Source organism: Thermobifida halotolerans (assembly GCF_003574835.2).
In the GTDB taxonomy this organism is placed as follows: Bacteria; Actinomycetota; Actinomycetes; order Streptosporangiales; family Streptosporangiaceae; genus Thermobifida; species Thermobifida halotolerans.
On sequence record NZ_CP063196.1, the window covers coordinates 2,233,468 to 2,291,138 of the forward strand.

Below are 57,671 nucleotides of genomic sequence, written 5' to 3' on the forward strand. Positions count from 1 at the left end.
CCTCGTCATGAGCGGCCTCGGCCCTGTCCAGCGCCTCGTCGGCGCAGAGACCGGGGTTGTCCAGGCCGGCCTGGACCGCTGCGGCCAGCAGGTGCGGCTGTTTACGGGCTTTGACCGCGGCCCAGATCTGCTCGGCCGCCTCCGCTCGCCCCGCCAAAAGCCGGGCGAAACGGATGCGGGTGTGCAGGCGGATCTTCGCCTCGTCCATCTCCTCGCAGATGTGCCGGGGCAGTGCGCGGAACGCGGCGACGAGTTCGCGGGCCTTGCGCGGCGACAGTTGCAGCCCGAGCCGGTGCAGGACTTCCGACCACGGGGCCGCGCAGTCCACGTCCTGGCCCCGGATCCGCTCCAGGGCCTCCCACCGTGCGACCGGGTCCTCGATCGCGTCGGTCTCGGCGGGGATCGGTCTGCCCGCGCGCAGCAGTTTGCCGGTCAGCACCGCGCAGCGGTGCAGCAGCAGTGCCGCGGCCTGCTCGCCGGGCTGCAGGGGTTCGCGGGCGAGGTTCTCCACGATCTGCCAGACGCGCCGCTCCTCCGGGCTCAAAGGCCCCGGGCAGATGATCGCGGGCAGGGACGCGAAGTGCGGGTTGTCGGGCAGGTTGACCGCGCCCCACCGGCACGCCCGCAGGCGCCGCTCCCCCGCCACCAGATGCAGCGCGGGCGGACCGTGTGGGGACGTGATCTCCTCGGCCAGGACCGGTTGGAGCACTCCCACCGTGGCGATCGAGCTGATCAGGTCCGCCAGTTCGGCCGGGGCTGTCGCCTCCCCGGGCTCGCGTCCCTGAAGCCCGGTGGCCGCGCTCCCCGGTCCCCGCAGTGGGATGGCGTCGTAGCGGCGCCGCCGCAGCCGGGAAGACCTCGGCAGCGCGGCGACTCCGATGGGCGGGAACGCACCGTACTCTTCGGGTTCGTCTAGCACGACCAGAACAAGAGCCGGTCCCTGGTGAAACGTGACACCGGGGCGGGAGCCGGTGTCTTGTTCCGCTCCTGGGCGGCTCCGTGTCCGTGGATGCCCGGCGCGTTGAGCGGGGACTGGAACTGACGGTTCTCCGCTGGTCTCTTCTCATCGAGGTTTGATGGTCGGATTCTGCGGTGGAGACGGTTCCGCCGCCACTCCCGGTGAGGTCGAGGCATTCCACCGAACGCTCCAGAAGCGGGACACCACCGGCTGCCGATGTCCGGACTCGGTGCCCCGGGGCGCCTTGACCAGGCGCTGCCAACCCGTGGGGGCCGCCCTGGGCGGTTGGGGTGGAATGTCCCGCCTTTCTCCGGGTTCTCCGCGAAGAACCCCTCGCCCACCGCAGAATCCAACACTCGCACCCCAGTCAGACGGGTTCTCCACCACGAGGGGTCCCGGTCCGAAACAGCGCTTGAGGTTTTGTCCGGGCTCTCGGGAAGTGGGTGAGACCAGTCTCTGTGTCTTGACGGAACCGCAGGCCGTTCGTGCTTCCTGCGTGTGCGGGAACAACCCCCGGCGGGTTTACATCGTAGATTTCTTCTGTGTGTGGTCCCCTCGCGTGCGGGGACGTCCCACTCCGCACACGACAGCGCCCCCGAAGGCAAGGAGCTGCGGGGCGTAGAACAGCGAACAACCTGCTACAGGCGCCCTGCCTTGATCTCCGCCAGGAACTCAGACCACGCCGACGCCGTGAAGTCCAGGGGTCCCGACTCCCGGTGCCGGGTGCCACGCACCAGCACGCCAGCGCTCCCCCGCTCAGCAAACTCAACACGGTTTCCTGAACCGCTACTGAAGCTGGACTTGCGCCAGAGCAGCTTTCCAGACATTCAGTTCTCTCCCACTACCGCACGGATCACGTCGGCTGAAGCGGCGGTGGACAGCGCTTCGCCCTGCAGAGCACCAAAGATGGTGTCGCACCGCGATACACCGCCCGACCGGTCAGCCATCTCCCTCCCAGCATGCGGTCGATACAGGCGACCGGCGGGCGGTCCCGGAAGCTCATGCCCCCTGGGAGACACAACTCCGAACGCAGCGCTGACGGCTCGCCAAGAGAGTTGCTTCCGGTACCGCCATGCCCGCCGCCACTGGCCCACCGCGTCCCTGAGCGTGGCCGCCAGACCCGGTGGGCGGGGCGGCGCCGTGGCGGCGAAGGCCGCGTCGACCTCGACGGTGAAGAAGTCCTCGGCCCGTCGCCGCCGGTCACCGCGATCCGGGCCTGCCGTGCCCCGGCCCAGAAGGCGTACATGTGCGGGCTGGTCATGAGGTGGCGGAGCGCGCCGCGCAGTTCGTCCAGTTCGATGGTCCTGGTCCCGTAGGCGACCTTCTGGAGGTTGAGGACGAGATTGCAGTAGTGGTCCCTGCGGGTCTCCCCCACCCCCGGGTACAGCTCGGGCCAGGCCTGGAGCAGCTCCTCGTCGTCGATCGCCATCTTGACGAGGTCGGTGTGGACCTGGCGCAGCGCCACCTCGCTGCTGCGCCGCTGGTCCTCCAGGGCGACGCTCAACTGCGACTGCTGGTTGCGCAACTCCTGCTGCTGGAGGAACAGGGTCGACGCGATTCCGATGAACGCGATGCCGGAGAAGAAGACACCCACCGGGGACACGGCCTGCCCGATCTGGGACCAGCGGTTCAGCGTCTCGTCGTCGACCCGGAGCAGCAGGAGGACCGGAACCACCAGGCCGGCCGCCACCGTCACGGCACCGAGGACGACGGCGACACCGATCGCGACGGACCGCACTCGCTTCCGGCTCACCCGCGCACCCCACCGTTCACTCCCCGCAGTGGCCAGACCGCGCCTCAAAGCCCCGCTTCCGCGAGGAAACGGTGCAGCGGCACCGCTTCGGCCCGCAGTTCCAGCGCTGTGGCCTCCAGTTCGCGCACCACTTCGGCGTCGCGGACCAGCCAGCCGCCCGTCTGCTCGCCGACCGGTCCCGGCCCGTAGTCGTGGACCAGGGCGGTGTCCCGGTCGAACAGCAGGAAGTCGAAGCAGTCGTCGCCCGGCAGCGGCGTGCCCGGTTCGGCCCGCACCACCTCGATGGTCTCGCCCATGCGAGCGCGGATCCGGTAGGCCAGCAGCTCGTAGCGCAGATAGTCGGTCAGCGGTTGGCGCAGCACCCGGATGCGCGCGAACTCGATGCCCCGCGACCGCACGTCCGCATACAGCGGCCGGTCGGCCTCGGCCTCCTCGCGCAGCAGCTCCACGGCCAGGTCATGCTCGCCTTGTTCGTAGGCGTGCTGGGAGGCGCTGTTGACGTTCTCCCGGTAGGACTGCCAGCACTCGACCTTGAGGAACCGCTTCCCCAGCCGCGCCCAGGCTCGGGAGAACGCCGAGGCGAAAGCGTCGAGGTCGAGCCGTTCCCCACGATCCACCGCCCAACCGGGTGGTCGCACCTATTCCTCCGGAATGTCTTTCCTGGCCGCCACCAGGGTGCTACGCGGAATGCGGACGATCCGCTCGTTCGGCGCACACCTGGCGTCGGACAGCGGTGTCTCACCGAGTTCCGCGGTCACGTCCACACCGATGACCGCGCGACTGCTTCCTCAGGGGCAGGGGACCCGGTGGTCAGGGGCATGCCCCTGATGCTCGCGCGGCCAAGCCCCTCACCCGCGCGGAACCAACAAAAACTCCGTAGGCCGCTTCCGCGGGGCCGGGGCGGCGGTGGTGTCAGACGAGTTCGAGGCCGCCGTCGACAGTGAGGACCTGGCCGGTCAGCCAGGTGGACGCGGGGTCGGCCAGACGCAGGATCCAGACGGCGATCTCGTGGGGCTGGCCCCGGCGGCCCAGCGGGACGCGCGCGGCCTCCTCCCGCCTGATCCGTTCGATCTCGGAGTCGGACAGGCCGGCGGCCGCCAGCGCCTCGCTCTCGGTGGGGCCGGGGGCCAGCGCGTTGACCCGGACACCGTCGCCGGCGAGCTCGACCGCCCAGGTGCGGGTGAGTGACTCCAGCGCGGCCTTGGACGCGGCGTAGTGGGCGGCGCCGGGCAGGGGACGGTGGCCGTAGGTGCTGGAGACGTTGACGATGGAGCCACCACTGGAGCGCAGGTGGGGCAGGGCCGCGGCGGCCAGCAGGCTGGGCGCGGTGACGTTGAGGGAGAACAGGGCCTCCACTCGGGCCGCGTCGGTGTCCTCCAGCGGCATCACCGCGGTGACCCCGGCGTTGTTGACGAGTGTGTCGACGCGCCCCCAGCGGCGGACCGCGGCGTCGACGACTCCTGCGGCGGCGCCGGGGTCGCGCAGGTCGGCGGTGTGGACGGTGATGCGGGGGTGCAGGTCGGCGGTGGCGGCCAGGGCTTCGGGGCGGCGTCCGACGCCCAGGACGTGGGCTCCGGCGTCGGCGAGGGCGACGGCCGTGGCGCGGCCGATCCCGGATCCGGCTCCGGTGACGACGGCCACCCGGCCGGTGAGGTGGTCCTGGTGTACTCCGGTCATCACAACCCCCTTGTTCGATGTTCGTAGAACATCGAACAAACTAGCATGGGTGCATGAGGAAGGCACACCACCCCGCGACCGAGGAACTGTCGCTGACCACGGTGATGGCAGCGCTCAGCGACCCGCTCCGCGTCGGGGTGCTGCGTGTCCTGGCCGACGGCCGCGAACGCGGCTGGGGCGAACTCCGGGCACCGGTCGCCAAGTCCACGCTCAGCCACCACCTGCGGGTCCTGCGCGACGCCGGCATCACCCGCACCCGCCAGGAGGGCACCCGCTGCTTCGTCACCCTGCGCCGCGCCGACCTGGAGCAGCGCTTCCCGGGCCTGCTGGAGGCGGTGCTGGCGGCCGCCGCCACCGACTCGGTGGGCGACCAGGTCACCGCGGCTGCAACCGGCCACGACTAGACCTGCGCACACGAAGGCCCCCGCGAACTCCACGGGGGCGTCCACGCGGCGCACGGCCTCGACCGCGCGGCCGCCCCACCCCGCCAACCGCCGACGGTCCCCGCCTCCCTCCGAGAACCGGGCACGGCACGGACGGCATGCGGACAGCGCCATCAGCAGCACACCGCCGACGAGCACCACCATGGTCACCACGCCCACCCCTGCCCGGCGACGCCGTAGCCGGCCCGCACGGACGCGCCGATCCCCCACGTGCAGCAGCGCCCACAGCATGCTTCCCAGCATCGCCCCAGGGCAGGAGACGCCGGTAGGGGTAGCCCACCGTGCCCGCCAGGACCGGAACGGTCGCGTGCACCACCGCCACGAACCTCGACCCCACGATCGCCGTCCCGCCGCGCGGCCGGGCGAGGACCTCCTCGGCGTGCAGCCACCGCTCCTCCCCGATCCAGCGGCCCACCCTGCTGCGGCGAAACCGCGCCCCCGCGTACCGGCCGATCAGATACCCGACCGTCTCCCGACGACCGCCCCCACCCGGGTCACCGCGGCGACCAGGACGAACCCCCGCAGGTCGATGACGCTCGCCCCGGCCGCCAGAACGACCGGGTCCGCGGGATCGAGGCCGCCCTCACCGCCCGCGAACTCAACCCCGCCCCCCGTCCTCCCCACCGAGTTCTGGACCCACCCGGCCACGTCCCAGGCGGTGACCCGCCTCGACCTGACCCCCATCACCCAGGAACAACTCGCCCGCCTCACCGGAACGACCCAGGCCACCACCTCGCGCATCGAACACGGCCACACCCGACTCCGCGACCTCGACCGGATCCGCGCCTTCCTCACCGGCCTCGGCGCCCCCATCCCCCAAGGACACCGACCCGCTGGACGGCTACCACCATGATCCTGCACGTGCCCGCCCCGGCTGGCCTCCACCCCGATAACCCCCGGACGCGCCAGTCCCCGCACGGGAAACCGCCGGGTGCGTCCCGTCTCCGCTCATTCCCCACCGGCGGCACCAGGGGTCGCCGCGCCGGAGACGGTGCCCCCTCCCCCGCCCGGGAGTGGTGCGAGGAGGAAGTCGGTCAAGGCGGCGGTGGGATGGAGCAGCGGACACCAGATGGGACGGACCGGCCCGTGCGCGCGGAGCCGGTCCAAAGTGGTGGCGCCGATGGCGAACCCTTCCCGCGCACGGTGCAGGTAGGGCAGTCCCCGGACGTAGAAGGCGAGGTCGTCGAGGCGCTGCGCGAGCCGCTCAGGCACATCACCGGTGAGGACCAGCAGGACGCGGGGGAAGCGGGGATAGATCTGCCGCCAGCCCGGAGTCAGGGAGCGGGCCGCCGAGGTCCGGTGGGCGGGCGCGGCCGAACCGGGCACGTAGTCGTGGTAGCGGGCGTAGGCGGCCAGTTTGGCGGCCAGCCTGGGGATCGGCATGGTAGCCCGGTCGACCTCGATGAAGAACTGGACGTGGGAACGCCGTCCACTCCGAGAATCGATGGAGATGTAGTGCAGCAGTGCGTCGGCGACGAGGCGTTCACCCACGTCGCGGAGGGGGTGGGAGACCTCCGGTAGCCAGTCGAACGGGCCGCATCGGTCACCTCGGGCGCGGGCGGCCTCCACGAACGCCAGGCCGGTCTCCACCACGGCCTCGGTGTGGCGCTGCAGCGGGCCTGAGGCTTTGAACGCGGTCATCCGGTAGGGCCGGTCGATGACGTCCTTGGTGCCTTCCACGGCCCGGGCCCCGGTTTCGGTGAGGAACCAGAAGTTGGGCTTTCCCCAGCCAGCGCGGACCCGGTCGGCCAGGCCGAGGCGGTGCAGCCGCAGCAGGTTGCGGTTCAGGTACTGGGGTGGGCTGTCAGGGCGCAGCATGCGCAGCAGTTGCGGGCCCGAGACCAGGCGGTGCTGGTAGAGCAGGCTCATCGCCTCGTGGGCGATGCGCGGCAGGACCGGCATCCGCCTGTTCTGCGCGGCGTCCGGTGGCGAGGGCGGCGGTTCGGTCATCACAGCCACTTCGTCTCGGGCTCGTCCGGTGTCTCAGCAAAGGCGCGGTCCTCGACCGGCGCGGACAGTGGCGTGCCGCTGTTGTCGGCACGCGCCCCCATCCGCGCGGCACCGGCGCTGTCGTTGCGCGGCGGTGCGGGGGGCGGGGCACCGAGCGCGTCAAGGATGCGCTCGTCCAGGGTCTCCAGGTCAGCCAGGACGTCAGCCACGCGGCGGCGGCACAGGTTGGCGTCGATCGCCTCGCGCTGCACGTCGAGGCGGTCGTGCTGCAGGTGGTCGACGAACAGCCGGGTGAGGACCGGGCCGCGGACCTTGAACGGCGGAGTGACCTGCCCGTTGATGGTGGTGGAGACGATGTGGTGGTACCTGGGCAGATCCACCAGCGTGTCCGCGACGACGTGGCGCTGCCACTGCTTGGTGACCACCCGCACCGCATCAATCTCCCCGGCGGTGCTGGCCAGCAGGGACTGGTTCTGCAGCAGCGCGTCCCGGGTGGGTGCGGTCAGGCGCTGGGCCATCTGCGTCATGGCGTGCAACCGCACCCCGTACTTGGCCAACTGCTCCAGGATCGCGGCCAGGTGCCCCTTGCTGGCCCCGTCAATCGCGGTCAACTCATCAACGAAGGTGTCGAATCGGCGCCGCGACTCGGGGGGCACGTCCACCCTTGAGCGTCCAGCGCGAAACAGGTCGAAGATCAGAAAACACGACACGAGGCGGCCGATGTCGCCGGGCGGGGTGCACACGAACACGACGTTGCCCCGGTCCATCGCGGCGCGCACGTCGTAGGTGCTGGTCGAGGAGCCGAAGAACGCGCTCAGCGTCCGGGAGGCGCGCAGCCGTTCGATGACGTTGGTGATGGTGGGCACCGCATCGGCCGGATACCGGGGGAAGGTGTGCTGCCAGTAGCGGCGCAGGGAAGAGGGCAGCAGGCCCGCGACGGCTTCGCGCCACTCGGTGTCGGTGAGCAGCGTCGGGATCTGAAACAGCGTGGGCGCGGCATCGGCGGGCAGGCGCAGCGCCAGGTGGCACAGGGTCTCGCACGCCTTGGTGAGGATGGTGCGCGCCCTGGAGGCCTGGTCGGTCCACGACAGCGCCGAGGCAATGGCGGTGACCACGGCGTCCACCCGGTCCTCGATGTGCTCACGCCCCAGTCCGGCCATGGACAGCGGGTTGTAGCCGGCGATGCGGGCCTCGTTTCCGCGCACCGTCAAATCCACCTCCCACAACCGCTCCAGCACATCAGGGCGGGTGAGCAGCGGGGCGGCGCGCCGCCAGCCGTCGGCGTGCGGGTCCAAAAACCACACGCCGTGCCCGGCCAGGGCGAGCGCGACGGCCTGGGTGAGGGCCATCTCGGTCTTGCCGAACCGGGACCGGCCGATGCGGAAGCTGAAGAACAGGTCGTCCAGCGGGGTGCCCACGAGCCGGTCGGTGCCGTCGGGGCCGGTGACGTAGCCGAGCGGCATGAGGTCGCGCTGCCCGGTGTAGGTGGGCAGCTCCCGGGGCGGGGGCGGGACGACGCCGCCGGAGCGCACCACGTTGGTGTGGTGGCAGTGCCTGGTGGGGGGTTTGAGGAGCCCGGCGATCTCCCGCCCGGTCACCAGGGAGCGTTGGCGGGGCTTGAACGCGCCAGTGCGCATCCGGTGGTCGAAACCGCGCCGCCACGGCCACCAGTCCGCGCCGATGTGGACGAATCCGAGGTTCCAGCCCGCGCTCTTCCAGTAGTTGTCGCCGCGGAACATGTCGAAGGCCGCCAGCACCTGGTGCAGGTGGGCCTGGGCGCGACCGGGGATCTGCGACTCGGCTCGGAGGAGGACCTGGGCGGCGAAGACCGGCTCGCGCGGATCGGTGAACTTCACCTCCTCCCCCCTGCGAAGGGACATTCCACGATGGTGGCCGGCCTGCCTGCTCACGGGGGCGGAGCGCGGGCTGGTGCCGGGCACGACCTCGTCGACCAACTCCAGGAGCAGACCGCCGACCTCCCGGACCAGCTCGGACAGCAGGCCACCGCCCGCACGAGCGTGGGTGTCGAGTGCCCGGCGGCGCAGACGCGCCACCTTCGCCGGGGTCAGGGGAAGCAGGTCCACACACACCTCGACGTTCTCCCCCAGTTCGGGACGCACGTCGGCGATCGCCGCGGCGAAGTTCTGCAGCGGGTCGGGTCTCAGCGGGACCGCGCGCAACCCGTGGATGCTGTCGCGCGCCAGCACCAGTTCGGCGCGGGCCACATGGCGCCGCTTCATCACGCCCCCTACTCTCCGGACCGGACAACACCGGAAAGAAGGGCACCAGGAGCGGAGACTGTGACGGACCGTTCGCCGCGATGGCGGACGGATCAGCGCAGGGCCCGGCTGCCGCGGGCGCGCTGCGCCTCCCAGGCCAGGATGGCGCTGCGGCGCCACATCTTGGGCACGTGCCGCGCCCCGGCGACAACCTGGAAGAGTCGGCGGACGTTGGCGGCCTCGGTGGGGTCGCTGACGACCAGTCCGAGCGGGTCCTCCTCCGGCTGGGGCAGCGGGTTGAGGTACTGGGCCCGGCGCGCCTCGTAGCTTTGGAAGGTGCTCACCTTGATGCCGAGCAGTTCGCAGATGGCGGCCGTGTTCAGCAGTTGGTCCCCGTCGGCCAGGTCGACGACGACCGGCCGGGCTGGACTGGCCCCCATGGTGCCTCTCCCTGATCGCCGAACCCTCTGCGGCTCACTCTAACGACGCGGGGCGCCTGATCCAGGAGCCGCGCACGTCGCCTTCCCGGGAGGTCCTGGAAAAGCATCCGCCCCTGGTTGCGGGTTGTGGCCTGCAACCAGGGGCGGTGGGCTATGCGGCCAGCACGTCGACGGGGTAGGTCTTGCGGCTGGTGAGCTGCAACTGGATGCCCGACCAGTTCTCGGGCACACCCTGCGGGTTGACCTCCAGTTCCAGCATGAGCCCCTCCACCAGTTTCGCGGCGGCCTCGTGCACGGTCTTCCCGGACTGCCCGTGACCGGCCAGAACGCCCGCCTCCTCCTCGGTGGCCACCCACCAGGTCTGGGAGCGGTCGGCGAGTGCTGGAACCTGGATGACGGGGCCGCTCATGTCCCCGGTCCGGGGGTGGTCGGTGACCACCGTGGAGAAGAGGCGCACCGCCGCCACCTGGTCGGCGGGCACCGGCAGCGCCCCCTTCTGGATCGTGCTCCACGCCAGGGCCGCCACGGTGTCGCGCACCTGAGTGACCGTCGCCCCGGTCACGGGCTCGGTGTTGCCCAGCGGAGCGGACCCCGCAGGCACCTCCCATCCCTTCTCTGACGCGACGATCCGCGCGGGCAGCGCCACGAGATACGTGCCGCTGTCGATCCGAGTGATGTTCCACCTGGTCATGTTTCTCTCCCCCTCGGTTTTCCAACCGGTGGCCCCGGTTGCCCTCCGTATATTACATGTCATGCCCTGTAATCAGGTTGGGAAACCCTGCGCAGACAGGTGTGCCAACCTTTTGACGGCAGTTATTCGGGAGAAGTCCTCTGCTCCCGATCCGGATCGCGCAATTCCACCTGGGGATAGGACTGGTGGCGGAGAACGGAGCCCGCGTTCACCGGCCCCCCGATGCGGAGGAGAAGTCTCCCCGACGGATCGGTGCGCATGCCCAGCCGCACACCCGCCCCGCGGCGGGGACGCAGTCGGGACTCGGCAGGGCGTGTCCGGGTGAGCTGAGCGGCGAAGCGGGAGACATCCTCAGCGCTCGGGTCGAACGAGGTCGTGGGAAGCCAGTCGTACTCCACACGGTGGGCCAGAGCACGACGGACGAGTAGTCGTCGGGTGAGCAGAACCGTGATCCCCAGGACCGCGGCCACCACGGTGACGGTCACCGCGATCCCCCACGGAAGTCCTGTGGTGGAGAAGTCGAGCGCCTTCGGCATACAGCACCCATCGGGCGCGGCCACGAGGCCACGCATCCACCATCCCGAAGTGGTCACCGCCTTCCTCCACCCAGGCTCAGGGATGCGCATTCGGGAATGTGTCGCCGCACCGGCAAAGGGTTGTCCTCCGCTCTGACCTCGGAAAACAACACTGCTGCCCTGATGTCTATTTGGAACATGAAAAGAAACATCATTCTCTCCTTCATTCTCAGCCGCATAATCAGTCGTATTGACAACCTCATATGCAACCTTCCCGCTCATGGCGCGCTTCCTTGAGACGGCTCGTCACCAAGCCGGGAAGGGCGATGGGGGCAGTGATCACCTGACTGGTGTGAGTGTTCGCTTCTGCGGTGGGCACGGGGGTCTGCGAAGAACCCGGGGAAGGGCGAGGCATTCCACCCCAGCCGCCCGGGGCGACCCCCACGGGTTGGCGGCGACTGGTCGAGGCACCCCGGCGCCGAGTCCGGGCGCGCCCCGCGGGCGGACCGGCCGAAGGAACACCGGCCACCCCAGGGGGCAGCGTCCTGTGGTGCGGGTGGGCGAGCCGTGTCCGGGCTCGGCGCCGGGCCACCACCGGCCACTGGCAGCCGGTGGTGGCCCACTTCTGAAGAGTTCTGCGGAACACCTCGGCCTCGCCAGGAGTGGCGGCGGAACCGCCTTCGCCGCGGAAGCAGACCATCGAACCCCGATGAGTGCTCGGGGTACCCGAATACCCGTTGAGCGAGACCAACGCCATCAGGCACTCCAACCGAGCAGAAGCCAGACGGGGGCGTCTCACTGGCCGAGTCCCCTGGAATGCGGCGAGGGCACCCCAAGAACGTGTTCCCATCGACGGACGGCAGGGGCGCGGGCGCCTGCCCCGGACGACGCCGGTGTGCGCGGAGCGGGCAACAGGGCCTCACGGTGTCTACGCCGAGGTCAAGCTCGCCGTAGGTAGTGCATAGTGAGCCCAACCGCAAAGGTGAGCGTGTCGTCTCCATGCCTTCTCTCGGCCTGTCCGTCTTGATCTAGATACCGAGGTGAAGACCTACCCACCGACAGGATGTGACAGTAAGAAAAGGGACTCCTCCCGAAGAAAGTTCAGGATGCTGCTGCCCCTCGTAGGGGCGATGAGGAACGAGACCGTTCGGCACGTTCGCGCGTGCGCTCCTGTGTTGCTGCCCCTCGTAGGGGCGATGAGGAACTCGAGTCCGAGCCGTGCCCCCTGGTCCACGACAACGTGTTGCTGCCCCTCGTAGGGGCGATGAGGAACGCGCCGCCATGTCCGGCTCAGATCCGCACCGGACGTTGCTGCCCCTCGTAGGGGCGATGAGGAATCAGGGACCCCGCCCGGTCTACCTGACGCAGAGCCAGTTGCTGCCCCTCGTAGGGGCGATGAGGAATGAGGCCGCCCGGCAGGGCGGCACCCCCGCCCTCCGGTTGCTGCCCCTCGTAGGGGCGATGAGGAATGGGCAAGGCCCTCACCGCCCTGGTCGACCTCGGCATGTTGCTGCCCCTCGTAGGGGCGATGAGGAATCCGCAAGACCCGTCAGAAGGAGAACCGCGTGCACACGTTGCTGCCCCTCGTAGGGGCGATGAGGAATCGAGGTGTGCCGGTGGGCGCACGCCACCCAGGCCCGGTTGCTGCCCCTCGTAGGGGCGATGAGGAATCCAGGACGACGATGCCGGACGGCGCGCAGGCCACGCGTTGCTGCCCCTCGTAGGGGCGATGAGGAACCGTACCGGCACCACGGCGACGGCGCCCGCATCAAGTTGCTGCCCCTCGTAGGGGCGATGAGGAACCCCAGGGTAAAGTCGCTGGCCATGCCCGGTCCCAGGAACTGGTTTCGGTGAATTTTTTCAGCGAACCTCCGGTTGTGCATCCGGCCCCGGCGTGTCGCTGAAAACCGGGGTGTGCGGAGCGCCGACGAGTACATGTGCTGCTGCGTGGTTCCTCCTAGTAGACGACGTTGCAGCAGAGTAGCGAAGGGTCGCTGTCGCTGCGGCCGATCCCCTCTTCATGGTCCTCTCTGTTGCTGAAGATTCGTTCAGTCATGCCCACAACAGCGTGAATGCGAAACATGGGCGGACAGATTCATCTCCGTCCGATCTCGTGGAGAGACTTCCTGCTGTTCCTGCATGCCAGATAAGGGCACAAAGCGGCGCTTGGGGCTCTTTGGCCATACCGAAGACAAGAGGGTTGGTATGGCCCTAGATTCAGATGTCGAAGAGACGGCGTCGTGGAGGACAGGACTGGATGAGCGGTGGAAAAGACTTCGTGGTGATCGGCTTGTCAGGGGTGCAGCGGTTCATCTCCGAAGCCCGGACCACCGCTGACCTGGCTAACGCCAGTGACATCATCGCGAAACTAGCCAGCGTCGCTATGGGCGAGTTCACCACGGACGAGTTGGTGATCCCCTTCCGCCTGGAGGAGGGGAGCCCGCCGAACCGGATTGTCGCCCTGGTTCCAGAGGGGACCGGTGTCCAGCGTGCCCGTGCTGCCACGCAGGCAGTACACGACCACTGGGAGAAGTGGGTCCGACAGCTCTTCGGAAGGCCGGTGGAAGTCCCCGGTTTTCCAGAGGTCTTCTGGAGCGTGGTTGGCCCCGAGGCGGGAGAGTACCTGCAGCAGTGGGAAGAGGCGCACGTGGCGCTGGCCGCGCGCAAGCGTCTGCGCGCTTTCGACGCCCCCGAATACTCAGGGGGACGCCCCTGCACCCTGGCTCCCCGCTGGGTCGCCGAGACCGAACCCCCCAAAGAGATCCCCGCGCACCAGCGCAACACGCAACTGTCCGCTGCGGGATGGGTGAAGCGGCTCTGGCACACCGATAGGCGACTGTTCCGTTCCTCTCTCGGAACAGACGACTTCTTCTCGGGGCCGACCGGCTTCCCCTCCACATCGTCCATCGCCTCGGTGCCTTACCGGAAGGCGGTTCTGGAGCGACTCGCGGACCCCCAGGTGAACGATGCCGTGCGACGACTGCGCTCGGCCGCACGCGCGGTGATGGGCAGTGAGCGCTACCGCGCCTTGGAGGCGCCGATAGCGGCACTGCGCTGGGAAGCCAACGACCAACTGGCGATGTGGATGGCCCGAGGCGCGGGGTGGTGGGTCTACCCGGAGGTGTGGCAGCCACAATCCCTGCGCCGCGAATACGCCGTCGCAGGACACATACTCGACGAAGACTGGGTGGACAAAGGGCGTACGGCCGCGACAGACCTGTACAAGGCCCTGGGGGCGGAAGGGCTCACCCCCTACTACGCGGTACTCGCGTCCGACCTGGACGACATGGGAGTTTTTCTCGGTAGCAAGGGGATGAATGCCGAACGGCACCGCCAGGTCTCACAGCGCCTGGTCGACATCGCCCGTGCTCAGCGCGCGATTATCGAGGAACTGTCCGGGGTGGCCGTCTACGCGGGCGGTGACGATCTGCTCGCGTTCCTGCCCGCACGCACGGCACTGGAGGCCGCTGAGCGCTGCCGTGCCGCGATCCCTAAGGAGGGCCTGCGCACGGCGAGTACGGCTGTGCTGTTCGCCCATTCCTACTCCTCCCTGCGCCACACGGTCGAGAAGACACGCTCACTGCTGGAAGCGGCCAAGGCGGTGCGCAAAAAGAATGCGCTGGCAACCGGTTTTGCCACCAGGTCAGGGACGTCGTTCCACACTGTGGCTCCGTGGACCGCCGACGGTTCCGAAGGACCGGGCTCCCTGCTGCGGATGTTCGTCCCAGACGGGGAAGAATCCTCGACCAGACTTTCTCCCCGGCTCGTCGCCGACCTGGAGCGAGAACGGCGAGCACTGACCGAGCTCGTGAAGAAGACGAGCACCGTTGCCGCCTACCGGGCCGAGGTGACCCGCCTGGTGCTGCGGCATGGAGGCAGCCGAGTTGACGCCGACGCGCTGATCTCCTGGGGAGACAACGACCGAGTGGACCGCGACGCTGTTTCGGCCCTCCTGGACGCGGCCCGAGTCGCGGTGTTCCTGCGTGGAGAGATCCAGTGAACCACCAGCACAACAGCCAGCAGCCACAGGACCAACAGGTGATGTGGTTGGCGTTCAGCCCGCGTGATGCCCTGCACTTCCGTGACGGCCGCAGCTTCGAGGCAGGCGAGTCCGCTCGCACTCTGCACCCTCGACCCAGCACCATCGCGGGCGCGGTGGGAACAGCGCTGGGCCGTGAGGCCGGGACAGTGCGTGGCCCACTTCCGGCATCGCGCCGAAAAGGCGGGAAAGACTGGAGAACGTACTTTCCTCTGCCCGCCGACATCGTCCCCGTGGAGAAAAACCCCGATCGGTGGACGCGGCTGCGCCCGACCCCCTCCTCCGCCACCACTGACCTGCACGAGCCGGGGATGCTGTGGCTGTCGGCGCCACGCGCGGGGGCGCCGGCCACCGACCGGTGGTGGAGCGCCCGAAAGTTGCAGGACTACCTGAACGGAACCGTGGTCCTAGGCGAGAAGGCGGGGGTGGAACACAGCCCGTTTGTCGTCGAACACCGCACCGGTATCGCTCGCGACGACCGCGCGGTCCTCGACACGCACCTGTACAGCAGCGAATTCCTGCGGCTGCCCGAGAGTTCCGGCAGGGAATGGGCGGTCCTCGCCCAGTGCGTTCTGACCACCGGTCAGCGCACAGCTCCCGCCGAAGCTGTGCGTTGGGGCGGTGAAGGCCGCATGGCTGACGTGGAGGTGGTGTCTTCTCCAATCGAATGGCCGAGACCCCCAGACACCTTCCCCGACGGCCGAGTACTGGTCTACCTGGCCACACCAGGGATCTGGCGTACCCGCACCCCTGAGGGGCGGTGGCGCACCGTCTGGCGGCCGCCCCTGCCCGCCAACGCGGTGCTGCGCGCGGCGGTCATCCCCGGAGCCGAACCCGTCGCCTCGGCATCGCCGCAACCCGACGGGACGGTGCGCGAGGTGTGGCAGCGCTGGGCGGTGCCCGCCGGATCGGTCTACCTGATCGAGTTCGGTGGAGACGCCCCCGAAGCAGCCGCTGCGGAATGGGCCGCCCGCGTGCACGGCACAGCCCTGGGAGCCGAGTCGACCGAACCCGGGTCTGCCAGCCACAGACTGGCCACCGCCGGATTCGGACTGATCTTGACAGGAAGATGGAATGACTGAACTCCTGGCGTTCTTCTACGCCGAATCCCCCCTTCATGCCGGGGCCTCCGACAGTCTCGGCACGATCGACCTGCCGATCCAGCGCGAGGCGCACACCGGCTATCCGGTGGTGTGGGGGCAAAGCCTCAAGGGCGCGTTGCGCCAGGCCGCCAGAGAACACCCGGAGTGGACAACCCAGGACGTCACGGCCGTGTTCGGCTCCGAGGTGTCCCAGCGTGCCGCCACCACGCCGGGCCTGCTCTCGGTGGGGGACGCCCAACTGGTGGCACTGCCGGTTCCGACACTGCGCCGCACCTTCGCCTGGGTCACCTCCGCGATCGCGTTGAGCCGCCTGGCCCGCAAGTACCGCATCGCGGGACGCGCTTCGATACCGGCAGTGCCCCGCGACCTCGCCGAGGCGGTCGCAGCCGACGACTCCTGGAGTGATGAGCAGGCACTGGGCCCTCTTGTGGTCGAGGTCGCGGCCCACCTCGACAACCAGGTCACGGCGCTGCGTTCGTGGACCGAGGCCATAGCCGGGGACGTGTTCGGCGACGATCCGGTGTTCACACCGTTTCGCGACAAGTTCACCGAGGACTTGCTGCTGGTCAAGGGCGATGTCATGGCGACGCTGGTCAAGGAGTGCACCGAGGTCACCGCTCGGGTGCAACTGGACGCTGACAAGACCGTCGCCAACGGCCCCTTCTACAGCGAGTACCTGCCCACCGAGACGATCCTTGCCGCCTCCCTGACCCTGCGCCCACCCCACACCGGTAAGAAACCGGAAGAAGCCGCCGAACGACAGTTGCGGCTGGTGCGCACACTCCTGCACGGGGACGGAGCGGCCCTGCTGCGTGTGGGCGGTGACGAGACCCTCGGCAAGGGGCTGGTGTGGAGCCGGCTGGCCGAAGGCGGGGAGGGGCACTGATGCACCGTCTGGACCAGGGCATGGCCACCACCGCCGCGGAACTGCTGCCCGAGGTTCCCCCCGAGCACGCCAAGGAGTTGCGCACCCGGTTCCGGCAACTGCCCGTGCAGTTGCACACCTCCGGGCTGGCCGCCACCTACGCGTTTCTCGCCGCCCGTTCCAAGGCTGATGACACCGACCGGCTCAAACGTGCCTACGCCGAGGTGGCCCAGCTGATTCGCCGCCGCCTGGCCGACCAGGGACTGCTGCCCCCCGGGTTGAGAACGGTCCCCGCCCCCGAGGTGCACCGGAAGGTGCTGGCCGAACTGGGCGGTATGGACACCGACCGCTACGCGCGGGCCAGTGCCGAGACAGCACTGCTGTTCTCCTGGCTGCGCCGCCTCGCCGACGCCGTCTACGCCGAGGAACGCACGTGACCGAACAGCCCTCTCGCAGGCCTTCCCCCGCCCACCTGGCCCGGATCAGGCGTCCCTCACCACAGCAGGCACAACGCTCAGCCAAGCCCTCCCCACCCGTGGACCGGCAGCAGACATCACCCTCGGGTGGGAAGCCGTCTGCTCGGAAGAACGAGACAGAGCTGCGTGCCGTTGGACCACTGGGGCGGTTGGTGCGGGTGCGCCACCGGACCGATACCACGCGACCACCGTTCCTGGACGGGGTGGAGTCGGACGCGAACGCACTGATCCTGCTGCGCCGCACCGCCTTTCCGAACCTCTCCGGAGACGAGGTGGAGCTGCCGGACGAGGCGGTCACAGCCCTGACGTCCTGGGCCGCCCACAGCGGTCTGGGGCAGCGCCCGGCGGACGTGAAAGCGGTCACGGCCAGGAGGAAACTCGCTCTGGACCGGTTGCGCGCCCAAGGGTTGACCGTGCGCCACGTGACGTTGCGCCCGGAGTGGCGACTGGCGGTCGGCCTCGGGAACAAGGACAACGCCCACGAGATCGGTACCACCCTGCACGGCAGCTACGGGTGGCCGATCATCCCCGGTTCCACCCTCAAGGGTGTGACCGCCCAGTGGGTATGGGAACACGACAAACCCACTACGCCTGAGAAGGTCGCCCGGTACGTGCGTATCTTCGGCGCCCCACTGACCAAGGAACGCGCGAAGGACATGCCGGAGCAGCCCGGACCAGCCCGGGGCCGGGTACGTTTCCTCGACGCGTTCGCCGCGGGTGCTCCCGTGACCGTCACCGTTGACGTGCTCACCCCCCACGTCAAGCCCTACTACGACCGGACCGCCGACGAGCGGACCGCAGCGCAGGCTCCCCCGCCCGCGGAACACCACCAACCGGTTCCGGTGCGCTTCCTCACCGTCTCGGCCGGACGGTTCGACGCCGCACTCGTCGGCGATGACGCGGACGAAACCGAGCAGGCCGCCAAGTGGCTGGTGGAAGCGGTCAACGAACTGGGAGTGGGGGCCAAGACCAGCGCGGGATACGGATATCTGACTGCGGAGGAGAAGGCATGACCGTCCACGTCATCTCCGTCGGGTTGAGCCTCGTCGACTTCTTCGAATCCCCCGACAGAGACGAACACCCCCTTCCGACCGCCACGGAAATCAACGACCTGTGGCAGCAGGAACGGCTCGGACTGGACGAACTGGGACAGCGGTTGGAGGAGGCGTTCGGAATGAACGCCTCCGAGGAATCGGAGGCACTCACCCGCTTCCAAGAACTCGCCGAGGAGGTCGAGGCCGACAGGTGGGCGGGACACCACGGGCTGTCCGCGGAACTGGACACGCTGCGCACGGTGGCGGATACCCCTCTGCCGCCCACCGACACAGCGTTCCTGATCACCAGCGACACCAAGAACGGGCATGCCGCCGCGGTGTGGACCGCGATCGCCCTGGCCGCCGGGGACGCCAGTCGGGTCTGCTACCTGCCGGACATCACCGAGGAGACACTCCTGGTGCGGGCCGAGCCCAACCGGGTGTACGTGGTGCGCATCCCCGGCCTGGACGCAGCCTCCGACACGGCGTTCCACGCTCCCATGGAACGGATGGGACGGCTGGGCCGCCTGCTCGTGGGCGGTGACCGCACCGAACGGTTCACCCGGTCGGGCGAGCCGGTCCACTTTCACCTCTCCGGCGGCTACCGGGCCACCACCCCCTACCTGATCGCGCTGGCCGAGTGGCTGCGCAGTCTGGAACACACGCCCGGGGACGTCTCCGCCTGGGTACTGCCCGAAGACGCGAAGAGTCCCTTCCGTGTCCCGCTGCGGCGGTTGCGCCCCGAATGGGTGCGCAACGAACTCGCCGGGTTCAACCCCACCGGGTGGCGAGCCCAGCCGCCCACCGACGACCTGCTGGAAGGCTATGCCTACGAACCGAGCGACACAGGGGTACGGCTGACCGCGTTCGGTGCGGGCATGAGAGCCCTGTTCGGTGTCAACGAGGAACCGGTCGCACAGTGACCCCTTCAACCGGCCGCTCCACGGTTTCCCAGGTGAAGCCCGAATTCACCGAACGGGTGCGTGCGGGGATCGGAGAAGCCCTGTACCGCGCCAGGGAAGGCGGCACAGCAGACGACGACACGCAAACCATCCAGGCGGCCGTTGACCTGCTCGACGCCTACCAGGTCATCCCCGACCTGCTGAAAAACTCCTCGGAAGGGCAGCGCTCACCCGAAGCCGTAGAAGAACACCTCGCACGGATCACCGCGGTGCTGGCCGCAAACCGCCGACTGTTCATGGCAGTGCTGTACTCGCCGTTGGTGGTGGTGGACAAGGTCAACACCCGCCACGGCGGCCACCTGGATCGGCGCCCGCAGTGGATCGCCTGGTGCTGGACCGTCGAGGCCGCGTGGCGGTGCGTGGCCCGCCTCGACGGCACGGCCCCCACCGGGTTCACCCCGATCGAACTGGACATCCTGACCCCGGTAGCGGCCCGGCAGCGCTTCCTCGCCCTCGCCGAGGCCTACCGCACTCGCGATGATGCACCGGCGGACAGCCCAGCCGACGCCACCGACCGGGTCTTCGGTACCGGCACCCCTCACCTGTTCGCGGCCCGCAGTATCGAGGCCCGCTGGATCTGGAAAGACATCCTCGACCACGTCGAGTCCCACCCCGTCCTCGGGCAGGCCACCCCTGGGGAGCTGGAACGGGAGATCAACCTGCTGCTGTTCGACCAGGGGCGGCCCGGCGCCGTGCTCGGCATGTCCACGAAACGCCTCAACACCCTCGCCCAGGGGAAACGCTCCCGCGTTCTGAGCAACGGCGATCGGGGGATCGTCCGCGACGTCGCCGAACGCCACCTGCTGCCGAGATTCCAGATCATGGACACGCTGCGGTCGGCGTTGGCCACCGCCCAACACCCCCGTTGCAGCCGAGTGACGGCAGCGGCCGTCGTCCTCGCCGTGTTCGCTGCTCTCGCACTGGTCATCGCAGCACTGCGCTGGAAGGAGATCGGTGGTGTCTCCGCGTTCGTCCTCGCCGCCTCGGCGGCCGCTGCCTGCTACCTGCTGGGCGGGGCGGGGATTGTTGCGCACGGCCGGGAATGGGCGTTGCCGTGGCTGCTGCGAATGCCCGCCGCTTCCGCGATCGGCCTTTTCATGCTCACCGCCATGCACCCCTCCTGGTGGAGGGCCGCGTTTCCCAAGCAGTGGCTGGAGACCGTCTCGCCTGGGAGCGCGCCACCCGACGTTTCGCTCAGCCCCGCGTGGGCGGCATGCCTGCTCGCTGTGGCCGCCTACGTCTACCTGCTGGTGACCGCCCGCAACCACGGATTGGGGTGGGGCTCGGCACCGCTGAGGGCCGTAGTGGTGTGGCTGGTCGGCGGCTGCCACGCACTACTGATCTCCCTGCTGGGCCTTGTGTGGATCGTGCCAGTGTTCAGCGAGGACGGCGCACTGCTCTACCAGGGATGGACCGCACACAGCGCCTCGGCCGTCACCACCCTCGCCCAGGCCACCGCCTGGTGCCTCACCGCGGGCGTGTTCTCCCAGATCCTGTGGGACGACCAGCCCATCACCGCCCCGCTGACTCACACCCGATGGCACAAGGACAGGTGACTTCGATGACGTGGACCAAACTGCACCTGACCGTCACCACCCCCGTCTTCAACAGCGACGGCAACCGGGAGCACGCGGAGATCCGGGTGCCGTCGATCCGCGGGGCGATGCGGTTCTGGTTGCGCGCCATGGCCGGGATTATGGCCGGAAACGACCTGCGTGCGCTCTCGGCGATCGAACACCGAGTGCTGGGTTCGACCGCCCACTCCTCCCCGGTGAAGCTCCGTATCCCACACCAGCCCGCGAGCAGCAGCAAGGAGCGTCCCGATTTCCTCAGGTCCCCCGACCACAACAAGTGGATCAGCTATCTACTCGGCCCGGGTTTGACCTCATGGTCCCCCCAAGAACGGATGGTGCTGCTGAACCGCGCCCACATCCCGCCGGGACAGGACTTCGAACTGTGGCTGCGCTTTACCGGCGATGACACCGACGCCCACCTCACCGCCCTGGCCGCACTCTGGCTGACTTTCACCTACGGCGGCATCGGCGCGCGCACCCGCCGCGGCTTCGGTGGTATACGAATTACCGGAATCACCGACCTGCCCGAAAAGTGGTCTCCCGACTCTTTCCGCACACCTTACACTGGCTTCTACGAACGGACCCGATCTCTGTGGCCGACTGCTGGCGCCTCTGAGGGCATGCCCGCTCTGATGAATATCGCAAAAAGTGTTGGTTTGAGCAGCATGTTCAAGTGGTCTGCCTCGCCGACTTATCCGGTGCTTTCCAAAGATCACACAGTCGCCGGGGTCAGTGGAGGAGAGGCATTCACCTCTTGGGAAGACGTACTGTGCTGGGCTGGCCGTGAACTAAGGTACTTCCGTGCGACAACGGATACTCCGGGAGTGCGGTACCACCCCGAAGTCAAGACTCATGAATGGTTGGAAGTAGTCAACGGCCCCGAAGAAGAGTTCCCGCTCGGGGCTTTGGGTCTGCCCATTGTCTTCAAGAAGCAGATCGAGGTACATGCCGACCGAGGTAGGGGTAGCGCTGCGGAGAAATTGCGTCGCGCCTCTCCGCTATGGCTGCGACCGGTAGGACTGGGTGAGTACTGGAGACTGTTCTCGTTCGGTTTCCTCGCCGAATTTCTACCTGGTCCCGATCAGCCGACTGTTCACCTGTGGAAAGACCGCAGGCAGGATAAGAAGTTGGTAGTCGCCACCGAAGACGCTCACGCAGGAATCCGGGAATGGGTGACTGGCATGGTCGACAGAGAAGACAGGAATGGGGTCTTCTCTCAAGACCGAATAAAGGAGTGCAAAGAACCGTGTTGCTGTCCCTCGTAGGGGCGATGAGGAACACGGGCACGAGGTCCCCGCTGAGACGCTGCCCGTGGAGTTGCTGCCCCTCGTAGGGGCGATGAGGAACTCGTCGAGCCGACCGAGGAGGAGAAGGCGACCGAGTTGCTGCCCCTCGTAGGGGCGATGAGGAACTGACGAGCCCGGAGGTCAGGTCCACGGTCTGCTCGGGTTGCTGCCCCTCGTAGGGGCGATGAGGAACTTCCGGGCGTGCTTGGTGCGCGCGTCCTTCGGGTTGCTGCCCCTCGTAGGGGCGATGAGGAACCACCGACGACACCGGCTACGAGTGGCCGCTCTACCCGTTGCTGCCCCTCGTAGGGGCGATGAGGAACGTGACGGCGTGCGCGCCCATCACCGCGCGAGAGAAGTTGCTGCCCCTCGTAGGGGCGATGAGGAACCACACCACCCCCCAAGGCGACCAGCTAGTCGTCAAGTTGCTGCCCCTCGTAGGGGCGATGAGGAACCTGTACGTCCCGTCCCGGGACAGTCGCCATGTCAAGTTGCTGCCCCTCGTAGGGGCGATGAGGAACTCCTATGCGGAGGACATCGACGCGGCCCTATGGGGTTGCTGCCCCTCGTAGGGGCGATGAGGAACAGCACGGGAGTACTTGACCGTTCTCGCTGAAAAGTTGCTGCCCCTCGTAGGGGCGATGAGGAACCCGAGGGTAAAGTCGCTGGCCACCCCCAGTCCCGGGGACCGGTTTTGGTGACTTTTTTCAGCGAACCTCCGGTAGTGCATCAGACCCCGGCGTGTCGCTGAAAAACAGGGCTAGAGCGGGTGGGGAATGAAGGTGTTGTCATGGCTCCTGGCGGGGACCGGCTTCGTGGTCTCTTCTTGCTGAAGAAGCGTAGCGAAGTGCGTATCGCTGCGGGTGGTTGTGAGGCTTGTGATCATCCTGCCGGGCGGACCGCCTTCACGAACCTCGGTGAGTAGTAGTCGCTCTGCACTGGTTCGACGCGGATGGTGGTTCCGGTCCTCGGGGCGTTGACCATCTGGCCGTCGCCGACGTACATGGTGACGTGGCTGGGTGAGGGGCCCGACCCGGTGTCGTAGAACAGCAGGTCGCCGGGCTGCAGTTCGTCCAACCCGACCGGGATGCCGATCCTGACCTGGTCGGTGGTGACGCGGGGGATGCTGACTCCGGCGGCGGCCCAGGCGGCCTGGGTGAGTCCCGAGCAGTCGAAGCCGTGCGGGCCGGTGCCGCCCCAGACGTAGGGCTTGCCGACCTGCTGCAGCGCCCACGCCGCGGCGGCCCGACCCGCCTGGCTGCCCGGGCCTCCACCAACGGTGAGGGGTTGGAGGGTGGTGTAGGCGTCGATCCAGCCCAGGACGTCGGCCACGTAGGCGTCGCTGTGGTTGTAGCGGAACAGCGCCGCGGAGAGTTGGCCGCGGTCGGTGAAGTCGACCTTTTCGCCGCCGCTGACGCACAGTTCCACCGCGGTGGACAGCACCGAGTCGTAGGCGTTGTGCGGGTCGGCGACGCCGTCGTCGTTGCCGTCGCGGCCGTAGCGGTCCCAGTTGGCGGGCAGGTGCTGGGTGAGGCCGACGGCGCGGTCGTATTCGGTGTCGCCGTCCCAGCGTCCGTCGTCGGTGTCGTAGTGGGGTGTGAGGTTGCCGCCCACGCCGGAGCCGTCCAGGCGCGGGCCGACGAACGGCGGGGCCACGTCGCCGTTGGGGGCGATGTCGTGTCCGGCGCCGTGGGTGGACTCGATGCGGCCGATGCCCGCCAGGATCGCCCAGGTCATGCCGGTGCATTGGGGGTGGAGGTCGGTGAGGCGGGCCGCGCCGCGGTGGTAGGCGTCCAGGAGTACCGGCGGGATGCCGTCGACCGTCTCGGGCGGTCGCAGTTCCCCGCCGTTGGGGAGGGCGCTGGTCATGGCGATGAGCAGCACCATCGGTGGTGCGCAGCCGCCCACGACCAGCAGTAGGAGCACACCCAGCAGCAGCCACTTCTTCACGGGTCCTCTCTGGGGTTATCTGCCGCCGGGGCGGCGGGGACGACGGCGGGAGCGGAGCTGTTCGCGGAGCCGCTCCGCTGTGCTCTGGCCGCCTCCGCCGTCGTGTTCCTCGGCAGGTGGGGTGGGGGAGTGCACGGTGACGGCCTCCACCGTCCTGCCGCTGTTGTTGGACCGGTGGCCCGGGTGGGCGGGGGCGTAGCGGGGGACGGGTGGGCGTTGGGAGAGCAGGTCGCGGGTGCGGGTGGCATCGGCATCAGCGGCCAGTGCGCGGGCGGTCGCGTTGCGGGCGGTGCTGATGGGCGGGACCGAACCCCAGGCGTCAGCGAGTCGCTTGGTCGTGGTGGCGGTGTTGGCCGCCGCGGTGGCGAGTTTGGTCTTGGTGGCGGCGGTGCGGGCGCGGGCCGCGGTTTTCACGGCCGCGGCGACTTTGGGCACGGCGATGGGGGCGCCGATGGTGGAGCCGAACGCGACCGTGCCCGCCACCGCCGCCGCTTTGCCCGCCCCCAACAGCAGTCGCCCGCCCCGTGACTGGGTCAGTCGACGCTGCAGCCCGCTCGCGTTCTGGGGAAGGCGGCTGTGGGCCTTACGCCGACCCGCGGCGCTGCCCGCCCACGCCTTGCCCGCCGCGCGGCCTATCGTGCGGACAGGGGCGGCGACGCGGTTGGCTTCGCTGCGGGCTTGGCGGGCCAGGCTCGTGGCTGAGACCGGGGACAGTGCTGTGGAGGAGGCGCCGGTGGGGCCCATCCAGCCTTTGCCTCGGGTGCCGCCGATGCGGGCGGCTTCCAGGCTGCGGGCCATGCGTTGGCCGGCCCGGGAGCCGGCGTTGAGGAGTGTGCGGTGGTAGGCCAGGCCGCCCAGGGCGGCGACGACGAGCAGCGCGAATCGTCCCACCAGCGGCATCCCGGAACTGGCGTCCATCAGCGCCTGCACGCCCAGGGTGAAGACGGCGAGAAACAGGCAGAGGGTGATGATGGACAGCACGGTTTTGACCACGCCGCCCAGCCACCGCCACAGCAGTTGGCGCCCGCCGCCGGGCAGCAGGGCCGCGACCAGCGCCACCGGGCAGCAGACGACGTAGACGCCCATGGCCAGGACGGCGATGAGCAGCACGCACACCAGCAACAGAACCAGCAGGCACACCACCGAGACCGCGCCGAGCAGCAGGTAGGCGCCGAACAGGCGGTCCATAGACGGGTCGGTGTTGTAGTCGGCCAGTGCCGCGCATTCGTCTCCGGCGGCGGTGAGACGATTCCGTGGTTCGGGATCGGTACCCCACGGCCCTTCGGCGACAAGGTCCCGGTAGGTCTGGTGGCAGGCGTGGCCTTCGTCGAGGACAAGGCCGTAGTTGAGGGCCATGTGCGGTTGCACTACGAAGGTGTGGACGAGGACCTCGTTGAGAGGTTGGGCGGCCTGCTCAGGGCTGGTGGACGCGGACTCACCGCGGGTGACGGTGATGGCGGTGAGTGCCAGGGCGGTGTCGCGGGTCTGGCCCAGCAGCCCGTTCTCGCCGAGGAGCAGGTCGGCGGGGCGGGCCAGCACGGTCGCCGCCAGGGCAGCGATGAGGACGCTGACAGCGAGTTCACCCGCGCCGCGAGAGACGCGGCCGCGCAGCATCTGCACCCCGCACCAGGCCGCCCCGAAGAGCAGGAACACCGCGGGCAGGCCGAGCCGGTCGATCACCCCGGTTTGGAAGGTGTGGGCCACCTGGCGGGCCGGGTCGACGATCATTTCGGCGGGTGCGAAGGTGAACGCCCAGTTCAGCAGCCAGATGGTGGCGCCGATGAGCATGCGTGCGGCGGTGAACGCCCCGTTGGTGAGGGTGATGAGGAGTTTGTTGTCCCAGTCCGACCAGCCGCCCTCATCGGCGGTGATGTCGTAGTGGTCCAGCGGCACCCCGTGGGCGTCGGTGAACACGAACGGGCCGAGCAGACCTTCCGGCCGCTCGCTGTCTTCGACAACAGGATCGGCGGCTACCGAGGCAGCGGTCAGGAAGGAGAACAGCAGTGCCAGTACGGCGCTACCCAGTAGGTGGGTGAGGAGTCGGTGCATGCGGTCACGCCCCGTCCGGTCGGGGCCGTCCGGGGGTGGTCAGAACCGAGGTGGCGATCCGCGGCACGGGCGGGATGACGACCCTGATGCGTCCGGTGCGGCGGCGGGTGTCCAGGAACAGGGCCTCGCCCTTGCGGGTCTGGTCGCTGATCGGGGACAGGTTGGTGGTGACCAGGTCCACGAGCGCCCGATCGTGCGGGTCGAGGTTGAGGAACTGCAGTCCTTTGGCGGCCAGTTGCGTGTCGCGGTGGCGCAGCAGGAATCGATTGGCCAGCAGACCGCGGATGACCTCGGAGCCGAAGTCGGAGGGGTCGTGGCTGCCGAGCATGGCCCCGGCGGCGTGCTTGCGGCCGTCGCGCACCAGTTCCAGCACGAGGTCCTGGCCTTCGGTGCTGCTGGTCAGCCAGTAGCACTCGTCGAGTGCGACCGCGCAGAACTGGTCGGCGTCGGCGAAGGCCACCTCGCGGGCCACGGCGGCGACCAGGTAGAGCACCGCGCGGCCGATCAGCGTTTCCAGGGGTTGGCGCTGCATGTGGTACTCGCTGGTGAACACCTCTTTCTTCGGCAGGGTGAGGCCGCTGGTGTGGAAGACCACGAACTCCTTGTCCAGCCGCAGCGGCGGCAGGTCGCCGAACACGATCTGGCCGAGCCGGTCGGCGGCGATGACCCGCAGCAGTCCGGCGAGTTCGCGGGCGTGTTCGGCCCGGCTCGTGGTCTTCTCGTCGTGGGCGAGGGTGTCGAGTTCGTCGATGACCGCCCGCATGCACGGACGGGCACTGGCGGCGACCGTGTCCACCGCCTGGGCCAGCACCAGGCCGGCCGGGGACATCGCGGCCACCCCCAACTGCAGAGTCAAATACGACTTGGCGTAGCGGGCGCCGGTCTCGGGGCCGAACACCCGCAGCGGGTCCAGGCTGTGCCGGGCCCGGGCATCGGCGCGGACGATCTGGTGCTGGGTGGGGGCGGCGTGGGCGGCGAAGTGCGCCCACTCGCCCATGGGGGTGCGGTCCACCGCGATCACCCGCCCACCCCGGTCCACCAGGGCGATCTGGATCGTCTTGAGCAGCACGCTCTTGCCCGCCCCCAACTCTCCGACCACGCCCAGGGAGGCGGAGGCGTCCCGGCGGGGGGCGTCGGCCAGGTCGAGCAGCACCGGACGGGAGGTGCCGCCGTCCAGGTTCAGGCCGAGCAGCGCACCGGTGGGATCGCCCAGGTCGGTGGACGTCCACGGCATCGCCATGGCGTAGTCGGAAGCCAACTGGTACTGGGTGAACTCGCGCAGCAGCGGCCGGGACGGAGCACCGGGCAGCATGGCCTCGAACAGCGCGGCCTGCCCGCCGGTGGGGCGCACCACCTGGTACTCGGCCGCCGCGATCGAGGTCCGCACCACCTCGGCGCGGCTCTCCGCCTCCTCGGCCGTGGTGCCCCAGGTGCACAGCACGGTGGTGGACTGCACCTCCACCTCGGTGCGGGAACTCTGCAACCGGCCGCGCTCATCATCCAGGTCGGCGGCGGCGTCGATCAGCGCCTGCGGGATGCCGGCGGTCTCCCCGTCGTACTCGTCGGCCTGGGCGGCCAGTTCGCGGGCCTTGCGGCGGCTCTGGGCCTCGGCCTGGGCGTTGGGCACAATGGTGAGGCGGCTGGCCCAGTCGACCCCGAACGCAAAACCGTCCAGAGAGGCCAGCCATTCGGAACCGCCGGGGAAACGGAACGCCGCGGGCATCTCCGCCAACACCAGAAACGCCTGATAGGCCTCGGCATCAGGGGTTTCGACGTGCAGCCAGCGGCGGCGCAGCAGCGACAACCGCCCCTGCTGGTGGCCGGTGTTGAGGCCGCCTTCGGTGAGGCGGACCTCGCCGAGCCCGGCCAGGCTGGGACCGCGCAGCACGCCCCCCACCAGCCGAGAACCACCCGCATGCTGGTCGGCGGTGGTGGTGTCGGCGAGCAGCGGTTCGGCCATGCCCCGGCGCACCGAGTGCGCGAAGATCCACAGGATCTCGGCCGGGCTGGCCGGACGCATTCCGGGCTGCCCGGCCAACTGGGAGCCCAGGCGGCGGGCTTTCGCCTCGTAGGAGGCCACCTCCCGGCGGGGCACCGGCGGCGGGGCGAGTCCCAGCAGTCCGGCCAGCGCGTTGGCCGTGGCCCCGGCAAGCGCGCGTAGTTCCAGCGCGGGTCGCTCCGCGGGCAGTGGCAGGCACAGCCAGTGGGTGCGCTCGGCCAACGCGAGCTCACCCAGCCAGTCCAGGGTCGCATCCGCGACTTCCACCCAGGCGGGGCAGGCCTCCAGGTCCACCCCGGTGATCATCGCCTCGACCACGTCGGCCGCCGAGGTCTGCGCGCACAGGCTCAGCAGCATCGGTTCTCCGGACAGGCGTTTGAGGAGCGCGGTGGTGGCGGCGTGCAGCTCCTGCTGGGCGCGCGGGCTGGAATGCAGATACGACAGGGGGGTGACCCGCCAGATCGCCCACACGCGGCCGTGGGTGGTCCAGGCGAGGTTGCCGCTGAGGTGCCGGATCGGAAGGCGCACGTCACTCCTCCTCTTCGAGGTCGGCAAGCAGGGCCCGCAGACCGGTGGGACGCGGTTGTGCCGGTTGCCGGGTCCGGGTGACCGGGCTGGTCGGGGGATGGGCGCGAGCCGCCGGCGAAGGGGTGGCCCGGGTGGGCGGTGAGGGGTTTGCCCGGGTGGGCAATGCCGACTCCGGCGGGTTTGCCCCCGGCAAACCCGCCGGTGGGGTGAGGGTGATCAGGCCGGTGAGCGTCGTGGGACGCGGCTCGCCGAGGGGGCGGCCCCGTAGCAGGCCCGTGCGGGGTGCGGTCCACAGCGCGAGGTGGCCGGCCAGGGCGCGTAGTGGCGCGCGGCCCTCGATCTGGGCGTGGCGCACCGCCCAGGTCGCGGCGAACGGCAACGCGATCACGACTGCCGCACCCACGCCGAGCCGACTCCACAGGGTGAAGGTCTGCACCAGCAGCCACAGCCCGACCGCGAGCACCCCCAACTGGGTGGCGGTGAACGGGCCCAGCGGGATGGTCCAGCCCTGGATCTTGCCGATCACCCACGGGTGGCGTCGGGCCCGGGTGTAGGAGCGGCCGACCAGCACCGACTGGTCGGCCGCCTGCTCCTGACTCACATCCACTGCCAGATCACGACCGGCATGGTGGGCGCGGCGAGTTCCCCCTCGACCATGCCCGACAGCGAGGTGACGTTGGTGACGATCGCGATCACCACGGCCATCCCGATTCCGGCGATCGCGGCCTTCTTCCAACTGCGGAACGCCACGTAGGCGACCAGCACCATGAACGCGCCGATCAGCCACAGCGTGGGCGTGACCAGCGCGGTGAGCTGCTGGAGTTTCTCGTCGTACCACTGCAGGACACTGAACGGCGGCATGCCTTCCTCTTCTCGCTCAGGGGGTCAGAACCCGGGGCTGGTGTTGGTGTCGGTCAGGGCGGACCCGGTCGGCGCGGTGGACGGTGCCGGCGGCACACCCGCACCGCCGGCGCTGGCTCCGGTGTTGGTGGGGGTGTCGGGGGTGAGGGCGGGGGCGGGGGCCAGGGCGCTGACTTCCCACCGGCCGCTGCGCGCGGTCAACGTCAGCGCGTACTCCAACCCCCAGGCGCGCCCCTCGGCATCGGTGGCGTGGAGGCGGGCCAGCACCTCCACCACCGCGCCATCGGCGGGAATCCCCTCGACCCGCTCCTCCTGGCCGGAGCGCACCGTGACCGAGTCGACGTCCAGGTCGGTGTAGCGGGTGGGCCACAGTGGCCGCTGGGAGAAACCGGGAGCCAGGTAGCGGTCCAGTTCGCCGTCGGCCAGCAGGTAGGCGCGCGCCCACGCCCGCACCGTCTCACCCACCGGCCCGCGCGGCAGCGGACGCGGCTCATAATCCACCGGTACGGCCGCTTCCGGGACGGCGACCGCGACCTCGCTGGGCAGGCCGGTCGCCACCCAGCCGTCCCCGCTGGCGGCGACCCCGAGCGCGAAGTGCCGCACCGCTGGAGCCTGCGCCTCCTCGCGCGGGGCGCCGACCGCGACCGTCACCCCCCAGTAGCCGGGCGCCAACTCCTGGACACCGACCACCCCCATCCGCAGCCCCGGCCGCGGGGCGTGGGCATCGGGCAGGTCGGCGTCGGAGACGGTCGGGAAGTAGTCGCGGACCGCGTCGATGTCGCCGTCCAGGTAGGCGGCCACGGCCTGCTCGGCCCACCCCGCCGGGCCCGCCGCGGCCCACCGCGCCTCCTCGACGGTCGCCTGCGGTGCGGGCGGCGGCGGGGACGCGGTGGTGAACCAGCAGAGTGCCAGTGCCACCGGCCCGCACAGCAGGCCCGTCCACGCCCCGACCCGCGCCGCCACCTGCCGCACACCCGCGGAGTCGGCCGGGGCGAACCATGGCCGCTCCCCCACTACGGGCGAAGGCTCGGCCGCGTCGGACCGCTCTGCCCGCCTCACCGGGCCTCCCCGCCGCCCAGCCCGGTCTCCACCACACGCAGCCGGGCACTCAGATACCGCGCGCCCCGGTCGCGCAGCCGCTCGAACGCGTCCACGGCCTGCCACGCCTGGCCGTCCAGGTAGTCGCGCAGTTCGGCGTAGAGGTGCCGGTCGAACGGATGCTCACCGAGCCGCTCCAGCAGAGGAACCAGCCGCAGATAGGCCAGCCCGAGCACTTTTTCGTCCTCGGTGAGCAGGTCGCGCCCGCCCAGGACCGGCGGCCCGGAAGCGTCGTCGAACGGATCATGCATGGGGCCTCTCCCCTGGTCGCTTACACGCCAAGCAAGAGGCCCCATCCAGAGAACCGTGACCGGGTCAGAACACGTTGGTCGCCACGTAGCGGGCGGCGGCCTTCGACAGCTTGCGGGCCGCGCGGCTGCACCGCTGCCGGATCGCCGCCTGACTCACCCCGCGGTCCCGGGCGAGGTCGGTGGCGTCGGCCACGCTCGTCCACGACCGCCGCTCCGGCGACTCGCTACCGTAGCGGGCCGCCAGCAGTTCCACTTCGTCTGTGCTGAGCACGCCCTCGGCCACCGCCCACGCCAGCACCTTCGCCAGTTCCTCGCTGGCGTTGACGGGCCGCTCCGGCGTTGCGTACTCGGTCGCGTCCCCCACCGGGATCTCCGCGCCCGCGGCCAGCGCGGCGCGTTTGGCGCGGGCGTGGACGTCCCAGGCCAGCCACGGAGCGATGTAGGTGGTGCGCCGGGCTGCGGGGAAGCCGCGGACGGCCTCCCACAGCGCCACGACCACCAACTGCGCGCGCTCCTCGGCGTCACGGACCAGACCGCGCAGCGCGTGCGCGGTGATCACGGCTCGGCCCAGCATCAACTGGACCATGATCCGCGCGGCCAGGTCGCCCTCTTCGCCGCGCTGCACCGCGCGTTCCAGCAGCGCCGACAGCATCAGGTCGGTGCGGTGGTCGATGGGGCGCCGGGACGCGGCCTCGATCGCCTCCAACGACTCCAGCCCGGCCAGCCGTACGTCGGCCTCGGCCCACACCGCCGCGATCCGCCCCGCGGCGGAGTCGTCGCACAACCGCTCCCACTCGCGGTTGAGCTGCCCGACGATCGTCGCACCGGTCCACTGCTTGCGGTCGCTCATGAAAACCCCCAGGTCGAAGGAAATGAACGACCCGAGGCGTCACCGCTTGCCTGGGCGAGGCAAGCTGCGGGGCAACCTGCCGAAAATCGCAGGACCGTAACGACTCCAGCAGAGCGCTGAGCACATGGTTGGAAGAGTTGGGCAACTGGTTCGTAGCGAGCCGGTCTGCGCCCGGAGGGCTGGTCAGTCGTCGAACTCGAATCCGGTGGCTTTGGCGGATGTGACGAGCTTCCGCATCCGGTCCCCGTCCCGGGCGACGACGCTCATCAGAGCGCCGAGCTCTTGGAGCGCTGTTCGGTCGTTGCCGTACGCGCAGAACATGCCGGCCTCCGGGTCGTATGAGAAGCGTCCTTCGAGGGTGTTGACCTCTGTGCGCACGAGGAAGCGCGCGACACCTTCCCAGAAGTAGCCGTTGGGTTCGTGGCCGAGCTGCTTGATGAGTTCGTCCACTTACGTCGTCCCTGCGTCCAGCAGCAGTGAGAACGATCCGGGCTCGGTCTCGATCAGTTTCAACGGAGTCATGGGCAGAGCATGGCACCCGGGTATGGCGGAGCACCGTCCGGAGGATCTGGTGCCCACCAGGAAGCCCTGAGGGGACATACCGAATGCGTGTCGAGCCCCGGAGGAAAGAGAGAAACAGCAGTTCAAGGCGGTATGGCGGAGGGACTGCAAGCCGGCCCGGCTCGCTACGGGCTGAGGTGAAGGCACCGACGCGCCGCTTCCGGTGCCGAACCTGCACTCCGGAACGGTTTGTCCTCAAAGAGTGTGGGTTCCTGCCGTGCGCTGACAGCCGGTCGCAGTTATTGTCGAAGCATGGACGCGGTGGAGGCGAGCGGGCAGTTCTGGCGGGACCAGGTGCGCCAGCGATGGACCGTCGAACAAGACCGGGAGGTCTTGGCTCGCCTCATCGACTACGACGCCGACCCGTTCGAGGTCGAGTTGTACGAGCTGGCCTCCGACCCGCAAACGCTGCTCATCGACCGCGCCCAGCGACGCCAAGCTGGACAATACGAGCGGCACGTCCGTCGGTTGAAAGACCGAGGTCGGCGGGCCAGAGGGTGACGGCAACCGACAGGCACCACGGGCACCACCCGCCCCCGGCAGGCGCCACGGCGGCAGGGTGGTCTCCGCTTCTGAAAAGCGGACGGTCGAGCCACCGACGTTCCCGGTGCCTGCAGAGCTCGGCCTCCACAGACCGGTTCCGAGGCAGCTAACCGGGTGACTGTAAGGATGACGCCCTGGTGTCCTGACTGAGTTTTGATTGTTTGTTTCCTGGGTGGGTGTGTGCCTACTCACTTGGGAATTCTCTTGGAGGAGGGGCGTCATGGACGCCCACGACAAGCAGCAACGCCGCTTGACCGCGGCCGCCCTGTTCGAGCAGGACGAGAGGTCCGACACCCGTATCGGCGACCTGCTCGGCGTCACCGCCCGCGCGGTCAACCACTGGCGGCGTGCCCGGCACCAGGGCGGCACCGAAGCGCTGACGAGTAAGGGCCGTACCGGCCCCAAGGGCTATCTGGACTCCGAACAACGCCGCCGACTGCGGCACCTCCTGCGCCGGGGCGCCAAGGACTACGGCTTTGCCACCGATGGCTGGACCCTGAACCGGGTGCGGCGGGTGATCGCCGAGACCTTCGGTGCCGCCTACGCCGACCCCTCAAGAGTGTGGCGGCTGTTGAAGGCGATGGGATGGTCGGTGCAGGTCCCGGTCCGTCGCGCCGTCGAACGCGACGAGGAGGCCATCGCGGCCTGGGTCGAGCAGACCTGGCCGCGGATCGAAAAAAGGGGGCCGAGACCGGGGCCTGGATCGTCGTCGAGGACGAGGCCGGCGCGGGACTGACCGGGGCCTTGTGCCGCACCTGGGCGCCGGTCGGACAGACGCCGGTGTTGCACGTGGTCAAGGGCCGCCCGGCCACGATGTCGATGGCCGCGGTGTGCTGCTACCACCGCGGTCACGGGTCGCGGACGCTGTTTTGTACCTGCCCGGGGTGGTATCACGACCGTGACCTGGTCGTCTTCTTGGACAGGGACCACCAGGTCCTGGACGCACCGGTGATCTTGGTGGGGGACCGCCTGGCCGCCCACCGCAGTCGGTGGACGCGCGCGGCGATCGAGGCTCGGGAGTGGTTGGAGGTGGAGTACCTGCCTTCCCATACCCCGGAACCGAACCCGGTGGAGAACGTCTGGTCCCCTCTCAAGGACACCGCGTTGGCCAACCTGGCGGCGCTGTCCTTTGCGGAGTTGGGCTCGGCGGTCCGATCGGGGCTGCGTCGACTGCGGTACCGCCCCGATCTGGTGGACGGTTTCCTCGCCCACACCGAACTTCAACTCGGAACCAAATAATCAAAACTCAGTCAGTGGACGCGGTTTTGTGGTGAGAACCGTTCCACCAAGGCTTCACGCCTGCCAGGAGTCAAGGCCCACTCACTGTCTTACCGAAATTCGAGTCATTTAGTCGGAAAATCTTAACGAGATCAATTCAGTCATTCCCCTTCAACCAGAAGCCCTCTTTCCACCAATACATGAGAGTCTTATCTCGAGGATAAGGAAGAGAATCCAAATTCTCTCCAAAATAATCTACATCCAGATCTATCGGACGCCACCCAAAAGCAGTACACTCATACTCTACAGGTTTTCTTGTAAACTTGACAAGGTTTTCCTTACATGCACCAAATTCCAGAAAATTCTTTTGCGCCTCAACAAGCGAAACGCCGTTCGCCCCTCCAACAAAGCACGGCCAGCGAAGTTGGACTAAATCATCTTCCCAGAGGCATATGGGGCATATCTCATGGGACCCGGGCCCCTCCGAATAGACCTTGTAACCGCAGCACGGGCAAGGAAATTTTTCCCCGGCACTCATCTACCGACCTCGAATCCCCCCTGCCTCTCAAAATACGAAACCGCATTTTCTCCTGCATTATAATAGGTAACGATCCCCCTTTCGCTCTTGACGCCAAATTCCCCACTTTCTTCATCGAGGTAGTAAGTCGTACCATCGACGGTCCTCGTCCGAACTCCAGACCTAAGCCCATCACAGTCACACATCAAGTCTTCTGCGGCGCTCTGGTATTCAATCTGCGTCTCAAACCCCATCTCTTCCCCATGTTTTCTGTAGTGGTTGTCCAAATTCGCCTGACTGGTCCAGCTGCAATTGTGGTTAAGTACAGGCGTGGCCCCTGCCAGCGCATAGTACGTGTGCTGGTCCTGGACGGTGAGGTTGTGGACGGTGGCGGCTTGGGTCCATGCCTGGATGGCGGTGATCTGGACCCAGGTTCCTGCTGAGGTCTGCAGCCACATCCCGGGGGTCAGGTCGATGGCATCAACCCACTGGCCGAGTTCGGGGACCCAGAAGGGGTGTTCGTCGGTTGCGAGAATGACGTCGCCGGCCGCGGTCGGTCCGGGTGTTCCTTCCCGGTCGCTGTCGTCGTCCGCGGGTTTTTCGGTGGTGGCGTCCACGGTGATCTCGACCAGGGTCTTGGCTCCCGTGCCGACGATGGTGGCCAGCACCGTCCTGGGACCCTGTTCACCGGTCTCGGGATCGGTGGCCAGTACCTGGTCGCCGGTCTTGACCTTCTCGATCGGTTTGGACGTGCCATCAGCCATCAACACCCGGGTACCGGAAACAAAACTGTTGGGCCCTCTCACCGGACACGCCGCAGCCGACACCGCGTTGCCCGAGTCCTTCTTCATCAGCGTGTTGACCGCCGAGATGATCTCGCCGCCCAGCTTCTTGACCTTGGAGACCAGGCTGGCGAACTTGCCCCAGCGCAGCGCGTACTTGACCGCCAGCTTGGCCAGCACCCCGCCCGGCGCGAACAACGCCATCGCCACGTTCAGCGCCGTCTCACCACACGCCCCGATATCGCCCGTGGTCAGACACTCGATGCCCGCACTGATGCCCAACTCGTCCGCGACGATCTTGGCCAACCCTGTCGCGGCCGCCGCCAACTCCTCCCGGGCCTCGTCATGACTACTCGACGAAGACGAGGGAACCGCAGAGGAACCACCACCCCGAGGCGTTCCCGTACTGATTCCGTGGTAGCGGTTGTACGCCTGGTGAGCGGCTTTTCGGGCAGCACCTCTCAGGTTGTGCCTGATTCGCCTTCCACCTGTGCTCGCGCTGACCTGTTTCTTTCCTGGCCCCTTGACCATCAGCCCGTCGGAGTCGGAGAAGGTGATGGGGCTGTTGTTGGCGTAGGCGTAGCCGTGCATCTGTTGGGAGTCGACGAAGTCGATGATCGGGTCCGCCGAGATGAAACGGCCAATGTTGGCGTCGTAGGCGCGCGCCCCCAACTGGACCAGGCCGGTTGACTCGTCGACGGTGCCGCTGACGAAGCCCTTGTCGGTGGGCCAGGTGCCGGTGCTGCCCCGGTCGGTGCCGAACGCGGTGGTGCGGCGGCGCACGGTCTGGCCGGTGAGGGCGTGCACCGCCAACTGCCCGGTGGCCTGGTGGTCGGAGAACGTCCAGTGCACCGAGCCGTCACCGGTGCGCACCGCCACGGTCTCGCCCGCGTGCTCATAGAAGCGGGTGGCTTCCACCGAAGGCACGGTCTTGTCCAGCCGGACCTCCATGCCCGCCAGGTACAGCACCGCCTCGGTGGGGGTGTCGCGGATCAGCCGCTGGCCGTCGGCGTCGTAGCGGAACGACGTGGTGGAGCCGTCCTCCTCGGTGACCTCGACCAGTCTGCCCTCGGCGTCCCACTCCAGGTCCTGGTCGCGGGAGGCGGTGGTGCGGCCGGTCATGTTGCCGGAGGCGTCGTAGGTGTACTGCTCCAACCGGGTGCCGGTGGGGCCGGTCTGTTCGACCTGGGTGAGGGTGTGCGGTTGGGACTGGCCGGCGGTGGGGGTGGTGTAGGTGCGGACCGTGTCGCCGCTGGCGGAGTGGCGTACCTCGGTCTCGCGGTTGCCCACCGCGTCGTAGGTGTAGGAGTGCCAGTAGGGGGAGGCGCCGCCGAGGTCGTCGACGTCCGGGGCCGCGTCGCACGCGGTCGTGCCGTGGGTGTCGGGAGTCCACACCTCGGTGAGGCGGCGCAGGTGGTCATAGGCAAAGCACTGGGTGTCGCCGGGCAGCCCGTAGGCGGTCGGGGCGTCGCTGATGCTCAGCACGTTGCCCGCGTCGTCGTAGGTGTAGCTCTGCTCCAGCAGCGATCCGGAACCGACCTGGTGCACCACGCTGCTCGACACCAGCCGGTCGGTGGCAAGGTCGTAGCCCCGGGTGGCCCAGGTCACGTCCGACCCGGAGCCGCCCAGGTCGAACGTGCGCCGCAGCAGGTTGCCGGTCCGGGAGTAGACAGTCTCATCAACGTAGACGTCGTCGCCGAAACCCTCGACCCGCACCGGCATGCCGAGCTCGTTGTAGGAGTAGATGACCGTCTCCCGACCCAGCGTGCCTCCCGCCGGGTAATCCACGCTGCGCAGGGTTCCATCGGCGTTGTACCTGTAGCCATAGCGGTAGGTTCCGGCCAGGACCCCCTCGACCGCCGGGATCTTGACCGTGCTGGCCACGACCCGGTTCATCTGGTCGTAGGCCAGTACCTCGGTGGTGTAGGCGTGGCCGTCGATGTAACGGGTGGACGAGGTCAGGTATCCCTTGGCCTTGGTGTCGTAGATCCACGCGGCGCGCTGGGTACCCTGCGGGGAGTCGTCGAACAGGCCGGTCTTGCGGCCGAGCGCGTCGTAGGTGTAGGCCAGCGTCTCACCGCGCGCATCAGTGGTGGACACCAACTGGTCGAGGTCGTTGTAGGTGTAGGTGGTGGTCCCGGTGTCGGGGTCGGTGCTTGCGACCTTGCGGCCGCGCAGGTCGTAGACGGTCTCCCACACATTGCCCTCGACGTCGGTCACCGTGGCCACTCCGCCGTGTTTGGCGTAGGTGTAGGTGAGGGCGTCGTAGGCGCTGTCGGGGGTGGGGCCGTGGTGCTCACGCAGTTCCACGGTGCGCCCCCGCGCGTCCACGATGGTCGTGGTCGCGATGCCGCCCTCAGGCGGAGTGATGAGGGTCCGGTCGCCCCGGTACTCGGTGGTGGTGCGCCACTGCTCCTCACCACGCGAGACGTGGAGGACGTCGGTGGGCCGTTCCGCGCCGTCGTAGACGGTCTCGGTCTGGCGGGGGATGTCGTCGTCGTTGTTGACGACCAGCAGCGTGCCGGAGGGGTCGTTGTTGTTGAAGTAGGGTTCGCGTTCCTTGACGACCAGGCCGCGGGAGTCGTGGAAGGTGTCGGTGATCAGCCGCCCGCCGCCCACCGCAGGGCCCTGGGTCTGGCGCGGGCGCATCAGCCCGTCGAAGATCTCGTAGGTGGTGGTGTACTGGCCGTCGTTGCGAATGGTGTTGCTGACGATCACCGTGGGCTGGTCCTTGTGGACCAGGTACTCGAAGGTGGCGGTCGGTGTCGTGGTGGCCTTGTTCCGGTCGGGCAGCCACACCGAAGTGAGGCGTCCCAGCGGATCGTAGGCCAGGTCGATGCGGCGGCCGTTGGGGTCGATCTCCGCGACCGGCAGCCCTCGGGCGGGGTCGAACTCGGTGGTCGAGACGTGGCCGAGCGGGTTGGTTTCGGCCGTGGAGACGAGCAGCCCGGCGGCGTTGTGGGTGTGGGTGGTCGTGGTGGTGTTGCCCGCCGGGTCGGTGACGGTGTGCTCGCGCCCGTAGGCATCAAAGGTGGTCAGGTCGACCCGCTGGTAGACGGGCTGGCCGTTGTCGTAGGAGTCGATCTTCTCGGTCTTGGTGGGGCTGCCCTTGACCGGGGTGGCGCCGAAGGCCAGGCCGTCGTAGTGGATGCGTTCGTCGCTGATGACGTTGTCGGGTCGCGACGGCGTGGTGTCACAGTTGACGTTGACCGTCTCCGAGCGGGAGATCAGGTTCATCAGCCAGATGCCGGTGTTGCGCACGTAGTCGGTGCGGACGCACTCGTCGTCGGCGGGATCGGTGACGTCGCCGAGGTCGTTGACCTCCACCACGGCCCCGTGGTCGTCCATCGTGTTCTCGACACGGGTCTGGAGCCACTGCCCGCCGCCCAGGCTGGTGTAGGTGTGGGTGGCTGAGACTCCGAGCATGTAGGCGCGCACTGTCGCCCACGGGTGGACGTTCTCGGCGGTCTTCTTGCGCCACGGGTCGGTGATGGTTCTGGTGACCACCTCGCCGTCGACGCCGTTGCGGAGGATCTCCTCGCGCAGTGTTCCGGCGAGTTCGTTGTGGTCGGTGTGGGTGCCGCCTGTCGAGTCGGTGACGGTGACCGAGCGGGTGCCGGAGGGCTGCTTGTCGCCGTGCATGCCGCGGAAGTACAGGTACTCGGTCTCGGAGCGCACCCCGTCGGGGTGTCCGGTGCGCATTCGGACCCGCTCGTAGCCGCGCCAGTCCGACCAGGTGCGGTACTTGTCCTTGATCAGCCCGTTGGCCTCGACGTAGCGCCAGGCCGCGCCGCCCAGGTACTCGTAGGTGGTGACCACCTCGGGCTGGTCGGCGACCAGGTCGAACTCGGCGATCTGGGTGACGACGTACTTGTGGAACCAGTCGACCATCTCCGGCTCGCCCTCGGGAGTCCACCGGACCGGGTAGCAGCGCTTGGTGTTGGCGTGCGGCTGCGGGGTGGAGCCGCGGGTGCACTCGGGTGCGGAGTAGGAGACGTCGATCTGGCCGCCGGACTCGGTGTAGATCGAGGTGATGCGGTATTTGAGCATCGGTGCCAGGCCGTCGGCCAGCCCGTCGACCCGGTTCTCCAGCGCGGTGCCCTCGAACGTCACCTTGGGCATGGTGACGGTGCCGCCGACGTGGCCGGTGTGGGTGATGGACTTCAGCCACAGTGATGGTGTGGTGCCGTCGCCGGGGGCGGGGAAGGCGTGCTCCAGGGTCCAGGAGTCCACGTCGGTGTAGGAGGTGCCGTTGTGGATCTGGGTGGTGATCTTGTCGAGTTTCTTGCGGGTCCAGAAGGTCGGTGAGAACTGGCCGGTGCACTGGGTTCCGGCGTCGCAGTTCTGGTCGAAGGGCACATCAGGCCAGTGGGAGGCGTTGGTCGGGGTGAGCTTGGAGGGGGCGCAGTTGAAGGTGTCGGTGGGGATGCAGCGCTCGCTGACGGTGAAGCTCACCCGGGCGGGGGCGGTGGCGTAGACGTCGTCGGAGCGCAGACCGTAGTCGATGCGCTTGAGGTAGCCGCCCCGGTCGTAGGGGGTCGGGGCGGTCTGGGCGTTGCGACCGTAGTGGTTGCGTTCCTTCTCGTACCAGTAGGTGACGACGTTGCCGTGCACGTCCACCACGTAGTCGAGGTTCCATTTGTGGGCCTGCTGGCACCAGGAGTCGGCGAAGGTGGAGCCGTGGCAGGGCTCGCCGGAGTTGTTGCCGTAGACGGGCACGGTCCACGCCGACCTGGTCTCGGGATCACCGGAGGACCAGCCGGGCAGCCGGTTGCGGCCGAAGAAGTACTGGGTGCCGTCAGGGGTGGTGACCTTCCAGTACTCGCCGTTGTTGTCGCCGTTGTTCGCGCCGGTCAGGTGCTCGATCCGGGTGCCGTCGTCGTTTTTGAGCCGGTAGCTGCCGTCTTCGTGCTTGACCAGCTCACCGGCGTGGCCCTGCATCGACAGTGTCGCGTTGTCGGTCTTCCAGCACAGGTCGCCAGTGGTGTTGGGAGCCGTCTGGCCGTCGTCGGAGCAGGCGGTGTAGCTGCGTTCGATCGCGCCGGCGGCGTAGCTGAAGCCCTCGCCGATCCAGGAGGTCTGGTTGTTGGAGGAGGCGGTGCGTCCGTCCACGCTCTGCGCCGAGTAACCGAACCCGACCTGGGGGACGAGTCCGCCGGGAACAGGCGGGGCGCTCATTCCGTAGGACCAGGAGAAGTCACCGGATTGGGCGTTGACGTTCCAGGCCGCGGACTGGGAGATCTCGCTGGCCGTGTAGTCGCCGGTGTCACCGGCCGGGGCCGCGGTCACCGCGAGCAGGGCTCCGGTTCCCGAACTGGCCGGGGCCACCGCGCTGAGGGTCATGGCGTCGGTGTTGTTGGTGGAGTCCAACTCGGTTTGGGGTGCGCACGTGGGGGCGCTGGAGTCCAAGACGCAGTCGTCGAGGGCGACCAGGTGCAGTCGGGAGGCGTAGTCGGCGCCGAGCGCGGGGGCGAAGTCGGAGTAGTCGACCCCGATCCGGATCGGGCCGGTGGCGTCCACGCCGTCGGTGCGCGTCACCCGCAGCAGCAGACCGGTGATCCCGGCTTCCTCGGCGGTCTGCTGGTCGAGGATCTCCACGGCGGCGCTGCGCACCGGTTCCGGCTCCTGGGGGGTCGGCGCTTCCTCGGCTGCGGGCGTCTCTTCGCCGTTCTCCTCAGGGGCTTCTGCAGGCCCTTCGGTCTCTTCCGCTGGTTCGTCCGGTTCGGTCTCCTGCGGGGTGGGCTCCGGCTGGGCCGACGGTGTCGGCGTCGGGTCAGAAGCGGCGGACGGGCTGGGCTCAGGAGTGTTCTGCGTCTCCCCGCCCTCGTTGCCCTCGGCTTGGTCGCTGTCCGGGCCATCCTGGGCCAGCGGGGAGGTCCACTCCTCCAGGGTCTTCTCGTCGACCGGGGCGACGGCGACCGTCTCGCCTTCCTCTGGCTCTGCCGGAGCGTCGGCGCTCTCCGAGGCCGGAGTGGGAAGGTCGGTCTCGACAGTGTCGGGTTTCGGCCAGTCGGCCTCCCCCAGGTCAGTGACCGCGGCCTCGGTGACCTCGCCGTTCTCCTCGATCTCGGCCGCGACAAGATCCTCCCCCTCGACCGGAGTCTCCTCCTGGACGCCGGGTTCGGGATTGCGGGCGATCGCGGACGCGGGAACCGCGGCGAGCAGCCCGGCGAGCATCACCAGGGAGAGCAGGAACGACAGCAGGCTGCGCACGGGGGTGCGGCGGGTCGTGGTCGACGAAGAACCAGGTTCAGAGGTCTCAGACATGGGGGGCTCCTCCGGTCCGGCGGCTCTATCGGCCACCGGACCGTCTGTCTGGGGGGAGATCAGGGGATAAAGCGGGGCGCATTGGCTATTGGTGAGGCACGGCTGCTGCTCCCCAGTACACGCGTTCGATGTCGTCTTCGTTGAGGACGCCCTGGTAGACGTGGATGTCGGCGAGGTCGCCGTTCCACAGGTCGCTCAGGGCTCCCTCGAACCTGGCGGCGCCGATGCGCACTGGCCCGTCGGCGTGCCAGGGGGTGGCGTGGGTGGTGCTGCCTTCTTCGATGCCGTCCACGTACAGGGTGAGGGTGCGGGTGGTGGCGTCGAAGGTGGCGGCCAGGTGGGTCCAGGCGCCCAGTTCGGGTGGGTTGGCGGACAGGGCTCTGGACCAGCCGGAGGCGCCGGCGGTGTCGGACGGCGGCATTTTCAGCACCCAGTTGTTCATGTCCTGGGTGTTCTGCGCGCCGAGGTAGAAGCCGCTGTGCTGGGTGCCGTCCTGGCTGAGTGCTGCGGGGTTGGTGGTGGTGGAGTCCAGGCGCACCCAGGCGGCCACGCTGAAGCTGGCGTCGGTGCGGATCGCCGGGCCGGTGGTGGTGAAGTATTCGTCGGTGCCGTTGAGGGTGGCGCCGGGGATGTAGACCACGTCGTTGAACGCGGTGTTCCATACGGTGGCCGGGTCTCCGGTGAGGGTGGCGTCCAGTCCGTGGTCGCTGGCGTCGGTGGCCGTGGTGCCCGCGTACTCGTCGAGCAGCCAGCGTCCCTCCAGTGCCGGGAACCGGTTGGCCAGTTCCCAGGCTTCGGAGGTGCCGTTGTTCAACGGGACGTCGGTGACGAGGCGGTCGTAGAAGCGGACGTCGTCGATGCCGCCGGGCCAGTAGTAGTTCTTGGCGCCCTGGTACTTGCTGCGGCCCATGGTCACCGGGCCGCTCGCGTTCCAGGCGCTCTCGTGCACGGCGCTGCCCTGTTTCTCGCCGTTGACGTAGAGGGCGATCTCGCCGGTGGCCGCGTCGAAGGCGCCCATCAGGTGGGTCCACACCCCGGTCCTGGCGGGTTCGGTGGACAGCGCGTAGCTCCACCCGGTGGAGCCGGAGGTGGGGGCGTCCTCGGGTGACATCTTGAACACCCAGGCGTCCTCGTTGTGCTGGTAGCCCAGGTGGAACGGGCTCTGCTGGACGCCGTCCTGGCCGATCGCGGTGTGGTGGGCGTTCTTGGCGTCCAGTTTCACCCAGGCCGCCACCGTGAACGTCTGGCTGGTGTCCACCACGGGGCCGCTGGTGGTGATCTCGTCCCACTCGGGGTCGGAGGGGACGTAGCCGTGGGTACGGACCGCGGTGCCCTCAAGGCGCGGCGAGGGGTTGGTGTTCGGGTTCTCGACCGCGCCGACCCGGCCGCGGATCCAGTCGGCTCCGGTGGAGATGGTGGCGGTCTCGCCGGGCCGTTCGGTGTCGGCGGCCACGGTTCCGGTGCCCTCGTCGAAGGGGAAGTGGGCGACCGGATCGCTGGGCGGCGCGACCAGGAAGGTGTGGACCAGCATGCACGCCGAGGAGTTGCCGTGCCCGTCGACGGTGCGCGCGTAGACCAGGTTCGGCCCGTCGGTGCGGGGGGTGAGGGTGACAGTGACCGAGCCGCCCGGGGTGTCGGGGATGAGTACGGTGGTGCAGGAGTCGCTGTTGAGGCTGTAGTGGTAGCCGGCGGCGTCGGCCACGCCGTTGGCGGCGAAGGTGAACTCCCCCGACTGTCCGGGTGAGCCGTGGAACTGCTCGTCGTCGGGATAGTCGGTGGAGGTGACCTCGGGGCCGGTCTCGGGGTTGGTGGTGTCCACCCGCAGGTAGCACCAGGACGACCAGCCTCCCCAGGTGGTCTGGTCGTGGGCGCGGGCCCGGTAGCGGATCAGCGGCCCCTCGGGCAGCGCGTCGGTGGTGACCGAGCGTTCGCTGCCCGCGGGCCATTTGGCGACGTTGGCCGAGGTGGAGTCCTTGGTCTGGATGGTGGTGCCGTCGGACTGGATCTGGAACTGGGCCTTGAGCTTCTGCGTGGCGTACTGGGAGTCGGTGTCGCGGACCTGGGCGTACAGGCGCGGCGTGGTGGTGTTGATCAGCCGGGGCTGCGCGGAGTTGGTGGCGCAGGTGCCGCCGTGGGAGTCGCGCATGGTGGTGGTGGCCGGGGTGGCGGGCGCGTTGTTGTAGACCACCACCAGGGAGGGGTTCTTCTTGAAGCGCCGCCAGTCGTAGTTGGTGGAGGAGACGGTCTCGTTGCCGTACAGGCCCAGGATGATGTTGGACTTGTTGTAGGCGCGGCCCCACTCGTAGGCGGCGGTGGCGTCGAACTCCACGCCCGAGCCCTCACAACCGGTCCGGCCCTTGCGCACGGTCTGGGTGTCCAGGCGGGTCAGCTTGTCGGGCTGGTTGTTCCAGGTGGTGGCCGAGCTGATGTTGCCGGTACGCCACAGTTCCACCCGCGCGTTGGTGCAGCCGAAGGCGTGGGTGACCTCGGTGCGCAGGGTGGCCGACTGGATGGTCGCGTTGCGGGTGCGCTCGAAGATCGCGAACCGCCAGAAGCCGCGCTTGGTGTGGCCGTACTGGGGTTCGTAGCCCACACCGGTGTCGGCGTCGGAGCGGTTGTAGTAGGCGGTGTTGGGAAACTTCTTGTCCACATAGGCCCAGGCCTGGCGGGTCACCGACACCGACGGGTCGATGAACACCGGATACTCGGTGGCCGCGTCGGTGAGCAGGTCCTGGTCGGGCTCCAAAACGATCGCCTCATCCGTGAGGCGGGTGCCGAGCTGGGCCACGCGCGCGCCGGTGGCCGGAGCCAGCGCCAGCGCGCCCATATCGGTGTCCGTGCCGCCATCGGTGCCAGTCGTGTCCTCTTGGGTGCTTCCGTCCGCGTCAGCACTGGAGGAGTCCCACATGGCCGGGGCCGAGGCGGTGAAGACGCTCTCGCCGTCGGCGGTGACGGCGTTGATGTTGCCGCCCGCATCCGAGGTGACCTGCACTCCTTCGCCGCGCAGCGGCAGTTCCAGTTCGGCCAGCTCCGGATGGGCCGCGGCCTCGGGGGTGTGCACCACCAGCACCTGGGCGAAGCCGTCCACCCCGGCGGTGAGCACCAGGTCCACGTCCGGCAGCACGTCCGGATAGGTGGCGCGGTCCTCTACCAGCACCGGCTCTGGGAGCGTTCCCAGCCAGCCCAGCTCGACCGAGCGGCCGCCCAGCGCGACCCGCGCCAGCGCGTCGTCGCCGCCCCCGGAGAAGGCCATGTCCACCGCCGCCGCACGCGGACGCACCCGCCCATCAGGAGTGCGCACCAGCGTGGTGTCCACCTCCGCCCACCCCTCAGGCGTGCGCACCCGCACCGGCGAGGCGTGGGTCTCCAGGGTGAAGGTCCCGTCGGGATTGGCGAAAACCTGGGAGCGCTCATCGGTGGCCGAGGCCACCTCCACCGGCTCCCCCGACTCCGCGGCCTCGGCCAGGGCCTGCTCCTCCTCGGCCGTCAGATCCGGTTCCGCCGACTCCTCGTCGTCGGCCGAGGCCGGGGCCGCCCACAGCAGCCCCGCCGCCACCACACCGGCCAGCACACCCGCACCCGTCCTGCGCAGCACGAAACCCACCCGATCCAGCACGCGACACATCCGCCGAATCGGGGCGACCCGGCCGATATTCCGTTAAGCCGTGATCAAACTAGCCAGACCAAGATCACGTGTAAACCACACCTAAAACCACGGAGAGTGTGACGGAACCAACAGAGGGTTCGCCAACCTGTGAAGGTTCCCTTCGCCTCAGCCGCAAACCTCGACCAATGGCCGGATCCGGCCACACGCTCCCGCACACGGCCGTGTCCGCTCCGTGTCGGCTCTCAAGTTCCGCACTCCCCCGGCACCGCACGGCACCCTCCGACACACGACGGCACCCCGAACCGCCACCTCGGTACCGCGATACCCGGAACACCCACCACACCACACGACCGGCATTCCCCACTCCACCGGGATTTCCGCCCCGTCCCCTCCCCCGCTTCCGGAGGGCTCGCAATCCGCGGGTTAGGGTCCGCTCCCCCGACGACCCACCACACACTCCCTGTTTCACCGGGCCGTCGCCGTGTTCGCCCCGTGCCGACTCCTGAGTCCGCGCTCTCCTCATCCCAAAGACCGCCACTTCCAAAATTCTTGGTAATGAGGGCTATCAAGAAAGCATTGGCTCTTTTCTTTGTGGAGTTGCGATTCTCGAATCCACGCTGTTCGCTGGTCACCGCGCACGAGACAGCACCCCGTCCCTTCCAGTGGTTGAGAGAGCCAAGCTATGACCATCACCGTGCCCACCGCGGCTGCCGAAGGAATCCGACTCATCGTGGCCCCGGTCCGCACCGAGGCGATGATCGGCGCTGCGGAGCTGCTGGCCCTGCGGCAACTCGTTCCCTCATCGAAGACCGAGGAGGGCAGTCGGACCCTGGAGTACGCCCCCTGGTTCGCTGCGCCGCCATGCCGAGGGCGTGCCCTGGTTCAGCGGGTGTCCGAGTCTGTCCCCGAAGCCCGCAACGTCACCGCCTGCGCCTCCGGGGTCCTCGGCTTCGGCGGCGGCAAGGACTCCTGTGGCCGCGTCGCCGACGCACTCCCGCACCCCGACACCGGATACGACCACAAGAGCAGCGGTTGGTAGCGCCCCACTCACCCGCGTACGGCCACTGCCGGTAGCCGTGCGGTCCCCGTCCAGAAGCATCCAAGCGGCATCCCCAGGAGCGCCACACATGCACGAAACACCTGAGTCCGGTCCAGAGCCTCGCCCCCGCAACGACCAGACACCCCCCGTTGGAGCCACGGGGCCGTCTTCAGCGCCGTTAGGCGGCACTGTGGCCAACCAGGCCCCCGTACCGCCTCCGAGACCCGTTCCCGGATGGCTTCTTCCGACCGTCACCGGTGTCGTCGGAGTCATCGTCGGCGCGGCCGGGTCCGCCCTCCTCTCCTTCGCCTCCGAAGCGGGAGCACCCGACACCTTCACCGCCGCTGTCGACGAGTGCGAACTGAACTACAAGAACTCCCTCGCGCGGATCGGCGACGAGGGCGCGAGTCTGGTCCTCGACCACCAAGGCGCAGACGAGGCCGGCGGTCTCTCCTACGCCGAGGTGAATTGTGTGCTCAACGCCTTGGAGGCGCCTGACGGCATCGTCGCGCAGATGGAGAGGACGACCGCCCTGGACGGCCGCCAGTCCGCATCCTGGGACGGCATCACCGCCTCGTGGTCCTACCACCCCGACCGCGGGCTCGACATCGTCTTCTCTCTCGACCAACAGCACTAAGACCCCGGTGTCACCGGCTGCCCGCCCCCAACCACAGGAATCCCCATGTTCTATCGCTACAATCCCCCTCCGAACTGGCCGACCCCGCCCCAAGGATGGACTCCGCCGTCCGGCTGGGCCCCCGACCCCGCGTGGGGACCCGCACCGGCGGGATGGCAGTTCTGGGTTCCCGCCAGCCAGGAACCGGCTCCCCCCGGCGACACCGCCGCTCCCCGGACGACACCCCCGTACGGGTCGGCTGCCGACCACGGAGTCCACCCTCCAGCCGCCGCGCCGCTCTCCCCACACACGAGTGTCGCCGCGCCCCGACACGTCGACACCGAGATCGGTCTGTTCGGTGCGCGCGGCAAAGCCCGGGAACTGGCCCGCGAAGTGAACCGGCTCGCCGACGAGAACGCCGCGCTACGTGCGGACCTGGACCGGCTCGGCGCGTTGGACGTGGTCGAGTTGGAGCGCCGCAAGCGGCACCTGACCGAGGAGATCGAGTCCGCCCGCGCGGCGTGGGAGTCCGAGCGGCAGCGCGCGGACCGTGAACACCAGGCCCAGCACGCCCGGGCGGTTGGTGAACTCAACGCCGTCGCCTCCCAGCTCGCCGCGCTCCAACAGCAGTTGGTCGTCACCGAAGACCTGCTGATCCTCCAGGAAGCGGGCGTCTATGAATACACCCACCCCCTTGACGACTCGGTGGCCTACAAGTCCGAACTCGCCGAACTCAAGGAGCAGACCAAGGCCATGAACCGCAAGGGCGGTGGCGCGGTCCAGGCCACCACCGCGTTCACGATGAACGGCTCCGCCGCCGAGGGCCGCAAAGTGGTCGACGAGTTCTCCAAGCTGCTGCTGCGCGCTTACAACAACGAGGCCGACAACCTCGTGCGCGGCATGAAGCCGTACAAACTCGGCACCTCGAAGGACCGGTTGGACAAGTCGCGCGCGACGATCGAGAAGCTCGGACGGTCCATGGACATCCGCATCTCCGCCCCGTACCACTGGCTTCGGATGCGGGAGCTGGAATTGACCGCCGACCACCTCAACAAGGTCGCTGAGGAGAAGGAACGCGACCGCGAGGAGAAGGCCCGGCTGCGCGAGGAGAAGCGGGCCCAGGCCGAACTCGAACGTGAGAGGGCACGTCTAGACAAGGAACGCCACCACTACGAGAACGCGCTCGCGGCCCTGCGCGCCAAGGGCGACACCGAAGGCGTCGCCCGGATGGAGGCCCAGCTCGACGACATCGCCCAGGCCATCGACAACGTTGACTACCGGGCCGCCAACGCGCGCGCCGGGTATGTCTACGTCATCTCCAACCTCGGTTCCTTCGGCGAGCAGGTGGTCAAGGTCGGCATGACCCGCCGCCTGGACCCGATGGACCGGGTGCGTGAACTCAGCGACGCCTCTGTGCCCTTCAATTTCGACGTGCACGCCATCCACTTCTCCGATGACGCTGTCGGGGTCGAGGCCGAGATGCACCGGCGTCTGGCCGACAAGCGCGTCAACCGGGTCAACCAGCGCCGCGAGTTCTTCTACGCCACCCCCGCCGAGGTTCGCGTTCTTCTCTCCGAGGTCGCCGGGGACATCCTCGAGTACAACGAGGTCCCCGAAGCCCTGGAGTACCGCCAGAGCCGCGGTGAGGCCGCGCCCGAGGCCCCTGCGCCCCGACGGTAGGCCGAAGTGGCCACGGCCACCTGCCCGTCAAGCCCCCGACCGCTCCCGCGGTCGGGGGCTTGGACGTTGGCGGAGGCGTTGCCGCGCCGCGATGCGGGTGTTCCGGTTCCTGTTCCGGTGTAGTCGTTCGAGACCGGTCCCGGCCGCTTTCCGCGTTGTGTCGGTGGCGGGGGACTCCTGGTTCGGCGGGTTCGCCCGCGCAAACGGAGGGTGGCGGTGACCAAGCGCACGGGTGTGTGGGCGAAACTCCGGCAGGGGGCGCGTAGCGGGTCGCGGGTGCGTGGGCTGACGGCCGACGGGAGCGGGACGCGTTCGCCGCGGGACCGAACGACGGGCCACCACCGGACGCGGGCGCGAACGTCTTCGCGGCGAACAGCCGCGGGCCGAACCAGCGGCTGACCGCCGACGCGGAGCCTACGTGGTGGAGGCGGCCGACGTCCCTACCCACTTCCGGCCTGCGGCGGAGCGGGCAGACAGAAGCGTCTGCGGGACTGCGGCCCCGCAGGCGCTCCGCCGTCCGGTTACAGCCGATGGGCCAGGTTGTTGGTGCGCCCCCAAGGAAGCGGCCCTGACCTGGTGTAGCCGCACCGGCTCAGGGCCTTAGCCCCCAACCTGGAGAAAGCAGGTCGAGGACTCATGCCCCAGGCTACTGCCCGCCCCACTCCCCCGCCCCGGCGCGCTTCCCGGGTGCGCCCCTACGTGCTGCGCTTCCTGGCGGAGGTGCAGCCGTGACTGTCGCGTTCACGTCGTTTCCCGGACTCCCCGCCAGCGTGGCCGCCGCGCGCCGGTTCGTGGTCGGCGCGGTCCGGTTATGCCCGCGTTCCACCGCTCCCGACGAGGTGGTGGAGCGGGCCGAGCTGATCACCTCGGAACTGGCCACGAACGCGATCCGGCACGTGCGACATGAGGTCGCTCGTTTCCAGTGGTTGCATCGAATGGAGGTTCTCATAAGAGCGATGTAATCCAGATCAGTGTTCAGGATCTGTCTCCGCCTTTGGCGTGCGCGGCCGGTAACGGCCGGGTGCGAAGCCCGAAGGAAAGCCCAAGAGCCATTCCGTTCCCGTCGGAGGCCACAGGTGAGGAGAAGACCGGGCGGGCGAACGCGAGTGAACCCTTGATGAGGCCCCGTTATAGCGACTTCCCGGAACGGGACGCAGGGCCGGGATGCAAAGGGACCAGCCGTGGAGAGACGGCAGGCGGCGACCGCCGCGTGACGGGCGGTCGTGAGGACACCGCTGTCCCCGGGGTATAGAGGGCGCCCACTCCGGTCGGGTCTGGAACGTGCGGAACATGGAAACCCCGACCGGGTCCACTCTGCTGTGGATTGTCAGGCGAAGTGGTAGGCCAACCGTGAGGAAGGTTCAATTCCCGAGCGGGACGAGGATGCCCATGAAGCGAACGCCGATATCTCGAAAGAGAACAGGAAGTCGGAGCGGGATTCCCCGATCTCCACGGGTGCTTCGTATAACTGGTCGGATACCGGGTCTCCCGGACGCGAAAGCGGGCTGACGTGGACAGGTGGATCGTTGAGGACGGATTGACGAAGGCACCGGAACTGATGGGCAAGTTGGACACCCGAGAGGTGAACGGACCTGAGGGCTCCTTGGAGTGGGGCGCCCTGGACTGGCGTTTCCACGAGAAGGAAGTACGGAGACTGCGTCAGCGAATCTTCAAGGCGACACGGGAGCAGAACTGGCCTCAGGTCAGGAATCTGCAGAAACTGATGCTGCGAAGCCGGTCGAACACGTTGGTCAGTGTGCGAAGGGTGACACAGCACAACGCTGGCCGCATGACAGCTGGAATCGACGGACAGGTTGCGCTGTCCGGCGAGGACAGAATTCGAGTCGCTGATCAGGTGGATGACAGTCGTCGTACCTGGCGGCCTCGCCCTGTCAGGCGGGTGCACATACCCAAATCCGGACGTAAGACGAGAATGCGTCCACTGGGAATTCCAGTGATCATGGACCGGTGTCATCAGGCACGGGTCCGCAACGCACTGGAACCGGAATGGGAAGCACAGTTCGAGGCCCGCTCCTACGGGTTTCGTCCTGGACGTGGTTGCCATGACGCGATCGCGTACCTGTTCTCGGTGCTCGGCAGGAGGGATGCCAAGCGCCTGTGGATACTGGATGCGGACCTGTCAGCGGCATTCGACAGGATCGACCACGGCCATCTTCTGTCGAGGATCCGGGCATTTCCTGCCCGAGACATGATCCGTCGATGGTTAAAGGCTGGAGTGATGGAAAGGAGGAAGGGATTCACTCCCACAGAGGAGGGGTCTCCCCAGGGTGGGGTGATCAGTCCTCTGCTGCTGAATGTCGCGCTACACGGATTGGAAGAGGCTGCTGGAACCCGTCTCTACACATCCGCTTCGAGATACGGAGTGATGAAGCCGGGTAGTCCCGCCGTGGTCAGGTACGCCGATGACTTTGCTGTGTGCTGCTTCTCCCAGGAGCAGGCGGAGCAGATTCAAAGGAGGTTGGCGGAGTGGTTGAAGCCGCGAGGGTTGTCCCTGAACGAGGAGAAGACACATGTTGTCCATGTCTCGCAGGGATTCGACTTTCTTGGCTTCACTATCCGTCGTTACCACGGCAAACTCCTGATCACGCCGAGCAAGAAAGCGGTCTCAAGACTCCGAGAGAGGCTGAAGGCCGAGATGCACCGCCTGCGTGGCTCCAATGCGGGAGCGGTGGTCTTGGCGCTCACCCCTGTTATCCGCGGGTGGTCAGCCTATTATCGGGGGGTGGTCTCGTCCAGGGTGTTCAAGAAACTGGACGAGTATGTGTGGTGGCTTACCTGGCGGTGGGCCAAGCGCACTCACCCCGGTAAATCAAGGTACTGGGTGAAGCAACGGTACTTCGGTAGGTTCAACAAGGTCAGGAATGACAACTGGGTGTTCGGTGACCGCGACAGCGGCGCTTACTTGGTGAAGTTCTCCTGGACTCCTATTGTCCGTCACGTGATGGTCAAGGCGGGGTCGTCGATCGACGATCCTGACCTTGCGTCGTACTGGACCCATCGGCGCAGCAAGGTTAAACCGCCATTGGACGAGTACACGCTGTCTCTGCTGTCAAGACAGGGAGGCGTATGCTCGCTATGCGGAGAGGTCCTGCTCAGCGCCGATCAGCCGCCACAGTCTCCGAGAGAGTGGGAGCGGTGGTGGCTGGTGATCTCTCGTAAGGCGATAAGTGCTGGTTATCTCGCGTATTACGAGGGTCCTGGTCCAGCGGGCGGAAAATTCACCAGTCTTGTGCATGATTCCTGTCGTCGTGGACTGGCTGCTCAGATGCGCAGGGATACAGCGGGAAGGTTCCGTAAGTCCACGAGATCTGCTTGAGCCGGATGCTGGGAAACTGGCACGTCCGGTTCTGAGGGGGCCCTGGCGCAGCAATGTGCCAGGGCTACCCGACACCCACTCCGGCGACCCCGGTGAGTCCTTCAAAATCCGCGTGCGTATGGACGACTGGGGAGTGTGGACCCATGTGCGCACCCTGCGCCCGCGCCTGGGGCAGTCCATGCCCCAGGTACTCAAAGCCCGAGGACCCGTTCTACGAACACGGGCGCGGATTGTTCCTGGTGGATCAGCTGGCCACCGAGTGGGGCACTCTCGCCCCGTGGAAGGAGGGCGTGTACTTCCTGCTCACCTGGCCCTGACCCTGTTGATCATGACGCCAGGAGCCGATATTCCGCGATCCTCAGCCCCCTGGTGTCGACCCCAACGCCCGCAGCCCACTGTCCGTACTGACCCCGGGGAAGCCGCCCGTGCCCGCACCGATGATCACCCGCGCCGCCCTCAAGGCCGCCATCACCGCCCGCGAACTCAACCCCACCCATCCGGTCTTTCCCACCGAGTTCTGGACTCATCCGGTCGTGGTCCGGGCCGTGGCGCGCCTGGACGTCACCACCCTCATCCGCCAGGCCCGCACGCTGACCCCCATCACCCAGGAGCAACTCGCCCACCTCACCGGACTGACCCAGGCACGGTCTCGCGCATCGAACACGGCCGCCTCCAACTCCGCGACCTCGACCGCATCCACGCCTTCCTCACCGGCCTGGGCGCACCGCATCCCCCGGCCCTGAGGAGCACCGACCCCCTGGGGGCTACACCATCCGCGCCGTCATCGCCGAAAACGAAGACGGCCACCTGGTCGTCCTGCACGCCCCCACCCAGTCGGTCGCCCAAGCCCTCACCCACACCCCAGAACCCGCGGCCACACCGCTGCCCCCACCCCCCACCCGCCCCGACTGGCCCCCACCCCGATGACAGGCAGGATCGTTCTCCTGGTGGACCGTGTGTTGCGATCCCTCCAGGGATGATCAGCGACCCGGCCCGTCGAGGAGGCGCCGCCGCGGGTGACGGTGTTGCGATCCCTCCAGGGATGATCAGCGACGCCAGGTGGTCGGACACGTCGGCGCCGGGCCGGTGTTGCGATCCCTCCAGGGATGATCAGCGACTGGTGCCCGCAGGCAGGGACCACAGGGTCGGTAGGCCGTGTTGCGATCCCTCCAGGGGTGATCAGCGACTCGGGAGGTCCTGTGGACAAGACCAGCTCTTCGGTGGTTGCGATCCCTCCAGGGATGATCAGCGACCATCCAGGTGACGACGTGGGACAGGTCATCGCCGTGTTGCGATCCCTCCAGGGATGATCAGCGACGTGTGCGCGCCGCTGAGGCGCGGCGTAGGCAGGGGTTGCGATCCCTCCAGGGATGATCAGCGACCATCCAGGTGACGACGTGGGACAGGTCATCGCCGTGTTGCGATCCCTCCAGGGATGATCAGCGACCATCCAGGTGACGACGTGGGACAGGTCATCGCCGTGTTGCGATCCCTCCAGGGATGATCAGCGACCGGGACCGGCCGCTCCCGTCGTGGGAGGAGGTCGCGTTGCGATCCCTCCAGGGATGATCAGCGACCAGCATGCTGCTGGTCGGCGCCGTCGAACTGGGGTGGTTGCGATCCCTCCAGGGATGATCAGCGACCTGGTGTGCCCAGGGCCAGCGCGGCCAGCACGGCGTTACGATCCCTCCAGGGATGATCAGCGACCCGTAGGCGCGGGCCTTGCGGATGAGGCGTCCGGGTTGCGATCCCTCCAGGGATGATCAGCGACCCACGTCGACCTGGACGCGATCGAGGCTGAGGCCGCGTTGCGATCCCTCCAGGGATGATCAGCGACGCCAGCCCTAGCGCGCCGGGCGTCGGCCTGCCACGTTGCGATCCCTCCAGGGATGATCAGCGACGCCAGTGCCCAGCGCAGTTGAGCACGATGGACAGGTTGCGATCCCTCCAGGGATGATCAGCGACCATGGGCTGGATCAGCGACCGCCGCAGGGAGCGCGCGTTGCGATCCCTCCAGGGATGATCAGCGACGGGGGCGCACCGGCAGCGCCCGCGGCTGGCGGATGTTGCGATCCCTCCAGGGATGATCAGCGACCGAGATGACGCCGACGGTCAGGAGGGGCACGGCCAGTTGCGATCCCTCCAGGGATGATCAGCGACGAGATGAGATGACCAGCAGATACCAGCAGGTAGCGGAGTTGCGATCCCTCCAGGGATGATCAGCGACCGGAGTACACCAGGGTGCGCATGCCAGCCCCCGAGTTGCGATCCCTCCAGGGATGATCAGCGACCCGAGGTCCTACGTCGGCGGAGGGTCACGTCACCGTTGCGATCCCTCCAGGGATGATCAGCGACTCGGTGGGTGACTCTCCAGGTTCGATCTCTCCGGGTTGCGATCCCTCCAGGGATGATCAGCGACGGGGCAGTCCTCTGCCGGTGGGCCGGGCGGTGGCGGGTTGCGATCCCTCCAGGGATGATCAGCGACCCGGGGGAGACCATCCCGCACCAGACGGATCTCTGGTTGCGATCCCTCCAGGGATGATCAGCGACCGCGGGAGCGGCTGCGCCGTATCGAGGCCCTGGAGGAGTTGCGATCCCTCCAGGGATGATCAGCGACCCTGTGACCCATGAGAGGGGCGCGAGCCGCGCCCCCTGTTGCGATCCCTCCAGGGATGATCAGCGACCCGGACCAGCTCCCGGACGCGCCAGACGTCGGCGTCGTGTTGCGATCCCTCCAGGGATGATCAGCGACCCCGAGGGTAAAGTCGCAGGTTGCAACCCTCTTCCCACTCCTGTGGAGAAGCTGTTCTGCAGAAGACCGCCGGTAGTGCAACATCGCAGGTCAAAAGGGTGCAGCCCTTTCACGATCACAGCACAGGGCTGCCGCTAGAGAACTCCTGTCCGATCGTCTCGGTCTGTACGGCGTGATGCGTCTGCATACGGTAGATGAGTACACTGTCGTACTCTAGGTCGATGACTCCCTTGACTGCTTCGGTGAAGGAGCGGTGCTGGGCTGCAGACAGTTCCCCTTGGAAAACGCTGCGTTGAACCCAGTGAAGATACTGGCGGCAGGTCTTCAGGATCTTGGGGTTGCGCTCAGCGAGCGTGTCATAGACCACGACAACGAACACGGTCACCACCAGGGCCGGAAGGGTTTGTAAGAAGTCCCCTCGAGACAGAGGCGGACGATCTTAAGGGCTTCGAGGTGAATCAGCTCCTCATAGCTGACCTTGCGCTTGAGGGATCGGTGGTAAACGGTGCTGGCCAGCTCGGCCCGCAGCATCTCGGCAACTTTCTTACGACCTCCCTTACTCAATGAGGCCCGCGCGACGTCGCTTTCGAAGTCGGACTGGCGGAGGGTTTTCTGTGCAGCCGCGCGGCGGAGCAGCCGCTCAGCGAAGAGCGGCTTGAAAGGTTCGGCCAGATCCAAAGCGAGGGTGTTGCGGCGGCGGTCGGTATCGGCGTGCAAAAACCCGATTGCAGGATGTAACGGTGTACAGCGCAGAGCGGTCAGCATGCGCGCGTAGACGATGGTGTTGACATAGCTGATGAAGGCGTTTCCGGCATTGGACGGCGGCCGCCGCGTGCGGCCGTTGAGGCGGAGCCAGGGCGGCAACATGGTGTCCAGTACCTCCCACGAGCTGCGCCGGAAATTACCTTCGATTCCCATGAGAGCGTTACTGTCTCCAGCGGTGGGAAGATCTTCGGTAAGACGCTTCAAAGGGGCGTCGAGCAGATCGGTGTCCAGTGCCCATTTCACGTTGGCCGCGGTGGTGGCGACGATATCGCGGGCCGCTGTGAGTCGCAGGTGCGTGTCACTGGTGACTTCGACCTGGCGGCGCAGCGCAAGAGCCGAACTCATCCCCTCGTGCGGGGTGAAAGAACCGGCGTAGTTGCCGTAGTGGTCAAGCAGGTGCACGGTGATGTCGTGCCGGTTGAGCAAGGAGACCACCGAGGTGTTCACGTCGACGTGGTCGAAGGCGACAAGGTCGCGGATGTCGGTGATGGGGATGCGTATCGGCGTCTGATCGGGGCGTTCAATGCGAATGCTGTTGTCTTCGCGGCGGATGCGGCAGGGTTCGGTGAGCCAGTAGGTGCGCGCTGCGGCGGTCACAGGTCTCCCCAGCAGTAGTCACGGTAGGAGCAGCCACGGCAGCGACTGCGGGGCAGGCGGGGTGCCGGTTGGTCGGCGGCGATGACGTCTTTGGCCGCCTGCTCGGTCTTTTCGGCCTCGGCCCGGGCGAAGGCGTCCCAGGCGACCTCGGTGGTGCGGCGGACGAGGGGGTAGTGGACTACGCCGCGGGCAATGTTGACGCCCAGCCGGGCCAAAAGCAGGCAGTAGTGCCGGACCTGGGCCTCGTGTTGCGGGGATGGGGTGCGCGAGGACTTGGTCTCGTGCACGACCGCCCCGGTGGTGACCCAGTCGATCTTGGCCTCGCCGAGGTCGATGTCACGGCGCCGTGTGTAGGTCGTGGCGTCCAGTGCCTCTCCGAAGGCAACACTGCTGTTGTTCTGCTCCGGCCGGTAACCCCGGGAATAGAGCCATAATTGGCGGGGGCAGTGGAGCAGGTACTTGATGTGCACGCCCCCGATACCGTTGTCGGTCTCCTCGGTCACAGAATCGTCCCTCCTTGCGGGCTCAAGCCCGGGCTTGGGCCTTTGGCCGCGGCCAGGTCCAGTCCGATCTCGGGGTCATAGGGCAGGTCGGTGACCCACAGGTGCGGCCCGCCCGGGCCTGCGGCAACAGGGCGGGCGCGGCGAGCGGTTCTGATCCTCATGAACTGGGTGAAGCGAACCGGAATAAGTAACTCGGCGGCCAACAGCGGGTCGGCGGCATAGCGCTCGAGGTAGTCTTCCTCGTCGTCAGCGTGAAGGATTTCCACCGAGTCGAACGCCTCGTCGAGTCGGGCCGCGTACTCGCTTCGGTCTTCGAAAGGCTCGGTGAAGGTGAGGAAGTCACGCATGAACTCATCCCGGGCACGCCGGGCATCACGCTCCCACTGCCGCCCCCATTCGGTGTCATAGGCCAGACGCAGCCAGTCATCGATGGTGTGCTCGGAAATCATCGGCCCGGGGACCTGATGCAGGGCATACCGGGCGGCTTCGATGGCGCCTTCCTCGTAGGGAAGGTGGTTCTCGGTCTCGTGGACCCGGAACTCCACCGGCCCCTCGGGGTGACGGCCCCGCCTGTTGACCCGGCCTGCGCGCTGCGCCAGTGCTTCCACCGGCGCCAGTTCACTCACCCCCCGGTCGAAGTCAAGGCACAGCGAGACTTCCAGGGCTTGGGTGGCGACGACGAGGCCACCTCGACGTCCTGGCTCTCCCTCGTCGCGTTCCGGATGGCGTCGGCGGATCCGGTGTTCGATGGCGGCGCGGTCGCAGGCACGGAAGCGTGAGTGCAGCAGCACGGCCGCGTCGGGGTCGTCCGGCAAGGATTCACGTGCCGCCGGTGCGAGCCGCCGGTAGAGGTGTTGGGCCGTGGCGACGGTATTGGCGATGGCGAGCACGCTGTGGCCCTGAGCCAGCCACTCGCTGATCCGCTGGAGTGCGGAGGGATCGGTGATGGTTTGTTCGTCCAGGACCAGGTGGTGTCGGTCAGGGGCGGTGCCGGCAGGTGTCCTGTGGACAGTCACAGGACCGGTGAGGCTCGGTGAGGCACCGTCGCTGGGCGCGTCGGAGAGGAGGGCGAGCATGGGTGGGGCCAGCGTGGCCGAAAGCACCGCGATGCGGCTGCCCAACTGCTCCCACAGTTGCATGGCCGCACAGATCCGGCCGAAGGTGACCGGATCATAGGCGTGCAGTTCGTCCAGGACGAGGAGGGCGTTGGCCTGTTCAAGCAGGAAGCTGGAGTAGCGGGGCCCGGCGATCGCTGCGCGCAGAAGCTGATGGGGGGTGGAGACCCGGACCCGCTGGACGAACAGGGACCGCATCGC

General features: G+C 68.1%; 45 protein-coding genes, 1 pseudogene and 3 CRISPR repeat arrays (2 of these 49 only partly in view). Of the genes and pseudogenes, 20 read left to right on the plus strand and 26 right to left on the minus strand.

The window, feature by feature from the left end; genetic code table 11:
* The 5 genes from NI17_RS10060 to NI17_RS10080 all read right to left on the minus strand — a co-directional run.
* Nucleotides 1-919, minus strand: the 5' portion of a protein-coding gene (locus tag NI17_RS10060; protein WP_234402135.1) for a ParB/RepB/Spo0J family partition protein. 323 nt of this gene lie to the left of the window's left edge; 919 of the gene's 1,242 nt are visible here — the first part of the coding sequence; it begins with the start codon at nt 917-919; its stop codon lies off the left edge, out of view.
* Nucleotides 920-1,596: 677 nt separating this feature from the next.
* Nucleotides 1,597-1,785 carry a DUF397 domain-containing protein gene (locus NI17_RS10065; protein WP_068693736.1) on the minus strand — a complete coding sequence of 63 codons (189 nt, stop codon included), beginning with the start codon at nt 1,783-1,785 and terminating at the stop codon, nt 1,597-1,599.
* 26 nt (nt 1,786-1,811) lie between these two features.
* On the minus strand, nt 1,812-2,711 hold the full coding sequence (locus NI17_RS10070; RefSeq protein WP_147416998.1) for a DUF6082 family protein: 900 nt from the start codon (nt 2,709-2,711) through the stop codon (nt 1,812-1,814).
* Between the two features lie 44 nt (nt 2,712-2,755).
* Entirely contained in the window at nt 2,756-3,349 is a 594-nt protein-coding gene (locus tag NI17_RS10075) for a DUF6879 family protein (protein WP_068693740.1), read from the minus strand.
* A 274-nt stretch (nt 3,350-3,623) separates the two neighbouring features.
* The gene (locus NI17_RS10080) at nt 3,624-4,388 is read right to left on the minus strand and encodes an SDR family NAD(P)-dependent oxidoreductase (RefSeq protein ID WP_068693742.1); all 765 of its coding nucleotides are present in this window, start codon (nt 4,386-4,388) and stop codon (nt 3,624-3,626) included.
* 53 nt (nt 4,389-4,441) lie between these two features.
* Between NI17_RS10080 and NI17_RS10085 the strand changes: the two genes are divergently transcribed.
* Together NI17_RS10085 and NI17_RS10090 are read left to right on the plus strand one after the other, a co-directional pair.
* The gene (locus NI17_RS10085) at nt 4,442-4,792 is read left to right on the plus strand and encodes an ArsR/SmtB family transcription factor (RefSeq protein ID WP_119268126.1); all 351 of its coding nucleotides are present in this window, start codon (nt 4,442-4,444) and stop codon (nt 4,790-4,792) included.
* 697 nt (nt 4,793-5,489) lie between these two features.
* Complete coding sequence (locus NI17_RS10090) at nt 5,490-5,684, plus strand: helix-turn-helix domain-containing protein (RefSeq protein WP_147417000.1); 195 nt, start codon at nt 5,490-5,492, stop codon at nt 5,682-5,684.
* 95 nt (nt 5,685-5,779) lie between these two features.
* On the opposite strand, the gene NI17_RS10095 is transcribed toward NI17_RS10090, so the two are convergent.
* From NI17_RS10095 to NI17_RS10115, 5 genes are all read right to left on the minus strand, one after another.
* Nucleotides 5,780-6,781 (minus strand): replication-relaxation family protein, encoded by a 1,002-nt coding sequence (locus NI17_RS10095; protein ID WP_199860186.1) that lies wholly within the window; start codon nt 6,779-6,781, stop codon nt 5,780-5,782.
* On the minus strand, nt 6,781-9,021 hold the full coding sequence (locus NI17_RS10100) for a type IV secretory system conjugative DNA transfer family protein (RefSeq protein ID WP_199860187.1): 2,241 nt from the start codon (nt 9,019-9,021) through the stop codon (nt 6,781-6,783). Before NI17_RS10100 ends, NI17_RS10095 begins: the two co-directional genes overlap by 1 nt.
* A gap of 92 nt (nt 9,022-9,113) precedes the next feature.
* The gene (locus tag NI17_RS10105) at nt 9,114-9,440 is read right to left on the minus strand and encodes a hypothetical protein (RefSeq protein ID WP_068693746.1); all 327 of its coding nucleotides are present in this window, start codon (nt 9,438-9,440) and stop codon (nt 9,114-9,116) included.
* Between the two features lie 151 nt (nt 9,441-9,591).
* Nucleotides 9,592-10,131 (minus strand): hypothetical protein, encoded by a 540-nt coding sequence (locus NI17_RS10110; RefSeq protein ID WP_068693747.1) that lies wholly within the window; start codon nt 10,129-10,131, stop codon nt 9,592-9,594.
* 122 nt (nt 10,132-10,253) lie between these two features.
* Nucleotides 10,254-10,667: a hypothetical protein gene (locus NI17_RS10115; RefSeq protein WP_147417001.1), complete on the minus strand. Its 414-nt coding sequence runs from the start codon at nt 10,665-10,667 to the stop codon at nt 10,254-10,256.
* A gap of 1,087 nt (nt 10,668-11,754) precedes the next feature.
* A CRISPR array of direct repeats spans nt 11,755-12,448; the repeat unit is 30 nt; unit sequence GTTGCTGCCCCTCGTAGGGGCGATGAGGAA.
* Between the two features lie 455 nt (nt 12,449-12,903).
* On the opposite strand from NI17_RS10115, the gene NI17_RS10120 reads away from it, so the two are divergent.
* From NI17_RS10120 to cmr1, 8 genes and pseudogenes are all read left to right on the plus strand, one after another.
* Entirely contained in the window at nt 12,904-14,646 is a 1,743-nt protein-coding gene (locus NI17_RS10120) for a Cas10/Cmr2 second palm domain-containing protein (RefSeq protein WP_170163091.1), read from the plus strand.
* A gap of 41 nt (nt 14,647-14,687) precedes the next feature.
* Nucleotides 14,688-15,767, plus strand: coding sequence for a type III-B CRISPR module-associated Cmr3 family protein (locus NI17_RS10125; protein WP_234402140.1), 1,080 nt, complete (start codon nt 14,688-14,690; stop codon nt 15,765-15,767).
* Nucleotides 15,760-16,674, plus strand: coding sequence for a type III-B CRISPR module RAMP protein Cmr4 (gene cmr4, locus NI17_RS10130; protein ID WP_068693755.1), 915 nt, complete (start codon nt 15,760-15,762; stop codon nt 16,672-16,674). The genes NI17_RS10125 and cmr4 overlap by 8 nt, the downstream gene beginning before the upstream one ends.
* Nucleotides 16,674-17,090, plus strand: coding sequence for a type III-B CRISPR module-associated protein Cmr5 (locus NI17_RS10135; protein WP_068693757.1), 417 nt, complete (start codon nt 16,674-16,676; stop codon nt 17,088-17,090). The genes cmr4 and NI17_RS10135 overlap by 1 nt, the downstream gene beginning before the upstream one ends.
* A 242-nt stretch (nt 17,091-17,332) precedes the next feature.
* Nucleotides 17,333-18,142, plus strand: coding sequence for a type III-B CRISPR module RAMP protein Cmr6 (gene cmr6, locus NI17_RS10140; protein WP_170163092.1), 810 nt, complete (start codon nt 17,333-17,335; stop codon nt 18,140-18,142).
* Nucleotides 18,139-19,086, plus strand: coding sequence for a hypothetical protein (locus tag NI17_RS10145; RefSeq protein WP_068693761.1), 948 nt, complete (start codon nt 18,139-18,141; stop codon nt 19,084-19,086). Before cmr6 ends, NI17_RS10145 begins: the two co-directional genes overlap by 4 nt.
* 32 nt (nt 19,087-19,118) lie before the next feature.
* Nucleotides 19,119-20,681 carry a hypothetical protein gene (locus NI17_RS10150; protein WP_119268137.1) on the plus strand — a complete coding sequence of 521 codons (1,563 nt, stop codon included), beginning with the start codon at nt 19,119-19,121 and terminating at the stop codon, nt 20,679-20,681.
* Between the two features lie 5 nt (nt 20,682-20,686).
* A pseudogene (gene cmr1 / locus NI17_RS10155) lies at nt 20,687-21,193 on the plus strand (type III-B CRISPR module RAMP protein Cmr1); the annotation flags it as partial.
* Between the two features lie 754 nt (nt 21,194-21,947).
* A CRISPR array of direct repeats spans nt 21,948-22,635; the repeat unit is 31 nt; unit sequence GTTGCTGCCCCTCGTAGGGGCGATGAGGAAC.
* Between the two features lie 232 nt (nt 22,636-22,867).
* Here the strand turns inward: cmr1 and NI17_RS10160 are convergent.
* From NI17_RS10160 to NI17_RS10200, 9 genes are all read right to left on the minus strand, one after another.
* Entirely contained in the window at nt 22,868-23,935 is a 1,068-nt protein-coding gene (locus tag NI17_RS10160; RefSeq protein ID WP_234402137.1) for a C40 family peptidase, read from the minus strand.
* Nucleotides 23,936-23,950: 15 nt separating this feature from the next.
* Nucleotides 23,951-25,984, minus strand: a complete 2,034-nt coding sequence (locus NI17_RS10165) for a type IV secretion system protein (protein WP_068693766.1) — start codon at nt 25,982-25,984, stop codon at nt 23,951-23,953.
* Between the two features lie 4 nt (nt 25,985-25,988).
* A complete protein-coding gene (locus tag NI17_RS10170; protein ID WP_068693768.1) occupies nt 25,989-28,511 on the minus strand; it encodes an ATP-binding protein in 2,523 nt (840 codons plus the stop codon).
* A gap of 1 nt (nt 28,512) precedes the next feature.
* Complete coding sequence (locus NI17_RS10175; protein WP_068693770.1) at nt 28,513-29,112, minus strand: hypothetical protein; 600 nt, start codon at nt 29,110-29,112, stop codon at nt 28,513-28,515.
* Nucleotides 29,109-29,372 (minus strand): hypothetical protein, encoded by a 264-nt coding sequence (locus NI17_RS10180; protein WP_068693772.1) that lies wholly within the window; start codon nt 29,370-29,372, stop codon nt 29,109-29,111. Before NI17_RS10180 ends, NI17_RS10175 begins: the two co-directional genes overlap by 4 nt.
* Nucleotides 29,373-29,396: 24 nt before the next feature.
* The gene (locus NI17_RS10185; protein WP_157129805.1) at nt 29,397-30,431 is read right to left on the minus strand and encodes a conjugal transfer protein; all 1,035 of its coding nucleotides are present in this window, start codon (nt 30,429-30,431) and stop codon (nt 29,397-29,399) included.
* Nucleotides 30,428-30,721 carry a hypothetical protein gene (locus tag NI17_RS10190; RefSeq protein WP_068693776.1) on the minus strand — a complete coding sequence of 98 codons (294 nt, stop codon included), beginning with the start codon at nt 30,719-30,721 and terminating at the stop codon, nt 30,428-30,430. Before NI17_RS10190 ends, NI17_RS10185 begins: the two co-directional genes overlap by 4 nt.
* A gap of 64 nt (nt 30,722-30,785) precedes the next feature.
* Complete coding sequence (locus NI17_RS10195; RefSeq protein WP_068693777.1) at nt 30,786-31,571, minus strand: hypothetical protein; 786 nt, start codon at nt 31,569-31,571, stop codon at nt 30,786-30,788.
* A gap of 183 nt (nt 31,572-31,754) precedes the next feature.
* Entirely contained in the window at nt 31,755-32,021 is a 267-nt protein-coding gene (locus tag NI17_RS10200) for an Imm51 family immunity protein (RefSeq protein WP_199860189.1), read from the minus strand.
* 444 nt (nt 32,022-32,465) lie between these two features.
* On the opposite strand from NI17_RS10200, the gene NI17_RS10205 reads away from it, so the two are divergent.
* The 3 genes from NI17_RS10205 to NI17_RS10215 all read left to right on the plus strand — a co-directional run bounded on the left by NI17_RS10205 (nt 32,466) and on the right by NI17_RS10215 (nt 33,914).
* Complete coding sequence (locus tag NI17_RS10205) at nt 32,466-32,633, plus strand: hypothetical protein (RefSeq protein WP_243597676.1); 168 nt, start codon at nt 32,466-32,468, stop codon at nt 32,631-32,633.
* A gap of 262 nt (nt 32,634-32,895) precedes the next feature.
* Nucleotides 32,896-33,411: a winged helix-turn-helix domain-containing protein gene (locus tag NI17_RS10210; RefSeq protein WP_084012851.1), complete on the plus strand. Its 516-nt coding sequence runs from the start codon at nt 32,896-32,898 to the stop codon at nt 33,409-33,411.
* An 8-nt stretch (nt 33,412-33,419) separates the two neighbouring features.
* Nucleotides 33,420-33,914: a transposase gene (locus NI17_RS10215; RefSeq protein ID WP_234402138.1), complete on the plus strand. Its 495-nt coding sequence runs from the start codon at nt 33,420-33,422 to the stop codon at nt 33,912-33,914.
* Between the two features lie 136 nt (nt 33,915-34,050).
* On the opposite strand, the gene NI17_RS24690 is transcribed toward NI17_RS10215, so the two are convergent.
* The 3 genes from NI17_RS24690 to NI17_RS24440 form a co-directional block, all read right to left on the minus strand.
* Nucleotides 34,051-34,431, minus strand: coding sequence for a CPCC family cysteine-rich protein (locus tag NI17_RS24690; RefSeq protein ID WP_084012853.1), 381 nt, complete (start codon nt 34,429-34,431; stop codon nt 34,051-34,053).
* Nucleotides 34,428-41,459, minus strand: coding sequence for an RHS repeat-associated core domain-containing protein (locus NI17_RS10220; RefSeq protein WP_243597677.1), 7,032 nt, complete (start codon nt 41,457-41,459; stop codon nt 34,428-34,430). Before NI17_RS10220 ends, NI17_RS24690 begins: the two co-directional genes overlap by 4 nt.
* A gap of 85 nt (nt 41,460-41,544) precedes the next feature.
* Nucleotides 41,545-45,084 carry a LamG-like jellyroll fold domain-containing protein gene (locus tag NI17_RS24440; RefSeq protein ID WP_119268034.1) on the minus strand — a complete coding sequence of 1,180 codons (3,540 nt, stop codon included), beginning with the start codon at nt 45,082-45,084 and terminating at the stop codon, nt 41,545-41,547.
* 664 nt (nt 45,085-45,748) lie between these two features.
* Between NI17_RS24440 and NI17_RS10235 the strand changes: the two genes are divergently transcribed.
* From NI17_RS10235 to NI17_RS10265, 7 genes are all read left to right on the plus strand, one after another.
* Entirely contained in the window at nt 45,749-46,105 is a 357-nt protein-coding gene (locus tag NI17_RS10235) for a hypothetical protein (protein WP_068693678.1), read from the plus strand.
* A 190-nt stretch (nt 46,106-46,295) separates the two neighbouring features.
* The gene (locus NI17_RS10240) at nt 46,296-46,742 is read left to right on the plus strand and encodes a hypothetical protein (RefSeq protein ID WP_084012836.1); all 447 of its coding nucleotides are present in this window, start codon (nt 46,296-46,298) and stop codon (nt 46,740-46,742) included.
* Nucleotides 46,743-46,787: 45 nt separating this feature from the next.
* Nucleotides 46,788-48,401, plus strand: coding sequence for an SNIPE associated domain-containing protein (locus tag NI17_RS10245; RefSeq protein ID WP_084012837.1), 1,614 nt, complete (start codon nt 46,788-46,790; stop codon nt 48,399-48,401).
* Between the two features lie 728 nt (nt 48,402-49,129).
* The gene (locus tag NI17_RS10250; RefSeq protein ID WP_068693680.1) at nt 49,130-49,363 is read left to right on the plus strand and encodes an ATP-binding protein; all 234 of its coding nucleotides are present in this window, start codon (nt 49,130-49,132) and stop codon (nt 49,361-49,363) included.
* Nucleotides 49,364-49,959: 596 nt separating this feature from the next.
* Nucleotides 49,960-51,738 (plus strand): group II intron reverse transcriptase/maturase, encoded by a 1,779-nt coding sequence (ltrA, locus tag NI17_RS10255; protein ID WP_084012844.1) that lies wholly within the window; start codon nt 49,960-49,962, stop codon nt 51,736-51,738.
* Nucleotides 51,739-51,881: 143 nt separating this feature from the next.
* Nucleotides 51,882-52,055: an ATP-binding protein gene (locus tag NI17_RS10260; RefSeq protein WP_157129801.1), complete on the plus strand. Its 174-nt coding sequence runs from the start codon at nt 51,882-51,884 to the stop codon at nt 52,053-52,055.
* 108 nt (nt 52,056-52,163) lie between these two features.
* Nucleotides 52,164-52,481 carry a hypothetical protein gene (locus NI17_RS10265; RefSeq protein WP_157129802.1) on the plus strand — a complete coding sequence of 106 codons (318 nt, stop codon included), beginning with the start codon at nt 52,164-52,166 and terminating at the stop codon, nt 52,479-52,481.
* A gap of 215 nt (nt 52,482-52,696) precedes the next feature.
* A CRISPR array of direct repeats spans nt 52,697-54,490; the repeat unit is 30 nt; unit sequence GTTGCGATCCCTCCAGGGATGATCAGCGAC.
* 115 nt (nt 54,491-54,605) lie between these two features.
* On the opposite strand, the gene cas2 is transcribed toward NI17_RS10265, so the two are convergent.
* The 4 genes in view from cas2 to NI17_RS10285 are tightly spaced (at most 2 nt apart) and all read right to left on the minus strand, a layout consistent with a single transcriptional unit that may run on beyond the window.
* Nucleotides 54,606-54,869, minus strand: a complete 264-nt coding sequence (gene cas2, locus NI17_RS10270) for a CRISPR-associated endonuclease Cas2 (RefSeq protein ID WP_068693714.1) — start codon at nt 54,867-54,869, stop codon at nt 54,606-54,608.
* 2 nt (nt 54,870-54,871) lie between these two features.
* On the minus strand, nt 54,872-55,852 hold the full coding sequence (gene cas1b / locus NI17_RS10275; protein WP_068693683.1) for a type I-B CRISPR-associated endonuclease Cas1b: 981 nt from the start codon (nt 55,850-55,852) through the stop codon (nt 54,872-54,874).
* A complete protein-coding gene (locus tag NI17_RS10280; RefSeq protein WP_068693685.1) occupies nt 55,849-56,355 on the minus strand; it encodes a CRISPR-associated protein Cas4 in 507 nt (168 codons plus the stop codon). Before NI17_RS10280 ends, cas1b begins: the two co-directional genes overlap by 4 nt.
* Nucleotides 56,352-57,671, minus strand: partial view of a CRISPR-associated helicase/endonuclease Cas3 gene (locus NI17_RS10285; RefSeq protein WP_084012838.1) — the 3' end only. 1,812 nt of this gene lie beyond the right edge of the window; the window shows 1,320 of its 3,132 coding nt (coding positions 1,813-3,132); its start codon lies beyond the right edge, outside the window; the stop codon is at nt 56,352-56,354. The genes NI17_RS10280 and NI17_RS10285 overlap by 4 nt, the downstream gene beginning before the upstream one ends.

Coding starts and splice junctions, on each gene's coding strand:
- NI17_RS10065 (WP_068693736.1), bottom strand. CDS start 1,785: ATGTCTGGAAAGCTGCTCTGGCGCAAGTCCAGCTTCAGTAGCGGTTCA.
- NI17_RS10080 (WP_068693742.1), bottom strand. CDS start 4,388: ATGACCGGAGTACACCAGGACCACCTCACCGGCCGGGTGGCCGTCGTC.
- NI17_RS10085 (WP_119268126.1), top strand. CDS start 4,442: ATGAGGAAGGCACACCACCCCGCGACCGAGGAACTGTCGCTGACCACG.
- NI17_RS10095 (WP_199860186.1), bottom strand. CDS start 6,781: ATGACCGAACCGCCGCCCTCGCCACCGGACGCCGCGCAGAACAGGCGG.
- NI17_RS10100 (WP_199860187.1), bottom strand. CDS start 9,021: ATGAAGCGGCGCCATGTGGCCCGCGCCGAACTGGTGCTGGCGCGCGAC.
- NI17_RS10105 (WP_068693746.1), bottom strand. CDS start 9,440: ATGGGGGCCAGTCCAGCCCGGCCGGTCGTCGTCGACCTGGCCGACGGG.
- NI17_RS10110 (WP_068693747.1), bottom strand. CDS start 10,131: ATGACCAGGTGGAACATCACTCGGATCGACAGCGGCACGTATCTCGTG.
- NI17_RS10115 (WP_147417001.1), bottom strand. CDS start 10,667: ATGCCGAAGGCGCTCGACTTCTCCACCACAGGACTTCCGTGGGGGATC.
- NI17_RS10120 (WP_170163091.1), top strand. CDS start 12,904: ATGAGCGGTGGAAAAGACTTCGTGGTGATCGGCTTGTCAGGGGTGCAG.
- NI17_RS10125 (WP_234402140.1), top strand. CDS start 14,688: ATGTGGTTGGCGTTCAGCCCGCGTGATGCCCTGCACTTCCGTGACGGC.
- cmr4 (WP_068693755.1), top strand. CDS start 15,760: ATGACTGAACTCCTGGCGTTCTTCTACGCCGAATCCCCCCTTCATGCC.
- NI17_RS10135 (WP_068693757.1), top strand. CDS start 16,674: ATGCACCGTCTGGACCAGGGCATGGCCACCACCGCCGCGGAACTGCTG.
- NI17_RS10145 (WP_068693761.1), top strand. CDS start 18,139: ATGACCGTCCACGTCATCTCCGTCGGGTTGAGCCTCGTCGACTTCTTC.
- NI17_RS10165 (WP_068693766.1), bottom strand. CDS start 25,984: ATGCACCGACTCCTCACCCACCTACTGGGTAGCGCCGTACTGGCACTG.
- NI17_RS10180 (WP_068693772.1), bottom strand. CDS start 29,372: ATGCCGCCGTTCAGTGTCCTGCAGTGGTACGACGAGAAACTCCAGCAG.
- NI17_RS10190 (WP_068693776.1), bottom strand. CDS start 30,721: ATGCATGATCCGTTCGACGACGCTTCCGGGCCGCCGGTCCTGGGCGGG.
- NI17_RS10195 (WP_068693777.1), bottom strand. CDS start 31,571: ATGAGCGACCGCAAGCAGTGGACCGGTGCGACGATCGTCGGGCAGCTC.
- NI17_RS10210 (WP_084012851.1), top strand. CDS start 32,896: ATGGACGCCCACGACAAGCAGCAACGCCGCTTGACCGCGGCCGCCCTG.
- NI17_RS24690 (WP_084012853.1), bottom strand. CDS start 34,431: ATGAGTGCCGGGGAAAAATTTCCTTGCCCGTGCTGCGGTTACAAGGTC.
- NI17_RS10220 (WP_243597677.1), bottom strand. CDS start 41,459: ATGTCTGAGACCTCTGAACCTGGTTCTTCGTCGACCACGACCCGCCGC.
- NI17_RS24440 (WP_119268034.1), bottom strand. CDS start 45,084: ATGTGTCGCGTGCTGGATCGGGTGGGTTTCGTGCTGCGCAGGACGGGT.
- NI17_RS10235 (WP_068693678.1), top strand. CDS start 45,749: ATGACCATCACCGTGCCCACCGCGGCTGCCGAAGGAATCCGACTCATC.
- NI17_RS10245 (WP_084012837.1), top strand. CDS start 46,788: ATGTTCTATCGCTACAATCCCCCTCCGAACTGGCCGACCCCGCCCCAA.
- ltrA (WP_084012844.1), top strand. CDS start 49,960: ATGGGCAAGTTGGACACCCGAGAGGTGAACGGACCTGAGGGCTCCTTG.
- NI17_RS10260 (WP_157129801.1), top strand. CDS start 51,882: ATGTGCGCACCCTGCGCCCGCGCCTGGGGCAGTCCATGCCCCAGGTAC.